At 42.4% G+C, this 42,288-nt stretch carries 35 protein-coding genes and 1 pseudogene (1 of these 36 cut by a window edge); 28 read left to right on the plus strand and 8 right to left on the minus strand.

All coding sequences use genetic code 11. From position 1 onward, the window contains the following. The 9 genes from Q1J64_RS04560 to Q1J64_RS04600 all read left to right on the plus strand — a co-directional run. Positions 1-1,388 carry the 3' portion of a hypothetical protein gene (locus tag Q1J64_RS04560; RefSeq protein WP_301107899.1) on the plus strand. It extends 334 nt beyond the left edge of the window, so 1,388 of the gene's 1,722 nt are visible here — the last part of the coding sequence; its start codon lies beyond the left edge, outside the window; it ends in the stop codon at positions 1,386-1,388. Beyond that, positions 1,385-2,407: a membrane dipeptidase gene (locus tag Q1J64_RS04565; RefSeq protein ID WP_301107900.1), complete on the plus strand. Its 1,023-nt coding sequence runs from the start codon at positions 1,385-1,387 to the stop codon at positions 2,405-2,407. The genes Q1J64_RS04560 and Q1J64_RS04565 overlap by 4 nt, the downstream gene beginning before the upstream one ends. Further along, positions 2,389-3,189 carry a DUF3726 domain-containing protein gene (locus Q1J64_RS04570; protein WP_301107901.1) on the plus strand — a complete coding sequence of 267 codons (801 nt, stop codon included), beginning with the start codon at positions 2,389-2,391 and terminating at the stop codon, positions 3,187-3,189. The genes Q1J64_RS04565 and Q1J64_RS04570 overlap by 19 nt, the downstream gene beginning before the upstream one ends. Before the next feature lie 291 nt (positions 3,190-3,480). After that, positions 3,481-4,953: an aldehyde dehydrogenase family protein gene (locus Q1J64_RS04575; protein WP_301107902.1), complete on the plus strand. Its 1,473-nt coding sequence runs from the start codon at positions 3,481-3,483 to the stop codon at positions 4,951-4,953. A gap of 117 nt (positions 4,954-5,070) precedes the next feature. Further along, entirely contained in the window at positions 5,071-5,805 is a 735-nt protein-coding gene (locus tag Q1J64_RS04580) for an IclR family transcriptional regulator (RefSeq protein ID WP_301107903.1), read from the plus strand. A 19-nt stretch (positions 5,806-5,824) separates the two neighbouring features. Further along, the gene (locus Q1J64_RS04585; RefSeq protein ID WP_301107904.1) at positions 5,825-6,268 is read left to right on the plus strand and encodes a RidA family protein; all 444 of its coding nucleotides are present in this window, start codon (positions 5,825-5,827) and stop codon (positions 6,266-6,268) included. Between the two features lie 58 nt (positions 6,269-6,326). Further along, positions 6,327-7,928, plus strand: coding sequence for a BCCT family transporter (locus Q1J64_RS04590; RefSeq protein ID WP_301107905.1), 1,602 nt, complete (start codon positions 6,327-6,329; stop codon positions 7,926-7,928). 288 nt (positions 7,929-8,216) lie between these two features. Beyond that, positions 8,217-9,524 carry a globin-coupled sensor protein gene (locus Q1J64_RS04595; protein WP_301107906.1) on the plus strand — a complete coding sequence of 436 codons (1,308 nt, stop codon included), beginning with the start codon at positions 8,217-8,219 and terminating at the stop codon, positions 9,522-9,524. A 153-nt stretch (positions 9,525-9,677) separates the two neighbouring features. Next, entirely contained in the window at positions 9,678-11,495 is a 1,818-nt protein-coding gene (locus Q1J64_RS04600) for a cation:proton antiporter (RefSeq protein WP_301107907.1), read from the plus strand. 22 nt (positions 11,496-11,517) lie between these two features. Here the strand turns inward: Q1J64_RS04600 and Q1J64_RS04605 are convergent, their stop codons facing one another. Next, positions 11,518-12,441, minus strand: a complete 924-nt coding sequence (locus Q1J64_RS04605; protein WP_301107931.1) for a LysR family transcriptional regulator — start codon at positions 12,439-12,441, stop codon at positions 11,518-11,520. A gap of 167 nt (positions 12,442-12,608) precedes the next feature. On the opposite strand from Q1J64_RS04605, the gene Q1J64_RS04610 reads away from it, so the two are divergent. The 3 genes from Q1J64_RS04610 to Q1J64_RS04620 all read left to right on the plus strand — a co-directional run bounded on the left by Q1J64_RS04610 (position 12,609) and on the right by Q1J64_RS04620 (position 16,941). Next, positions 12,609-13,589 (plus strand): YeiH family protein, encoded by a 981-nt coding sequence (locus tag Q1J64_RS04610; protein WP_301107932.1) that lies wholly within the window; start codon positions 12,609-12,611, stop codon positions 13,587-13,589. Positions 13,590-13,845: 256 nt separating this feature from the next. Next, on the plus strand, positions 13,846-14,292 hold the full coding sequence (locus Q1J64_RS04615; RefSeq protein ID WP_301107908.1) for a MarR family winged helix-turn-helix transcriptional regulator: 447 nt from the start codon (positions 13,846-13,848) through the stop codon (positions 14,290-14,292). Positions 14,293-14,295: 3 nt separating this feature from the next. Beyond that, on the plus strand, positions 14,296-16,941 hold the full coding sequence (locus tag Q1J64_RS04620) for an MMPL family transporter (protein WP_301107909.1): 2,646 nt from the start codon (positions 14,296-14,298) through the stop codon (positions 16,939-16,941). A 50-nt stretch (positions 16,942-16,991) separates the two neighbouring features. Here the strand turns inward: Q1J64_RS04620 and ku are convergent, their stop codons facing one another. Continuing rightward, complete coding sequence (gene ku, locus Q1J64_RS04625) at positions 16,992-17,813, minus strand: non-homologous end joining protein Ku (RefSeq protein WP_301107910.1); 822 nt, start codon at positions 17,811-17,813, stop codon at positions 16,992-16,994. 97 nt (positions 17,814-17,910) lie between these two features. Here ku and Q1J64_RS16655 point away from each other — a divergent pair, with 97 nt between their 5' ends. From Q1J64_RS16655 to Q1J64_RS04640, 4 genes are all read left to right on the plus strand, one after another. Then, complete coding sequence (locus Q1J64_RS16655; RefSeq protein ID WP_367183430.1) at positions 17,911-18,174, plus strand: ATP-dependent DNA ligase; 264 nt, start codon at positions 17,911-17,913, stop codon at positions 18,172-18,174. 17 nt (positions 18,175-18,191) lie between these two features. Beyond that, complete coding sequence (gene ligD / locus Q1J64_RS04630; RefSeq protein ID WP_367183429.1) at positions 18,192-19,742, plus strand: DNA ligase D; 1,551 nt, start codon at positions 18,192-18,194, stop codon at positions 19,740-19,742. Between the two features lie 237 nt (positions 19,743-19,979). Next, positions 19,980-21,407, plus strand: a complete 1,428-nt coding sequence (locus tag Q1J64_RS04635; protein ID WP_301107911.1) for a carbon starvation CstA family protein — start codon at positions 19,980-19,982, stop codon at positions 21,405-21,407. Between the two features lie 281 nt (positions 21,408-21,688). Further along, positions 21,689-22,894: an NAD(P)/FAD-dependent oxidoreductase gene (locus Q1J64_RS04640; protein ID WP_301107912.1), complete on the plus strand. Its 1,206-nt coding sequence runs from the start codon at positions 21,689-21,691 to the stop codon at positions 22,892-22,894. A gap of 48 nt (positions 22,895-22,942) precedes the next feature. On the opposite strand, the gene Q1J64_RS04645 is transcribed toward Q1J64_RS04640, so the two are convergent. Continuing rightward, positions 22,943-23,839 (minus strand): YegS/Rv2252/BmrU family lipid kinase, encoded by an 897-nt coding sequence (locus Q1J64_RS04645; RefSeq protein ID WP_301107913.1) that lies wholly within the window; start codon positions 23,837-23,839, stop codon positions 22,943-22,945. 155 nt (positions 23,840-23,994) lie between these two features. On the opposite strand from Q1J64_RS04645, the gene Q1J64_RS04650 reads away from it, so the two are divergent. The 7 genes from Q1J64_RS04650 to Q1J64_RS04680 all read left to right on the plus strand — a co-directional run bounded on the left by Q1J64_RS04650 (position 23,995) and on the right by Q1J64_RS04680 (position 31,348). Continuing rightward, complete coding sequence (locus Q1J64_RS04650) at positions 23,995-25,572, plus strand: ATP-binding protein (protein ID WP_301107914.1); 1,578 nt, start codon at positions 23,995-23,997, stop codon at positions 25,570-25,572. After that, complete coding sequence (locus Q1J64_RS04655; RefSeq protein WP_301107915.1) at positions 25,565-26,233, plus strand: response regulator; 669 nt, start codon at positions 25,565-25,567, stop codon at positions 26,231-26,233. The genes Q1J64_RS04650 and Q1J64_RS04655 overlap by 8 nt, the downstream gene beginning before the upstream one ends. A 134-nt stretch (positions 26,234-26,367) precedes the next feature. Next, positions 26,368-27,417, plus strand: a complete 1,050-nt coding sequence (locus Q1J64_RS04660; RefSeq protein ID WP_301107916.1) for a DctP family TRAP transporter solute-binding subunit — start codon at positions 26,368-26,370, stop codon at positions 27,415-27,417. Continuing rightward, entirely contained in the window at positions 27,414-28,457 is a 1,044-nt protein-coding gene (locus Q1J64_RS04665; RefSeq protein ID WP_301107917.1) for a DctP family TRAP transporter solute-binding subunit, read from the plus strand. Before Q1J64_RS04660 ends, Q1J64_RS04665 begins: the two co-directional genes overlap by 4 nt. A gap of 222 nt (positions 28,458-28,679) precedes the next feature. Then, the gene (locus tag Q1J64_RS04670; RefSeq protein ID WP_301107918.1) at positions 28,680-29,177 is read left to right on the plus strand and encodes a TRAP transporter small permease; all 498 of its coding nucleotides are present in this window, start codon (positions 28,680-28,682) and stop codon (positions 29,175-29,177) included. Continuing rightward, entirely contained in the window at positions 29,158-30,429 is a 1,272-nt protein-coding gene (locus tag Q1J64_RS04675) for a TRAP transporter large permease (RefSeq protein WP_301107919.1), read from the plus strand. Before Q1J64_RS04670 ends, Q1J64_RS04675 begins: the two co-directional genes overlap by 20 nt. Before the next feature lie 358 nt (positions 30,430-30,787). Beyond that, a complete protein-coding gene (locus Q1J64_RS04680; protein ID WP_301107920.1) occupies positions 30,788-31,348 on the plus strand; it encodes a DUF488 domain-containing protein in 561 nt (186 codons plus the stop codon). 34 nt (positions 31,349-31,382) lie between these two features. Here Q1J64_RS04680 and Q1J64_RS04685 read toward each other — a convergent pair whose 3' ends face one another. From Q1J64_RS04685 to Q1J64_RS04695, 3 genes are all read right to left on the minus strand, one after another. Then, a complete protein-coding gene (locus Q1J64_RS04685) occupies positions 31,383-31,748 on the minus strand; it encodes a DUF2188 domain-containing protein (RefSeq protein WP_301107921.1) in 366 nt (121 codons plus the stop codon). Positions 31,749-32,123: 375 nt separating this feature from the next. Continuing rightward, positions 32,124-33,482, minus strand: a complete 1,359-nt coding sequence (gene mgtE, locus Q1J64_RS04690) for a magnesium transporter (RefSeq protein WP_301107922.1) — start codon at positions 33,480-33,482, stop codon at positions 32,124-32,126. Between the two features lie 258 nt (positions 33,483-33,740). Further along, a complete protein-coding gene (locus tag Q1J64_RS04695; RefSeq protein WP_301107923.1) occupies positions 33,741-34,193 on the minus strand; it encodes a general stress protein in 453 nt (150 codons plus the stop codon). Between the two features lie 273 nt (positions 34,194-34,466). Here Q1J64_RS04695 and Q1J64_RS04700 point away from each other — a divergent pair, with 273 nt between their 5' ends. Continuing rightward, on the plus strand, positions 34,467-35,048 hold the full coding sequence (locus Q1J64_RS04700) for a 3D domain-containing protein (RefSeq protein ID WP_301107924.1): 582 nt from the start codon (positions 34,467-34,469) through the stop codon (positions 35,046-35,048). Between the two features lie 108 nt (positions 35,049-35,156). Here the strand turns inward: Q1J64_RS04700 and Q1J64_RS04705 are convergent, their stop codons facing one another. Both Q1J64_RS04705 and Q1J64_RS04710 read right to left on the minus strand, forming a co-directional pair. Then, positions 35,157-36,569 carry a GGDEF domain-containing protein gene (locus tag Q1J64_RS04705; RefSeq protein WP_301107925.1) on the minus strand — a complete coding sequence of 471 codons (1,413 nt, stop codon included), beginning with the start codon at positions 36,567-36,569 and terminating at the stop codon, positions 35,157-35,159. Positions 36,570-37,197: 628 nt separating this feature from the next. Continuing rightward, on the minus strand, positions 37,198-37,674 hold the full coding sequence (locus tag Q1J64_RS04710) for a VanZ family protein (protein WP_301107926.1): 477 nt from the start codon (positions 37,672-37,674) through the stop codon (positions 37,198-37,200). Positions 37,675-38,355: 681 nt separating this feature from the next. Here Q1J64_RS04710 and Q1J64_RS04715 point away from each other — a divergent pair. The 4 genes and pseudogenes from Q1J64_RS04715 to Q1J64_RS16780 all read left to right on the plus strand — a co-directional run bounded on the left by Q1J64_RS04715 (position 38,356) and on the right by Q1J64_RS16780 (position 42,207). Then, the gene (locus tag Q1J64_RS04715; RefSeq protein WP_301107927.1) at positions 38,356-40,872 is read left to right on the plus strand and encodes an S-layer homology domain-containing protein; all 2,517 of its coding nucleotides are present in this window, start codon (positions 38,356-38,358) and stop codon (positions 40,870-40,872) included. A 149-nt stretch (positions 40,873-41,021) separates the two neighbouring features. Further along, positions 41,022-41,333, plus strand: coding sequence for a hypothetical protein (locus Q1J64_RS16770; RefSeq protein WP_483315955.1), 312 nt, complete (start codon positions 41,022-41,024; stop codon positions 41,331-41,333). A 240-nt stretch (positions 41,334-41,573) separates the two neighbouring features. Continuing rightward, on the plus strand, positions 41,574-41,735 hold the full coding sequence (locus Q1J64_RS16775; RefSeq protein WP_483315956.1) for a glutamate synthase-related protein: 162 nt from the start codon (positions 41,574-41,576) through the stop codon (positions 41,733-41,735). Further along, positions 41,716-42,207 (plus strand): annotated as a pseudogene (locus Q1J64_RS16780) (glutamate synthase-related protein). Before Q1J64_RS16775 ends, Q1J64_RS16780 begins: the two are co-directional and overlap by 20 nt. The last annotated feature ends 81 nt before the right edge of the window (positions 42,208-42,288 follow it).

Raw genomic sequence — 42,288 nt, forward strand, 5'->3', positions numbered from 1 at the left:
AGAAGAAATTAAAAAGAATGAGACAGGAACTTCCCAAGCAGGAAATGGGCAGAGGAGATGTTACGGATCTCGTCTGGTCCAGAGCGAATAAGAGTCAGCGTGTTTTTACGCATGTTGTGGAAGCGCTGTCAAAAGGCATGCAGCCTGATTTGGAGATTGTCTATGACATCGGTTATTTATTCAGAACAACTGCTGTTTATGGAAACGGCAAGTTCGGGATTGCACCTTATGAAAAAGTGAAAGATAACCATACATTCAGCGGCGCATTCCAAGCGCAGATGTTTGCGGTTTATATGCTGCGGCATTTTAGCTTCGATATGGTTGAACATATCGCGCGAAAACGAAATCCACAGGCAGCTGCACTGAAGCCTGAAGTTAAGAAACTTTTGGGCACGGGTAATGCAACAGGCTTAGGAATGGTGCCGTACTTAATATCGCATCCGAAACTGCTGCATCAGTGGGTATGGATTCGTGAAATTGCACTGGCACGTGCAAAACAGCAGCAGCCGACCAATGAAATATGCAATCTGTTTATAGAAAATCTACAACGTGTGCGTGTGTTCTTTGAAGATGCACCAATACCGAATATGCAACTGTTTGAAAATCCAAGGGACTTAGCGAATGAAATTGAGGAAATTAGTAAGCTGGCAGAAAAGATGAACAACGCTATTCAAAGCACTGACAACATATTTGAAATCAGCTGGACTCTGTTTACCGATACTGTAAAAGAACATTTTACTGTGGAAGAGCAGGAACTTGTAAACTCGCAGTTGATTGAATTGTATCCCGAAGTCATAACCGACCTGGAACATCAGACGAATGCAGATGACCGAATTCATCTGGTTCCAGAAATGCCAATCAGCGACTTGCGTGCAATTATTAAAGAGCAGTATGAGTGGGTATTCCAGTATGACTTTACTACGCCTGAGGCTAGACATTATTTCTGGTACCGGTCAGTTGAGAAAGAAGAGCCGCGCATTGGAGAACGGGGAGTAGATCCCGGAGACGAAATTGCGATGCCAATGAATATAGCGGAACAGGTCCAGCAACTTGCGGCTGAACTGGAAACATGCCCCGGCGAACACACTGTTGCATCGTTCCTGCTGAAAAAGCCGGAGTTGCGCGGTATTGTCAGAAGGATTCAGTCGCTTGACGGGTTGCAGTATGGTGAAGTCCAGGCGAATTTGACTGGTTCAGATTTATTGCCGGTCTACTTGTTGCAATGCAAGCTTGCCATTTTCGGAGCGGAACGTTTTGACCCGAAATCAAATCGCTGGGTTCGTATTACGCTGTTCCAGGGAGCACCGCTGGTTGAAGAAATCGGGACCTCTTCATTTCATGATGATTGGTTCTATCCATTACTACCAAGTTCGGAGGAGATCAAATGACAATCGATACAAAAGATATGATGGTAATTGACGCGCTGGAATTAAGCAACTGGGACCGTGATTTTGTGATAATGCTGCAAAAAGGCGGAGTGACGTGTGTTCATGCCTGTGTAGGATTATGGGAAAACGCACGGGAAACGTTGACCAAAGTGGCGGGGTGGCATCGTTTTTTTAAAGAGCACAGTGATTTAGTGATGCCTGTAAAAACAGGGAATGATATGGAAACGGCTAAACAAACCGGGAAAATCGGTATCATTCTCGGTGCGCAGAACACTTCTGCATTAGAAGATGAGCTTGGCCTGGTCTCTGTATTCAACGAACTTGGCGTGAAAATCATGCAATTAACTTATAACAATCAAAACTTAGTCGGCAGCAGCTGCTATGAAGAGACGGATCCAGGACTTTCCCGTTTCGGCAAAAACGTCATCGTAGAGATGAACCGGGTGGGAATGGTGATTGATTTATCGCACGTAGGCAATAAAACCTCATTAGATACATTAGCAATTTCCGAACGACCTGTCGCGATCACACATGCAAATCCAGACTGGATCTATCCGACAAAACGTAATAAGTCGGAAGAAGTCCTCTCCGCATTACGCGATAATAAAGGAGTTTTGGGTGTCTGTGCGTATCCTCATCTGATCAACGGAGCGGATACTACATTGGAAGAGTTTTGTGATATGATTGCGCGCACGGCTGATTTCATGGGCATTGACCATGTCGGTATCGGAACAGACCTGACACATAATATGTCGGTTGATTTCCTCGCTTGGATGCGGATGGGAAGATGGACACATGAGATTGATTACGGTGCAGGATCGAAAGCAAAGCCCGGATGGCCGGATTGGCCGGAATGGTTCCGGACTCCAGCAGATTTCCCGAATATCGCAAACTGCCTAGCTGCACGCGGTATGACATACGAAGAAGTTTCGAAAATCATGGGAGGGAACTGGTACCGTTTCTTTACGGAAGGATTTAAGGCAAAGAAGGAGTTGGAGAAATGCGTGTCTCTCACTTAGAATTATATACTCATTGCAAAAAAATCTTTCAAGCCTGTGGAGTTCCATACGGCTATGCAGAAGAAGGGGCAGAAACAGTAGCCAATGCAGAGTTTCTTGGACTTTACGGACTGCAGCAACTTTCCGATGAACTGCCCAATTTGCAAAGCCAGGTCGATGAACTTGAAATACTTCATGAAAATGAACGGGTGACAATTATTAACGGCGGCAAGCAAAGCGGGATGCTGCTCGGCAAAGCCTGTGCAGATTATGTGATCGCACGCTTGCAGGACCAGCCTTCGGCAGCGGTTTGTGTGCGTGACACCCAGCCGTCGCGGGTGCTTACGCAGCAGGCGATGTATTTGTCGAGAAAAGGACTGGGCAGTATTATTCTCTATCAAAAGCCCAGCCACTCTTCATTAATTATTTCGTCACCAAATTTCGCATTTCCTATCATGGTGCATAAACGAAACAATGAAGATGTCATGGAAGGAATCAATAAAGAACTCGGCTTAACAGGAGAAGATATGCTGACACTGCCCACAGAAACCAATCGATTCTGCATATTCGGCACAACGAAAATAGACGAAATAGACGCTGTAATGGATGCATTTCACAACATCAGTGACCCATCCTATCTCATGACAACAACTGAAGATTTCGAACAAAGATGGGAAAATTCCTGGGACTACGGAGCAGAAATCAGCCGCGAACTATGGCTGGACCTCAACGAAACAGGAAAACGCATGCTAGTAGAATCAACAGACCAATCACGCGAACGCGGCGCTGGTGAAATGGCGTAAAGACTAAATGAGTAGAATTTGATTATTTTATTACGAAACTTGTTTACTCATATGAATTTTAGCAGAAATAAGTTTATGGCTTTCTTTTGTTAATGAGAGATATCGATAAGGAAGAAGAGTTATAAAACGGACAGCAAGTTCTTTATGCATAGTGAGTAAGATTGAAGCGGAAGACGGTCGACTCCGGAAAGCGTACCGTCTGAAGCGCAGATCCAAGCTGCTTGCTAAGTTTGGTTATATGTCTTGCTAATGAGTTACTTATTATTACTTAAAAGCTGGAGGAGATTATACATGATGACAGTTAAACAGGACGTACACGTATTGAAGAATTACATTAACGGTGAATGGGTCGAAACTTCCGGAACAGATATGCTCGAAATCCGTAACCCCGCCAACACGGATGAAATCGTCGTAAAAGTTCAGCAGTCCAATGAAAGAGACGCACAGGCAGCAATTGAAGCGGCTGCAAACGCATTCCCAGAATGGAGCAAAACATCTTCACCAGTAAGAGGCGAGTATCTGTACAAAATTGCAGCACTAATGGAAGAAGAAGCGGATGAAATTGCCAAAGTCATCGTACAAGAAGAAGGCAAAACGTACGCAGACGCATTTAAAGAAGTGAACTATGCTGCAGGAATTGTGAAATTCTACGCAGGCGAAGGACGCCGCATGACAGGCAGAATAATTGAATCTGATGTGCCGGGTGTTCAAATTGAACTGCATAAAGAAGCACTCGGTGTAGTACTCGTTGTCACACCTTGGAATTTCCCGCTGTCTATTCCAGCATGGAAGATTGCACCGGCAATCCTTAGCGGAAATACAGTTGTATTAAAAGCTTCTTCTGAAACGCCGTTGACTGCTCAGAAATTAGTTGAGATCGTGGAAAGAGCGGGAGTGCCTGCAGGTGTTGTGAATCAACTTGTCGGACCTGGACGTTTAGTAACGGATATGATTAATCACCCGGCTGTAAAAGCCATCACATTCACAGGATCCAACCGTGTAGGGAACTTAATCTATCAAGAAGCAGCAAAAGATATGAAGCGTGTCCTGTTGGAAATGGGCGGGAAAAACCCATTGCTCGTCATGGAGGATGCAGATGTTGATGCAGCAGTCCAATTGGCAGTAGCTGGCGGTTACGGTCAGACAGGCCAGGCATGTACAGCAACGAGCCGTGTGCTTGTTCATAAGGATATCCGTCAAGAATTCACGGATAAGCTTGTCGCAGCATCGAAGAAGATTAAAATCGGCAACGGCATGGATGAAGGCGTTACGATGGGGCCTCATGTGAGTGAAGGTGAGCGCAAGTCTACGCTTGATTTGATTCAGAAAGCGAAAGACGAAGGTGGCGAAATCCTGACGGGCGGAGGAATTCCGGAATTTGAAGGCTCTGATAAAGGGTACTTTGTTGAACCGACAGTAATTGGCGGAGTGAAGTCGGAGATGACGATCGCACAGGAAGAAGTATTCGGTCCGGTCATCAGCATTATCGAAATTGAGTCGATCGATGAAGCAATCGAAGTGGCGAACGATGTGGCATTCGGTTTATCTGCTGCAATCTGTACAAAGAATCTGACGTACATGAACCGTGCGCTAAGTGAAATCCAGGCAGGTATCGTCAAAGTGAATATGACAACGACAGGAACGTTCTTCCAAGCACCGTTCGGAGGCTATAAGGCATCGAGCACAGGCACATATAAAGAGCTGGGCAGCGAAGCAGTCGAGTTTTATTGCCAGAATAAAACTCGCTATATCAACAGCAACTGAGAGGCAATAAGCGAGTAGAGGAAGGGAGACAGCCTTCCTTTCCTCTACTCTTATTATGCTATACTAATCCACGACTAATTGAGTGTAATTACTCATTATAGTAGGGAGCCAATTACATTGAAAAAAACACCAGAAGTATCATCCACTGTCGTACGCGCCATATCCGTTATTAACTACTTAAATGAAGTGTCCGGACCTCAGGGCGTCAGCGATATCAGCAAAGGACTTGGACTTTCAACTACGATTGTCCACAGGCTGCTGACCACACTTAAACTAGAAGGAATGGTATTCCAAGATCCCCGCTCTAAACTTTACACATTAGGCACCGTTTTTTTGGACTATGCCAATAAAATCCTTACAGAAATGCCGATCGCGCCGGTCATTGAACCGTGGTTGATGTCACTGCGGAACGATACAGGGGAAACAGTCGGCTTCTATATGCCGACAGGCCAGATGCGAATCTGTGTACTCGAGTATGAAAGCCAGCAAGAAATCAGACGCTCAGTCGGGATCGGCAAGCGGCTACCTATTCATGCCGGAGCAAGCGGACGGGCGATTCTTGCATTTCAATCGGCTGAATTGCAAGAACGGATTCTTGCAACACTGCCACCTGAAGAAAGAACGGATTTGGAACACAATCTAGAAGAAACTAGAGCGCAAGGCTACGCTACCAATGAAGAAGAAATCACTTCAAATGTTGCAGCGCTGTCTGCACCTGTATTCGATCAAAAAAATCGTGTAATGGGTTCATTATCTATCTCGGGACCGCTTTTTAGATGGAACCGTAAAACAATGGAACCATATATAGAAACATTGCTGGATGCGACAAAAGAAATTACGCAATCATTATAATGAGAGTAAGGTGACATAAATGAAACCAGAAGATAAATTGAAAGAATTAGGTTTGGAACTTCCTGAGAAGCGGACAAAAGGGGGGAATTACATATCTTGCGTGCGAACAGGAAACTTATTGTTTTTATCAGGCTCTCTCTCGTATGATGTGATCGGTAAAGTTGGCGATACATTGACGATTGAAGAAGGGTATGCAGCGTCAAGACAGGCAATTTTATTCGCGCTGTCTACTATTAAAGAGGAAGTAGGCGAACTTTCTAAGGTGAAAAAGTTCGTCAAACTGCTCGGTATGATCAATACGGCATTTGATTTCACAGGCCAAGCCAAAGTCATGAACGGTGCTTCCGATTTATTAGTAGAAGTCTTTGGAGAAGATGTGGGAACTCACGCACGGACTGCTGTCGGTATGATGCTGCCACGCGGCGCGGCGGTAGAGATTGATGTCATTGTGGAAGTGGAGTAAGACTTCCGCTTCGTAGGAAAAGTAAGCGTTTACAAATGGCTTATTAGGAGGTTAGACATTGAATAAATATGAATCGAAAACGGACCGCCCCGTATTGCTAATCAGTGGAGGGATACTCGTAGCATTTGTTATCGCTTCCTTTATCAATTTAGATTTTGTTTCGAATCTGGTTAATCAATCCTTTGCTTTCTCTGTAAAATATTTCGGGGCTTTTTGGCAAATACTATTGCTTGGGACGTTTCTAATTGCTTTATTTCTGGCATTCTCAAAATACGGCAAGATCCGGCTGGGCGCTGTTGAGAAGCCGGAAGTCGGCTACTTTAAATGGCTTGCCATGATCATGACGACATTGCTTGCGGGGGGTGGTGTGTTTTGGGCTGCTGCGGAGCCTATGTATCATTTCTTGGACCGCCCACCTTTATTCACGGGGGTAGAGTCAGCAACAGAGAGCGCAGTTATTCCTGCGTTCGCCCAGTCTTATCTGCATTGGGGCTTTCTCGCATGGTCAATTCTCGGGACATTAGGAACGATCGTTTTGATGTATGCGCATTACCAAAAAGGAATGCCGCTGAAACCTCGTACATTGCTTTATCCGTTGCTTGGAGAAAAAATCATGCGAAAGAGTGCGTTTGGTACTTTTATTGATGCGTTCTCGGTTATAGCAGTAGCCGCGGGAACAATCGGCCCGATTGGTTTCCTTGGTTTGCAGGCAGCTTATGGAATGGAAGCGCTGTACGGTGTGCCAAACAATTTGATGACACAAATCGTTATTATCGTCTGTGTCGTTGTCGTGGCCATGATTTCCGCGGTGACAGGCTTGCGTAAAGGTATCCAATTCCTCAGTAATTTGAATGTCATCATCACGCTAATTTTGATGGTTGCCATTTTGTTGTTGGGTCCTGGCGGTTTTATTATAAATACCTTTATTTCGGCAAGCGGTATTCATATCCAGCAGTTTTTCGCCATGAGCACATTTCGTGGCGATTCAGCTTGGCTTGGTTCATGGACAATCTTTTTCTGGGGCTGGTTCTTAGGGTACGGTCCGATGATGGCAATCTTTATCGCAACGATCACGCGCGGCCGGACAATTCGTGAACTGGTGTTGGCTGTTTCCATTACTGCGCCTGTTGTCACTGCTTTTTGGTTTACCGTAGTAGGCGGTACAGGGGTCTTTTATGAGCTCGGTCAGCCAGGAGTGATTTCAGATGCATTGAATTCCGCTGGCATGCCGGCAGCGATGGTAGCCATTACACAACAGCTGCCGCTTAATTCATTAATTGCTCCATTATTTTTATTAGTGACGATTTTATTTGTCGTGACGACTGCAGATTCAATGGCTTATACGATTTCGGTCGCAATCACAGGTGATGGCCATCCGCCAAAAGTTATGCGTGTCTTTTGGGCGGTTATCATGGGCGCGGTGGCAGTTGTTCTACTGATGATCAGCGAAGGCGGTATCAATGCAATTCAATCCTTCATCGTAGTTACTGCAATTCCTGTTTCTTTACTGTTACTGCCGACATTCTGGGCAGCACCAAAAGCAGCAAAATTAATGTATGCGGAACAATTTGAACATGAAATCTCAGTTAGACAAGACACAATAACTGATAATAAAAAGTGCTTGCATACGACTGCAGCTACTATAGAAAAAAATAACTGAGAGCACTAAGTGTTACCTTGTCTTCACGGCAAGGTTTTTTTGTGAGAAAATAACTACTAATCTCTTTCTTTTAATGAAGTCTAAAGGTACATTGTGTAAATTGCTGAAGAACTCCAAGATGTTGTAGAACGATTCAAACTTTCATGAAGGCAGAGACGGTGAAAAACCGTCTCTTTTTATATGAATAAGATGGCGATAGTAGTGAAATTATTTGGTATATGATAGTATTAAAATTTTACTGGTTAATTGTATATAGTATTGAATTTTGAAATAGGAGAGATAGAAGACATGTTTGTTTTTTTAAAGAAGGATAGAAATGAGACTGAAGTACCAAGTGATTTTATTAATGTTCGGGGGATTAGGGGGGGCATTCAACTGAACGATCATCCTTCTGTGAAAAAACAATTGGCGATGATTCATCTGACGGAAGAAGATCTTGGATATCTTCTGCAAATACAGCATTATGTCAAACCGGCGATACCTATAATGGTGGATGCATTTTATCAAGCAATGGAAGCAGAACCTAACTTAGGCAAAATCATTACTGAATATAGCAGTATGGAACGTTTAAAAGGATCGCTTACGGAACACTTACAATCGATGTTCGATGGAGTGATTGACGATAACTATCTGCAACAGCGGAAAACCATTGCGAAAATACACGTCTATATAGGACTTGAGTCTAAATGGTATTTAGCTGCATTTGAAACGATTCAGGATGAATTCCTAACTTTCATTGAGCAGTCAAATATGGAAAAAGGTCTGCAATTCAAAATACTGCGTGCGTTTTTCCGCGTTCTGAATTTAGAACAGCAATTAGTGTTAGAAGCTTATGAAGATATAAATAAAGAAAAACAGCTGAAAGTGGAGCGAGCGAAAGCAAGTGTGAGAGAAAAGATTGGCGGTACAGCGCAGGAGCTGGCGGCGATTAGTGAGCAGACGAGTGCTTCCACAGAAGAACTTTCGGCAAAGTCTTCTGTGCTTGAACAAATGACGGCTGATAACTTATCCTTCATTACCGATACAGAACGCAGTTCATTTCAAAATAAAGAGCTAGTGGCTCAGCAGTCCAAGCAGTTTTCAGAGATGGTCGATCATATGAAAGAACTGATGAAGCGTATGGAAGATCTGTATTCTTCCACTGATCAAATCGGGGAAGTTGTCACACTGATTACTTCAATTGCAGATCAGACGAATCTACTGTCATTGAATGCAGCGATCGAGGCAGCTAGAGCGGGTCAGCATGGTAAAGGTTTTGCAGTAGTTGCAACAGAAGTACGTAATTTATCTGTCGAAACAAAAAAAGCAATTAGCAACGTAAGCGTTATGACAGAAAAAACGAATACAACTATACGTGATATGGCAAACTCCGTGAAGCAGATGGAACAGTTGATTCAGGAAAGTGCGAGCGGAAATGAGCAAGTCGCGAGTTCATATAATGAAATAGTCCAAGCTGTTTCGGGTATGAAAGAGCAAAGCGAGCACTCAAAGACTTCGATTGAAAATACAGTGAGAATTCTCCAGGAGATCAACGAAGCAGTAGAAACCATCGCTCACACGTCTGATGGTTTAATGCAGCTTTCTGAGAATTTATAGGATTACCGATAGAATAACTTGGGACAAGCTGTACAATACCTCATCTTTGGTGACGTATTGTACAGCTTTTTGTCATATTCTGTTATGCATCCTGCCTGTGATTTGATACACTGAAAAAATAACTAATAATGAGTTTGAAAGGTAGGTGCGTGTATGCAAGAAATTGCACTGATTAGCGTGGTTTCCATCTTGGCGCTCGGTATATTTTCACAATGGCTTGCGTGGAAAATCCAATGGCCTTCTATTTTTATCATGTCCATTGCCGGTCTGCTAATTGGTCCATTGTTAGGTCTCGTAAACCCCGAAGCTGCATTGGACGAGTTGTACAGTCCACTGATTTCACTGGCTGTTGCCATTATTTTATTTGAAGGCAGTTCAAATTTGGATGTCCGCGAAATTAAAGATATATCGAAGTCGGTCTTCCGGGTTGTCACGCTCGGTGCATTTCTGGCGTGGATTTTCGGTTCACTCACTGCACACTTCATCGCGGGACTGACGTGGGAAGTGTCATTCATTATCGGGGGACTGTTTGTTGTCACCGGACCGACCGTCATTATTCCGTTGCTGCGGAATGCTAAATTAAAAGCCCGAACCGCAGCGGTGTTGAAGTGGGAAGGCATCATCGTCGATCCTGCGGGCCCGCTGCTTGCACTCTTTGCCTACGAAGTCATTAAAGTATTGACGAACGAGCATTTATCCATGAATTACTTACTGAACTTCTTTGGTGGCGCGGCACTTGCTGTCGTACTTGGCGTGATAATGGGTTCGCTGATCAGCATTATGGCCAGCAGAGGACAGTTTCCTGAATACCTGAAATCGCCTGTCATACTAGCGTTTGTACTGCTATGCTTTACGATGGCGGAAGTCATTATGCATGAAACAGGGATGCTTGCCGTAACGGTCATGGGACTTGTGCTTGGACGTACGAAGCGCTACGTTTCATCGATCGGTAACGTCGGTCACTTTGTTGAAAACGTTTCGGTCATGTTGACTTCAACTGTCTTTATATTATTAACAGCATCACTGGCCCGCGAAACGATTGCGCAGATTTTCACGCTGCCGATCATCGGTTTCGTTATTGTCATGCTATTTGTTGTCAGACCTTTATCCATCTGGCTGTCCACTATCGGAACGGAACTGGTGTGGCGGGAGAAATTGCTGATTGGATGGATCGCCCCACGTGGAATCGTAGCTTTGACAGTTGCGGGTTACTTTGCCGCAACGCTCGCGGAGGATGGCTATGAAGAAGCTTCCTTACTTACTGCACTGACCTTTGCGCTTGTGTTCATCACTGTATGTGCGCATGGTTTCACCCTCGGCCCGCTTGCTAAAAAACTTAATTTAGCGAGCAATGAACCGCCGGGCGTGCTGATTGTAGGCGCGAGCAGCTTTTCCATCAGTTTAGCTGCACAACTTAAGGAAATGAATATTCCAGTGTTAATTGTCGATCCATCACAAGGCCGTCTGCGTCCCGCGATTGAAAAGGGAATTGACACATTCGAAGGGCAGATACTGTCAGAGCGGTCACGTTTCTCAATTGACTTAGCACCATATGATACCATTCTGTCAATGACAGGAGACGCTTCCTATAATGCGCTCATCACGCAATCGTTTGCGCCGGAATTCGGTTACAATAACACCTTCTCCTTGACTGCCGCGTCGAGTCATCAGATGAGCAAATCGGAGCTGCCCATTTCTCTTAAAGCGCACCTATTGTTTCAGGAAGATGCGACGTTCCCAGAATTAAACCGTAAAATCAATACAGATTATGAAATTGGATTATTCAGCTGGGAAGGCACGGATACCGATTTGGTATTTAAAGATATTCTACCGGAAACAGCTACCCCTTTATTCGTCAAGAAAAAGAATGATACGCTTGTATTTTCGACATTACAAAAGAAAATTTCATTGGATTCCGGTGATCAACTGGTCGTCCTGAAATTGAAGTCGGGTGTGCCTGCAAATGTCTAAATATAGAATACCGCTGACACGATTAGGAGTTGTTAGCGGTATTTTTTTGCGTTAAGTCTGTTAGTTCTTCACTGTTTTTTAGTAAGTCGATAAACACCTGCAGTGCTTTTGTTTGAAAAGGGGAATTGGTGACGATGGAAAAATGGCGTTTGAATGGAGTGCCTTTGACAGACAATGTCTGCAGTTCATGATGCTGCAGTTCTTTTTGAATCGCCCACTGTGAAAGCAGACTGATACCAAGCCCGGCTTCCACGCATTCTTTGATAGGTTGTGTACTGCTGAACTGCATGATACGGGATGGCCAAAACCCTGATTGATTAAAGAATTTCTCGGCAGCTTCACGAGTGCCGGAACCTTCTTCACGAAGGAGCCACAGATCATTTGCCAGTTCGTCAAGGGAAATTCGTCTATCTTGACTGACAAGCGGATGATTGGGAGGCACGACGATATACATCGCATCTTCGGCAAAGATTTCATTTTGCAGCGGCACAGCTTCTTTAAAATGACCTTCAATTAATCCGATATCAAGCTGATGGCTAATGACGAGTTCTGCAATTTCTGCCGTGTTGCCAATTGTAACTTTCGGCTCGACCGAAGGATAGTCTTCTGCGAGTTTGGACAGGATATGCGGTAGAACATATTCACCGAATGTATAGCTCGCACCGATTGCCAGTGGTCCGCTCGCTTTATTCGCCAGATCATCGACCAAGTTCTGCATTTTCGAATAAAGGCCGACAATTTCTTTGGCATGATGGTAGACGATTTCGCCTGCTTGGTTGAGTCGTACATATTTATTCGTGCGTTCGAGCAGCCGGACGCCAATCGTTTCCTCGAATGAACGGATATATTGACTGACTGCAGGCTGTGTCATATGAAGCTCTTCCGCAGCTCTCGAGAAGTTTTTGCGTTCGGCTACTGCGATGAAGACTTGTAGTTGCTGATCGATAGGAACGCACCCCTTTATATGTATGGCTTTTACTTATCATCCCTATTATAAATAGTTATTTTTCTTATAGCCAGTATTTCCTTATACTGAAAACAGGAGGTGTTGTCATCATGACTTCTAAAAATGTGGCTCCAACACAGCAAACACCAAAACAGCCGTCTAAATGGATGTCTTGGATTGGTGGAATCGCTTTTACATTTCTTATTGCATTTTTAGGATTTTTATTAGCAAAAGTACCTGGTTTTGACCATATCGGGCAGTTGGCATGTGCCATCATTATTGCGGTCGCGTACCGGCATTTTTTTGGTTATCCAGAAGCAATCAGAAGCGGAATCGCATTTTCATCCAAGCGCCTGCTTCGAACGGCTATTATTTTATACGGTTTAAAATTGAATATCGATACCGTGTTGAGTGATGGGCTGGGTCTATTGGCTAGAGACGCGGGTGTCGTTATTTTCGCCATCTTCATGACGATCTGGCTCGCAAAAGTATTTAAAGCAGATAAAGACATTTCCTTATTGCTTGGCGTGGGAACGGGAATTTGCGGCGCGGCGGCAATCGCAGCAGTTGCGCCGATTGTTAAAGCAAAAGAGGAAGATACGGCAATCGGTGTCGGCATTATTGCGCTGATGGGTACTATCTTCGCGATTGGCTATACCATTTTACGACCGATATTGCCGCTGGATTCCATTCAATACGGTATGTGGGCGGGTATCAGTCTGCATGAAGTGGCGCATGTTGCGCTGGCAGGAGCACCGGCTGGAGAAGACGGGCTGGCTATCGCGTTGCTAGCGAAACTTGGACGGGTATTCCTATTAGTGCCGGTATGTTTCATCTTTATCTATTTGATGAAACGGAAGAGTAAGGGAACCGAAGAAACGGATGCGAAAATAGAGTTCCCATGGTTCTTAGTAGGCTTTATTATGTTAAGTGTGCTTGGAAGTTACGTTTTCGGCCATTCTATTCCGGTTTCAGACAATGTGATGGAGGGTGTTTTCACATTGACTACATGGTTGTTAACCGCAGCGATGGTCGGATTAGGTCTGAATGTCAGCCTCCGCGATGTGCGTGATCGTGCAATGCGCCCGCTGGCTGCGATGACAGTTACATCTATTTTGCTGTCAGTTATTGTGTATTTTATTGTGTAATGAATAAGAATACCGTTTCCCTGCGTTGCAGGCGGATGCGTTCCGGAGGCCCCTCGGTGAGCCGAGCGAACAGCGAAGGATTCGATGTGCCTTAATTTCTGTGTCTCTCAGAAATTAAGGCACTTTGACGGGGCGTAATTAGGTTGCCTTCCACTCCGGTACACTGGATTGTTTTTCAGTATTTATTAAATTTTATAGTTGACTTTTATTAGTCCACCCCCTAAACTACTATTATTGGTTTAGGGGGTGGACTATTTTGAAAGAGCAGCTTCAAGAAGCAGTGGAATTATTTGAGGAAGTTATTATTTACGGTACAGAGCATGTCGTCAAGAACCTTGACGTACCTATATGGAAAGAGTATTCGCCGGAGCAAATACAAGTCCTGAAGATTCTATCAACCTATGGGGATCTATCCAGCGGCAAGCTTGCGGAAATACAAGGTGTACATAAAAGTGCGATTTCTACAAGGCTGAAAAAATTGGTCGAGAAGGAACTGGTTCAATCGGAGAAAGATCCGAATGACCAGCGCAGCAATCGTATTTCATTGACGGCAAAAGGAAAAGAAGTGCTGTCAATTTCAAATGAAGCGGTCTATGAAAATGTTGAAAAGATTTTCAAAGACCGTATTGATGAGCAGGAACTAGAACAATTTATCGAGACATTCCGTAAGCTCAAAACGATTTTATTAATGAAGGAGATGTAACGTTTGAAAACCGTCTTAAAATTGAAATGGCCGATTGCGATTGGTCTCGTCCTATTAACAGTTGTCCTATTCCTGCTTGCTCCAGATCTGGCGAAGCAGGCAGAGGATGCCGGATCGTTCCAGCTTCTGGATTCGGCAGACTCACAGAAAGCGGCGGAAATGCTGGAGAAAGCAGGAGAAGCGGAAGAGACGATCTCGCTCGTGTATCCACTTGAAAAGGCGGCAGATAAAGCGAAGAAGAAAGAAATCTCCGCCACTGCCAAAGAAATTAAAGAACTCAGCAAGATCGTAACGGATGTACTCGATCCGTTTGAAAGTGAAGAGTTAGAAACTCAGCTTGTGTCTGAAGATAAGAAGACAGTCTTGCTGCCGATTACTGTCGACGGAACACAAGAAGAAATTATACAACTGGCAAAGCAAATCAAAGAAGAAATATTGCCTACAGGTGAAAAAATCTACCTGACTGGCGAAGCAATCATTAATGATGACGTCAATGAAAGTGCGCAAGAGGGATTGAAAAAGACAGAAGTCATCACAGTCGTCTTGATCTTCGCTTTATTGTTGATCGTATTCCGTTCGATTGTTACACCGTTCGTTCCGTTAGTGGCGGTTGGGATTACGTATTTGCTCAGCCAGTCACTCGTAGCATTCTTCATAGACTGGTTCGGGTTCCCGGTATCCAACTATACGCAGATATTCCTTGTGGCCATTTTATTCGGATTAGGTACGGATTACTGTATCTTGCTGTTAAGTCGTTATAAAGAAGAATTGCTTGAAGGACATGAAGTGGAAGAAGCGATTATCAATACGTATAAAACTGCCGGACGCACGCTGTTCATCAGTGCGCTTGCCGTTTTTATCGGATTCGCGGCTATAGGTTTTGCGGACTTCCCGATCTTCAAGTCGGCAGTGGCGGTAGCTGTGGGTATTGCGGTATTAATGGTCATTCTCTACACGATTGTACCGTTATTAATGGCGTTGTTAAAAGACAAATTGTTCTGGCCGTCTAAAGGGGCCGCATCTCATAAAGATAGTAAATTGTGGATTGCATTCAGTAAAGTTTCTGTTATGCGCCCGCTCGTTTCGATGCTGATTGTAGCTGTGATTACGATTCCGTTGTTATTGACGTATGACAATGACCTATCATTCAATACAGTGGATGAAATCGACAGTAGCAAGGATTCCGTAAAAGGATTGAACCTCATTTCCGACGCATTTGGCGAGGGAGATTCATTGCCGGTTCAAGTGTTGCTGAAGAAAGATTTGCCGATTGTTAAAGAAGGCGACGTGACGTATCTTGAAGCGATCGCACGTGATTTGGAAAAAGTGGAAGGTGTGAAGAGCGTCCGTACTGTGACACGTCCGACAGGTGAATTGCTTGAGGATCTTTATGTCGACCATCAAATTGCTTTGATGGCTGAAGGACTGAATGAAGCGACTGACGGACTGGATGAAATCAATAAAGGTCTCGTCGGTGTTCAGGGTGGTCTGAATCAAATCACCGGACAGCTGCCGGCAGGATCTGCAGGCGGCGATGGATTGCGCCAAGCTGCGAACGGTATTAAGCAGATCAACGGCCAACTGACACAAATTGCGGGTGGACTTCAACAGGGAATGCCTGCCGCACAAGCAGCTGGCGGACTGAACGCACTCAGTGCTGAATTAAGTAAAGTAGGTAACGGCATTGCAGGCGCAGCTTCACAAATCGACCAAAGCGGTTCGCAGATTGGCGCACTCAGCGGAGGTCTGAAGGAATTGTCCGGCGGAGTGAAAGCTGCTAATGAAGGTCTGAATGAAGTAGGTAAAGGCTTGAAAGAGTTGTCCGACATGCTGAATGATATGGGTGATACGAAAAGCGTACGCGATACGGGATTATTTATCCCTGCAGGCACGCTGGACAATAAAGAATTTAAACCAGTGATTGATCGTTATACATTTGACGATGAAACAGGGATTCTGATGGAAGTGATTCTAACAGAGAATCCGTATTCGCGTGATGCGATTTCTACGGTACATGATATTAAAGATACGGTAAAACGATCGGTAATCGATACGCCGTTTGAAGATGCGGAACTCGCATTCAACGGTATTTCAAGTATGAACTCAGATTTACATGATATTTCATCGGCTGATTTTACACGAACTGTAACAATCATGCTTGTTGGTTTATTCATCGTATTGTTCATCTTATTCCGTTCGGCTATCATGCCACTTTATATGATTGGTTCGCTGCTGTTGACATATTACACAGCCATTTCAATTACAGAGCTGATTTTCGTCAATGGGCTTGGCTATGACGGTATCAGCTGGGCGGTTCCATTCTTTGGTTTCATCATGCTGATTGCACTCGGGGTAGATTATTCGATCTTCCTGCTGGACCGGTTCCGCGAAGAGAGCATCAGTGGTCTGAAAGTGAAGGAAGCGCTGATGCGTTCAATGGCGAAGATGGGTACGGTCATTATTACAGCGGCAGTCATTTTGGCCGGTACGTTTGGGGCTATGATGCCTTCGGGTGTATTGAGTCTAGTGCAGATTGCGACAATTGTTATTTCGGGATTACTGCTGTACGGTTTGATTATCTTGCCGCTGTTGATTCCGGCGATTACGATTTCATTCGGCAAGGGTGTTTGGTGGCCGTTCAGAGGGTAACATCATTAATAAACAAGGCCGTCCGGAGAGATTCCCGGACGGCCTTATTGTTATGCTCTTTTCTTTGCAGCGGCTCTTTTTCGCGGAGCCGGTTTTTTCTGAGTTCTGTCCAGGGATGCCTGCAAAGCCGTCATCAAATCTGTGACATTTGAAGGGGCTGTCCGTTTTTCGCTTGCGGAAACGGTGTCGTTCCCAGATTTTTTTGCTTCGATGAGTTCCATTAAGGCGTTTCGGTAATCATCTGTGTATTTAGTGGGTTCAAAAGTCGTTGTCAGTTGATCTACCAGTAATAAAGCCGTATCCAGTTCTTTTTTTACGACCAGATCTTCGCCAGGGATATTCGGGACGTCCTGGATACTTCGAACTTCGTCAGGAAAGTGAATCGTTTCCATTAACAGCGAGTCTTGATAGACACGAACGACCGCCAACTGTTCTTTGGAACGGATGATAATTTTAGCGACTCCAATCTTGCCGGATTCTTGCAGCGCTTTTCTAAGGAGAGCGTAGGCTTTTCCTCCATTGGCATCAGGCGCTATAAAATAGCTTTTCTCAAAATAAATAGGATCAATTTCTTCCAACTTCACGAAGTCTACGATTTCCACTGCTTTATCTTCATTTTCTTTCTTTAGTTTTTCAAGATCATCTGCATCTAAAACGACAAATTTGTTTTTTGAGTATTCATAGGCTTTTACCAGTTCTTCACCATCTACTTCTTTATCGCAGATTGGACACACTTTTTTATAGTTAATAGGAGAGTTACATTCTTTGTGTAATTGACGCAGTTTGATGTCGTTATTATCTGTGGCAGCATGGAGTTTGATTGGGATATTTACCAGTCCAAAGCTGATGCTGCCTTTCCAGACGGTATGCATGGCGCGAACCTCCTTCAAAATAATTCTTTGAGGGTAGTATGGAAATTTACGTTCATCCTATACATATATCAAAAAGGAGTGAGCAACTTTGAAACCGATGTTACTGACGGAAATAACCGAATTACCCGAGGGCAGCGATTGGTTGTATGAAGTTAAATACGATGGATTTCGGTGTCTACTTCATTGGACGGAGACAGAAATTCTTATATATAGCCGGAATGAACGAATTCTGAATGATCGTTTTCCTGAAATCATGGAGTTTTGTGAATCCATTCGCGAAAACGTTTCTCCACATTTGCCTTTGCTTTTGGATGGAGAGATTGTTCATTTGCTGAATGATACAGAAGTGAATTTCGCATAGTACAAACGAGAGGACGAATGCGTAATTTAGAAGTCATTCAGCAGCATGTACAATCATTTCCTTGTAATTATATTGTGTTTGATTTACTGAAGCATGCAGGAAAAAAGTTGACGGAGAAAACATATGAACAGCGTAAAAAGGAGCTGAACAAGCTTTTTGCACAGCAGCGATTGCCTGTGGAAGTGAAATACAGGCATCCGGCTAAGATACAGGCGATCCTCGTGTTTGACGAGGCGGATGAATGTTGGGATCAGGTTTTATTGGCAGGCGGAGAAGGGGTGATTGCGAAAAAAAGAACGAGTAAATGGTTGGAAGGCAAGCGGACAGACCAATGGATGAAGTACAAAAATTGGCGAAGAATTCATGTGGTTCTTACTTCGTTTGATAAGCAGAATGGTTTTTTTACCGGTGCTGTATATCGAGAAGAGCAGTTGATGGAAGTGGTCACGTTTCGTCATGGTTTATCGGAGGAAGAAGAGGATACTCTTCAAAGCTTTTTTTATTCCAATGGAAAACGAACAGGCGAAAGTACTCAATGGGGAATGGAGCCTTCTATTTGTGTGGTGATCAAATGCATTGATTTTGATGGAAAGCATCTAAGAGAACCTCGTTTCGAGTCGTTTGCTTTTGATGTGCAACCTGTAGATTGTACTTGGCAGCGAATGTATCGTGAGCTCTATCAGTCTCCGCTGGAAAAAGTTGAAGTGACTCACCCGGAAAAATTGCTATGGAAGCACCCTGAAATCACAAAAAACGATTATGTAGTGTATCTCCAGCGGGCCGCGCCTTATCTACTTCCTTTTTTACGCGACCGGTTGCTGACGGTCATTCGTTTTCCGCATGGAACGGTATCAGATGAGCGTTTCTTTCAAAAGAACGCACCAGATTACACTCCGTCATTTGTACAGATAGTTCAGAACGACGAAATAGATTATATTGTGTGCAATAATATCGAAACGTTGCTGTGGCTGGGTAATCAGCTTGCGTTGGAATTTCATATCCCGTTCCAGACAGTCCAGACTGAGTACCCAACAGAAATTGTTTTTGATTTAGATCCGCCTTCTGTTGAATACTTTTCATTGGCAGTGGAAGCGGCAGTGCGGATGAAAGCAATATTTGATCAATTTCAATTACGTGCATTTGTCAAAACGTCGGGAAATAAGGGGCTCCAGCTATACATTCCATTACCGTACGATCAGTTCAGTTATGACGATACCCGTGTGTTTACAAAGTTTATTTGTGATTTTCTATGTGAACAAGAGCCTCAGTGGTTCACAACGGAGCGGATGAAGAAAAACAGAGGAAAGAAATTGTATTTAGATTATGTACAGCATCACGAAGGTAAAACGATAATCGCCCCTTATTCACCAAGAGGAAATCAAGACGCATTAGTTGCGACCCCGCTTCATTGGGATGAAGTCAATCAGTCATTAAAGCCAAGCCTGTTTTCAATCAACTCTGTTTTAGAACGATTAGAAACAACCGGTGATTTGTTCAGGAATTTTAGAGAGGAAGGAGAGCGGCAGCCATTTCGTGAGGTATTACAAAAATTAAAGGGGTTGATGTGAGCTACTCGCTTGGCTCATCACAGGTCCTTCGGAAAGCGTACTGTCTGAAGCGCAAATCCCAAAATGCTTAGTACACTGTCAAGGAAATATTTTAGTAAAGATCTATAGTAATTTATATATTGTTAAAAATCTGTCTTGATATAATTTTCAAACTATTATATACTGAATTCACGATTTATCTGACTGTTTGTCAGTCACATAAACTTATAGAACAGAAGACGAGAAAGAAGGGGTTCTATGCTTACATTTTTATCATCCATCGTCTTGCTAATCGTAGGGTATTTAGTATATTCAAAAGTGGTTGAACGCGTTTTCGTTATTGACGATTCACGAAAAACACCTGCCTATACGAAAGCAGATGGTATGGATTACGTACCGATGAGCTGGTGGAGAGGCTGGCTTATCCAATTATTGAATATCGCTGGATTAGGGCCGATTTTCGGAGCGATTGCTGGAGCGTTATATGGTCCAGTGGCGTTTATTTGGATCGTGTTCGGCAGTATTTTTGCCGGTGCAGTTCATGACTATTTTTCGGGAATGTTGTCTTTGAAGCACGGAGGTGCACAATTCCCTAAAATAGTGGGGGAATATTTAGGTGATATTGCCCGACGATTTATAAATGTGATTTCAGTAGTGCTGATGGTGCTAGTAGCGGCGGCTTTTACAGCAGGACCGGCACAGCTCATATCTTCCATCACGCCATTGACATTCATGGTCTCACTTATTCTGATTTTTGGATACTTTGTGTTAGCTGCTATTTTACCAATCAATAAAATTATCGGACGACTGTATCCGGTGTTTGGCATTGTGTTGATTATAATGGCTGTGGGGATTGGTGTCGCTTTACTGTTCGGCCCAGAGAAAATACCGAATTTGACAATGCAGAACTTGCATCCTGGTGAATTACCGATTTGGCCACTCTTGATGGTGACCATTTCATGTGGAGCAATCTCCGGTTTCCATTGCACACAAAGCCCAATTGTTTCAAGAACAATGAAGAAGGAATCGGAAGGCCGTAAAGTTTTTTACGGTGCGATGATTGCAGAAGGGGTCATTGCAATGGTTTGGGCTGCGGCAGGAATGACGTTTTTCGGCAGCACGTCGGGCTTACAGGCTGCTTTGGCTGCAGGCGGTCCAGCTGGAGCGGTGAATGAAATTTCCAGTACACTGCTAGGTTCATTCGGCGGATTATTGGCTATATTGGGTGTCATTATTTTACCTATTACAACGGGCGATACGGCACTCCGTTCTGCAAGGATGATCTTCATGGAGGCCACATCGAAGTGGTGGGACCCGAATAAAAGGTGGGTCATTCTAGTTGTCACGCTGTTATTAGGTGTTCCCATGTTTTACTTGTCAACAATTGATTATTCATTCTTATGGCGCTATGTGGGCGGTACTAATCAGTTAGTTGCCGCGGTTATGCTGTGGACAGCTACTTCTTATTTACTGAGAGAAAACAAAGCCCATTGGATTGCAGGAATCCCTGCACTCTTTATGACTGCAGTCGTTGTTACGTATTGGATGTATGCACCAGAAGGCCTTCACTTAGGTTACGGACTATCCGTAGGAACAGGAATTGTCGTCTCAGGAGGGATTGGCGTATTCTATGCATTGAAAGTCTTCCAAGCTAAACAGCAACGTACATTAGTAGATGTTGCATAAAATGAGAAGAGGGCTGACCGGAAATTTCGCGGGCAGCCCTTTTTTTATTGGGCGATGCTCATATGATGGTCGCCAACGCTCATACATTCTGTCAGCCGCTCATAGCCGCAGGAAATTCGCTCATACACACCTTTCAAATAATCATAACTTGTCAGCGCTCATACCCGCTATCAGCGCGCTCATTTTCACACTTATACTCAGGTTTTCTTCGCCAAGCTGTATGTTTTCTATCATTCTATATGGGGTATCTATATGGAAAAAGAACAGGCGGGGGATAGCGGATGAAGAAACTGTATACAGGGTCTTTATATTGGGAAACGACGTTTGAAAGAGAATTACTTGGTTCTGGTTCCAGTGAGAGTGAAGATATATATGATGTGATAATTATAGGCGGCGGAATGTCCGGCGCACTTTGTTCGTATGTGCTGTCACAGGAAAACTATTCAATTTTGTTGCTCGAGCAGAATGAAATCGGCTCGGGAAGCACTGCGGCGAACACTGGTTTACTGCAATTTTCCAATGATATTATGCTGCATGAATTAATAGAGCAGATTGGGGAAAAACAGGCAGTGGAGTTTTATTATTCATGCAAACGGGCACTCCAGCAGCTGAAGAAAGTGGCGGATGATGCACCGTTTGATGTTCAATTTCATACGCGGGACAGTTTGTATTATGCCAGTACGGAAGAAGACGTGCCGAAGTTGCGAAGAGAGTATGAGGCATTAAAGAAGCATGATTTTCCCGTAGAGTTTTGGGAGCGTGAAGATATTGAAACGCACTTTCCTTTTTCAAAGCCTGCCGCGATTGTGACGGCAGGTGATGCGGAAGTCAATCCACTTCGTTTATGTGCGGGGGCTATTCACTATGCCGTTGAAAATGGTATGGATGTTCTTGAACATGTGGAAGTTTTAGAGATTCGAGAAGCGGAGCGCTACACTGTGGTCAGAACAACTGATGGAGATTTTCGGGCGCGGAACGTTGTCGTCACAACGGGTTATTCGCCGGCACCCGAAGCGACTATTGCCCAAAAAGAGTTGAAAGTTACATATGCTGCGGCTACACAGCCTTTTGAAGATCTTTCTTTCTGGCACAACCGTATGTTGATTTGGGAAACCGAGCGGCCGTATTTATATATGCGTTTGACAGATGATCAGCGGATTGTGGCGGGCGGGCTTGATCAGGATACGGATCACCTGTCGAAAACTGAAGAGGAAGTCGTGAATAAATTTGCAGAACTGAAACAGGAATTAGAGAAACTCTTCCCTGATCAAGCTATTCAGTTAGATTATGAGTGGACCGCATTGTTCGGAGAATCGACAGATGAGTTGCCTGTCATCGGACGTCATCCCGAAGAGCCGCATGTGTATTATCTAATTGGATTAGGAGGTAACGGAACCGTATATAGCATGCTCGGTGCCCATTTGATTCGCGATGAAATGAAAGGGAAACTAAACCCCAATGAGACAATAGTAGAATTGGAGCGATAAAAACAGCGGGCCATGATGAGTTTGATCATCATGGCCTGCTGTTTTCACTTAGTTATTCGCATAAATCATCCGTATATGCCCCGGTAGAATCTTGATATGCTGAATGTGGTCGTCATAGATTTCGCCGTCCATGTCGATTTTTTTATTTGTGGGCTGTACAATCTCCAGTTCATCCGTTTGAAAATACTCAAGCTGATCGAGCTGATTACTATCTGTAGCTGGATTTTGAAGTTTAAACAGTTCGCGTAGTGAAGAAAAGTTTGAGTCGCGCACAAGCAAGACATCCAGTTTTCCATCCATTGGAGAAAGTGATGAAATCGGCAGTTCAGTTGTGCCGATGAAGCGACCATTTAATACGAAGAGTAATATGGTTTCACCTTCAATTAACTCGCCGTTAACTGAAATTTTATAGGTGAAAGATTCAGCCTGATTGATGGTGCGCAATGTGCTGAGAAAATAACTAATCGGACCTAATTTAGCTTTTTCGCCGTCATTGATGTTCTCAGACGTCTCGGTAACGAGTCCGATTCCCCAAAAATTCATGAAGTACCGGTCGTCCATCCTGCCGACGTCGGTATCGAAAATAGTACCATTCATCAGAGATTCTGCTGCCCCCCGCAGATCTTGCGGCAGGCCCAGTGTTCTGCTGAAATCATTCGAAGTTCCACCCGGCAATATCGCGACGATTGGTCTGACTGGAAGGGGAGCGATGCTGTTGAGACAAGTATGCACCGTGCCGTCACCACCTAGAATGATCAGCAGATCCACTTGATTACTATAATGAACGCAAGCTTTCTGCAGCTCTTCTTTAGATTTCGTATTCATCAATATCAGCTCATCCACAGCCTGCGTAAGCACCGGGAGCGTGTCAGCCAGTTTTTTCTCGCTATCAGCATCGCCTGCACTGCGGTTATACACAAAAAGCGCACGATTGAAATGAAGCATGCTCTACACTTCCTTTTTAACAAGGTTATTCCCTGTAATGATAGGTAGGAAACTAAGAACATTTACATACCAGAATAAGATTACTGAGCCAGACGCCGCAATCTTCTGTTAAAATATAAGATAACCATAGAACACAAGGAGAGGAAGATCCCCGAATGAACCGAATATCATTGCGAATGAAAATGTTCATTTTTTCATTTATTCTTGTGTTCTTCTCTGTTGTCACGAGTGGCGCCATTATGATTCATAATATATCTGGTGCGTTTGAAAAGGAACTCGGTTCACGCGCCATTGCGATAGCCCGTACGGTCGCTCAGCTGCCAGATATTAAGCAGCAGGTCGGAAAGGCAGACGGCGCTTCCGTTATTCAGCCGATCGCGGAGCGGGTCAGGCTCGCGACAGATGTCGATTACATCGTAGTGTTTGATATGGACAAGATCCGTTTTTCTCATCCATCAGAGAGTAAGCTTGGCACTGTTTTTGAAGGCGGTGATGAGCAGGCTTCGCTGTCGGAGCATGAATATGTATCAAAAGCGCAGGGAGTCATGGGGTTTGCAATCCGTGCGTTTGTTCCCATCATGGATGAGGATGGTGTGAAACAGGTAGGTGTGGTATCTGTAGGGATACTTTCACCGACTTGGCAAAGTTTATTATATGACTATAAAAATGATATTCTATTTTCACTGATGAGCGGTCTGCTTATTGGGCTGATTGGTTCCTTGTTCATTGCCAATCATCTGAAAAAGCAGACATTAGATATGGAGCCTTATGAGATCGCTCGTCTAGTAGAAGAGCGGTCCGGTATGATGCAGTCAATGGATATTGGTATTTTGGCTACCGATGAAAAAGAACGGATTGTTTTCATGAATCGGCTCGCCCAGCAGTATACGGGCCTAGAAAATGAAGTGATACCGGTCGAAGAAGCGTTCCCAGATACGTGGCTGACCAATGAATCCTTGCGAAATGAAGAGGAAATTGCGTATCGCCCGTTACTGCTTCATGACACGATGATGCTCGTAAGAACTTTTCCGATCATTGTCAATGAACAGCGCGTAGGTTCTGTAATCATGATGACAAATCAAAAAGAAGCACACAGCCTGGCGGAAGAACTGACAGGAATCAAGTCACTCGTTGATTCGCTGCGCTCGCAAAATCATGAATATATGAACAAGCTGCACAGTATAGCGGGGATGATTCAGCTGGATCGCTCACAAGAAGCGCTGAATCTGATCATCGATGAAACGTCAGATGAACAGGAAGTCATGCAGTTTTTGAAAGAACGTATTTCGGACTATTCGATTTTGGGTATTCTGATCGGCAAGCGTTCTCGTGCAAAAGAGCTGGGTGTGTTGTTTACGATAGACGATGAATCCTATTTGTTTGAAGTAATGACTGGATTTTCGAGTGGTGATATCGTTACAATAATTGGGAATTTAATTGATAATGCAATGGAAGCGTGTTTATTGGAAGAAGAGAAGGAAGTTACTCTGTTGATAGAAGGGAATCGTGATTTTCTCTTTATTGAAATAGAAGATAGCGGATGCGGTTTACCTCCTGAAGCGGAAAAGATGTTTGATTACGGTTTTAGTATGAAAGAGAAAGAAGGCAGAGGAATCGGTTTGGCATTAGTTAAGCAAATCATGGATTCCAATAAAGGAACGATTTCTGCGCGCTCGCAATCAGCCGCAGGATCAATCATTACTTTGAAAGCAGGTGAACGAAATCATGGCTGAATTAGCTGTATACATCGTAGAAGATGATCCGATGGTGCTGGAAGTGAATAAAGGATTTTTACGGAAGTTAGGCGGTTTTAAATTAATTGGCGAATCAATGGAAGGAAAGCCGGCAATCGAACAAATTCGCGAACTGCAGCCTGATTTAATTTTATTGGACATGTACTTGCCTGATATGACAGGAATGGAATTGCTGAAGTTGATCCGAATGGAAGGTGTTTCTTGCGATGTAATCATGATTACGGCAGCCCGGGATGCCCTTACCATTCAGGAAGCGCTGCGGTTTGGCGCCGTCGATTATTTGGTGAAGCCATTCCGTTTCGAACGATTTCAAGAAGCGCTTCTGAAATTTAGTAAAAATCATTGGAAATTTCATTCGGTTGATAAATTGAAGCAAGAAGATATCGATGTGTGGATGGGCAGTACTAGGAAAGTGTCTGAACTGCCAAAAGGACTAAATGAATTTACGATGGAGCAGGTTCACTCAGGGCTGAAAAATGAGGGAGTACCGCTAACTGCCGAACAGTTGGCACAGAAAGTTGGAATGGCGAGAGTAACTGTGCGAAAGTATCTAGATTTCCTTTCGATTGATGGGAAAGTACATATCGAGCTTCAGTATGGGAATATAGGACGTCCGACACGTTATTATTCCGTTAAATAGGATGTAAGGGTGGGAAAGGTATATACCATAAAGACCATAATGTCCATTAACTTCATAATGTTGTATTTCGGCGAAGATTACTTAAAATATAAATTATCAGTCTACTACTGATTGAGGAAGGAGCATGAGTTTCGATGTATGCTCTTACAAGAACTATTATCGTGATGATGGGCTCGCTCGGATTGCTTATTTTACTGTCAGGCTGTCAGCAAACTGCTTATCCCGACGATCATGAACAGTTAAGCAAGGAAGAGCGTTTAGTTATTCGCTTTTCACATGTAGTAGGCGAAGACACGCCTAAAGGTCTGGCAGCAAGAAAATTTGCCAGACTGATGAAGGAACGAAGTAATGGATATATAGAGGTGCAAGTTTTTCCAAACAGTATCTTGTATAAAGATGGTGAGGAATTGGAAGCGCTTTCGAATGACGATATCCAAATGATCGCCCCTGCCACGTCGAAAGTGACTTCGATTGTACCGGAATGGTCTGTATTTGACTTACCTTTTGCCTTTGACAGCTATGAAGAAGTTCATGCTTATATGAAAGGCAGGACCGGTCAAGAACTGATTGGAAAACTGGACCGACAGGGTTTAGTCATGCTGGGAATGTGGGATAACGGTTTCAAACAGCTGACAAACCGTGACTTTCCTATTAATAAGCCAGTAGATATTAAAGGTCTGAATATGAGGATCATGCCCAGTGATATTATTGAGCAGCAATTTGAGCTGTTCGGTGCATCAGCTATGAAGTTGGACTTTAATAACGTATTTCAGTCATTGGACGAAGGTTTGATTGATGCACAGGAAAATACGATGTCCAATATTACGAGTAAGAGTTTGCATTACAGGCAGGAGTACATGACTGTCAGCAATCATGGGTACTTAGGATATGTGCTGCTGATGAACAAAGAATTTTGGGAAGGTCTTCCCGACGAAGTACGTTCATTAATTGAAGACACATTAACCGAGGTAAGTGATTGGCAGCAGGAAATTGCCCATAAGTTAAATGATCAGGAACTCTCCAAATTGGAAGAATGCAATTGCATCGAGATATATCATCTCTCCGATGAAGAGAAACAGCAGTGGGAAGAAGCTTTCAGTCCAGTTTACGATTTTTATCGGGGACGGTTTGGAGCTAAAAATATAAATTCACTTCCAAAAATAAAAGGGGGAAATAAGGAATGAAGAAATTTCTATTACTAGCGTTAATCAGTATGTTTGCTATCGTGGCAGCAGCTTGTTCATCTGATAAAGACTCTTCATCAGGTTCAAGCGACGGCGAAAAAGATACATCTTCTGATAAGCCAATCATCATCAAGTTTTCACACGTTACAGCAATTGACAGTGTTAAGGGGAAAGCAGCAGATCGCTTTGCTGAGTTAGTTGCAGAAAAGACTGATGGAAAAGCGAAAGTAGAAGTATACCCGTCTTCACAGTTATACGGAGATGCGGATGAGTTAGATGCATTAGTTTCAGGTAACGTTCATATGATCGCACCTTCTGTTACTAAAATGGTGAAACTAGATCCTCGCTGGCAGTATGTTGATATGCCTTTCTTGTTTGAAAATCAAGAGCACGCTCACAAGTTCTTCGAAAGTGACGTAGCACAAACAATTTTAAACAGTGATCAGCTGAAAAATAACGACATTATGGGATTAGCATTCTGGGAGAATGGCTTCAAACACTTCTCAAATAATAAGCACGAAATGAAAGCACCTGAAGATCTTAAAGGATTAAAATTCCGTGCACAGGCAGGAAAAGTTCTTGAGTCTCAGTTCAATGCATTAAAAGCAGGAAGCGCAACGATTTCATTCGGTGAAACGTATGCAGCTCTTCAACAGGGGACTGTTGACGGACAGGAAAATACATTCAATAACTTTGATACACAGAAATACTCTGAAGTACAAAAATACTTGACAGTAAGTGAGCACGGCCGTTTGGATTACGGAATCTTCGTTAACAAAACATTCTGGGAAGGCATGCCAGAAGACATCCGTGCACAAGTGGAAGAAGCTTTGAAAGAAGCAACTGAGCTTGAGTGGCAGCTGGCTAACGACGAGAATGAAGCAAGCTTTGAAAACATCAAGAACTCTGGAAAAGTTGAAGTTACTGAGTTGACTGAAGAAGAGCGTCAGAAGTTTGTTGATGCACTGCAGCCGGTATACGATGAGTTCTCTGATGACATCACACCTGAATTGCTTGATGGAATCCGTGACTTGAAATAAGAAGTATTGACATCTAAGTGGGGAAGCGGAAATCATAGTGCCTGTTTTAAACAGGGATATGTATGCCGATCTGATAACCGGATCGGCATTTCTCTTTTCATTGGCACAGTGCATTACTTGTCGTCTTTTGAATGTGTTTTCCAAACTGGCAGTTAAAGTTGGAAGGACGACCAGTACTGCACTTACAGCGGTTGAATAGGTAAAGAAGGGGTGTGCTAGACATTGAAAACAGTTCACAAGATTTGGAGAGGCATTGAAGAAATTTCAGCAGGAACATTTTTCTTCGGCGGTATTACACTCATTTTTTATGGTGTTATTATGCGATACGGTTTCAACTCACCAAAAGCATGGGTAGAAGAAGTCGTACGTTATGTAATTATTTGGGGAGTTTTCTTAGGCTTTGCAATTGCGTTGCGTCATAACCAGCATATCCAGGTTGATTTGCTGTATGATAAGATGCCTCAGAAAGTACAGAAGGTTATTGATTTATTCGCTACAAGTGTCAGTATTTTTTTCTGTCTGGCGTATACGTATTATGGTTATGTGCTAGTAGAAGCACGATTCCATTCCGGTATGGTATCACTTGATGTAGGGATTCCTATGTGGATCGTCTACTTGATTCTGCCGATTTCCGGCTTACTATTTACATTGCGTTTTATCGAGAGACTCGTTCATCTGATACGCGGAAAGGATGTAAAATATGATAATCCTCTTACTTAGTATTTTCTTTATTTTACTTCTTTTACGTGTACCTATTGCAATCAGTCTGGCGCTGTCTACAATGGTTGTACTTTGGCAAATTGACTTTAATATGACAATGGTTCCTCAGCGTATCTTTACGGCGCTGGATTCATTCCCGATGATGGCCATTCCAGGTTTCGTACTAGCAGGGGTACTGCTTGCACGCGGTGGGATATCGAAGTATCTCATCGAAGCACTGAAATCTTGGGTCGGTCATTTACCGGGCGGACTATCCGTTGTAACCATTTTAGCTTGTATGATTTTCGCTGCTATCTCAGGGTCAAGTCCTGCAACTGCAGCAGCTATTGGTTCCATCATGATTCCTGCGATGGTGAATGCAGGATATGACAAAAAGTATTCTATGGGACTTATTGCAGCAGCAGGTACGTTAGGTATCTTGATTCCACCAAGTATTCCATTGATTATCTACGGCATTACTGCAGAGGTATCGATTGGTAAACTATTTATGGCAGGGATTATCCCGGGAATCCTTTTAGGAGGAGTCTTGATTGCTTCTGCTATTTTCTATGCGAAGAAAAACGGTTATAAGAGTGAGACGAAAGCAACTTGGGAAGAAAGAAGAAAGAGCTCACTTAAAGCAATTTGGGGAGCATTCCTTCCATTCTTGATTTTAGGAAGTATTTACAGTGGAGTCGTAACGCCGACTGAATCCGCTGTTATCGCAGTATTCTATGGTATTGTAGTTTCCGCATTTATTTACCGCGAACTTCATTTCCGGGATATTCGCCCGATTATTATTGAATCTATTAATATTACTGCGATGATTTTCTTGATTATCGGAGCTGCAAGTTTGTTTGGTCTGTACTTGACGAACGCTCAGATTCCACATCACATCGGTGCCTGGATAGCAGAAAGTAATCTGAATAAATGGGTATTCATTTTAATTGTAAACTTGCTGTTATTTGTGCTTGGTATGTTCTTAGAAGCTGTATCCATTATTTTAATTACACTGCCAATCCTATTACCTATGCTAATCCACTTTGATATCAATTTGCTGCACTTCGCGATCATTATGACAATCAACATGGAGCTGGGTATGATTACACCGCCTGTTGGTCTGAATTTATTTGTTGTGAGCGGTATAGCAAAAGAGAAGCTTGGAGATGTCGTAAAAGGGGTCATACCATTTGTCGTTTTAATGATTCTGGTATTGGTTCTTGTGGTACTGTTCCCGCAGCTGTCGCTTTGGTTGACGGAGCAAATGGATTAATAAGTAGGCCCTTCAGTGAAATTTTGCTGGAGGGCTTTTTAGTTTGAATCAGTTATTTTTGCTTAAACTAGGGTAAGGATACCGTTTCCTTGCGTTTCAGGCGGACGATTATCTTGCTGGACCGCGGTGAGTCAAGCGGACAGCGAGGGGTTCGCTTTGCCTTATTTCTGCGTTCTTTACAGACGTTTAGGCAGTGATGCACTTTGTCCAGCTGGCTCATAGCGAAAGGCAATTTTCCAGCGCTGAAGCGGGTTTAAACTGCAATATAAATGTCTAACTGTAGCCAGCCTATAATATATAGAAAAAGTTTACCCATACAGCCAAGAAGGGAACGATAAGTGTAGAGGAGTGATAACAGTTGGAGATATATACAGTCGGACATTCTACACATACAAAGGAAGAATTTCTAAAATTGCTTGATGATGCTGGCATAGAAAAACTGGCGGATGTGAGGGCTTTCCCGGGCAGCCGGAAGTTTCCGCACTTTCATAAGGATCGAATGAAAGAATGGCTTCCTGAGCATCAGATTGCGTACGAGCATTTTGGGAAGCTTGGCGGCCGCAGAAGAAAATCTAAGACAGTTGATTCTGAGATTAATGACGGCTGGAATAATCAATCCTTCCATAACTATGCGGACTACACGCTGACAGATGAATTCCTGGAAGGTATTGAACAGCTTATGAAAGAAGCAAAAGATGAGAAAATCGCAATTTGCTGTTCGGAACGGCATCCGGCCAGATGTCATCGGCTGGTCATAAGCAATTGGCTTGCAGAGCATGGCTGGAATGTGAAACATATTATTGACGGACTAAAAGAGCAGACCCTCATTGAAAATCATGAAATAGGGAAGTGGGGACCGCATGATGTAGAACTGTCTGAAGATGGTTCAGTCACATATCCCCATGAAGAAGGAAAATAACTGAAAGCCTTTTGTAACTGAAAAGGGCGTCCAGTTATTCATAAAGAGTTTTTTCATGTGATCCATCTGCGTGGAATACAGATAAAATACCATCCTGTTCATTGGCATATTTTTTTGCTTTTTCAAGCAGTCCGTACTTCGTATCGTCTTTGTAAATGACGTGATCACTATTTGGCTTTTTGAATACCCATTCGTCATTTCCCGGCTTCACTTCATAATGAGGGCGGCTGTCACTTTTACCTTCTACATATTCATGTGCTTGAGAAGTAGCAATAGAGATCACGCGTCCTTCTTCGTAATTCTCTCGCAAAAGAGCGTTGGCAATTTCAATCGCTTTATCACGTACCTTTGAATCAAGATTCTTCATTGAAGCGGGATAATCATTTTTGCTCCATGGCATGTGCGGCCTCCTCCTATTTCACAAGTTCCCGTTTATACAATAAATAAACCAAAAACACCGCGATCAACCAAAGATCGCAGTGTTTTTGGTATGTATCCGCTCTTCGACTAAGCGGTACGATATTATTAGACGTTTTAGTTTCTTCGCTATCACAAACCCAGCTGCACTAAACTTCAACCCAAATCCGTTTGTGCAATTGGTGTTACTAATAGTATAACCTGTGAGGGAAAAGAATAAACACAAATCATCGAACTGTGATGAATGTCATGTTACTGTAGTGTTTGGCATGAGAATGAGATAAATTACAGGAACCTTTCATTACGTTAGAATATGAAAAACCTCCTAACTTTATGCATAGAAAGTTAGGAGGTTCTCTTACATTAATTTTGAAATAAATATTGTCGCGATACCGAAATAGATCAACAGTGATAGAATGTCGTTAATCGTCGTAATGAGTGGGCCGGAAGCAACGGCCGGGTCTACATTAAATTTATTAAGGATCAGCGGGATGAAAGTACCCGCAATTGTACCAATGATCAGCGTAGCGACTAGTGAGGAACCGACAACTAGTCCGAGCGTGAAACTGCCTTGCCATACATATGCAATAACAGAAATCACCGCACCACAGACCACACCGAGTATAATACCGACAATTAATTCGCGTAATACCAAATGAAGCGACTTTTTCATCGTCATATCTTCAGAAACTAAACCGCGGACGACAACAGCGAGTGATTGTGTACCGGTATTACCCGTCATCCCTGCGATCATCGGCATAAAGAAGGCAAGTGCGACGACTGCCTCCAGTGTTTCTTCAAACCGGGAGATGATACTTCCTGACACGAGTCCAATGAAGAGCAACAGAATAAGCCAGGGAAGCCGGCGATAAGCAGCAGTCAGGGGAGGGGTATGGAAGTCGATCGATTTACCGGAAGCAAATAGCATCTCGATGTCTTTATTTGCTTCCCGTACAACGATATCGAGCACTTCATCGGCTCTGATAATCCCCACAAGGATACCCTCTTCATTTACAACAGGAAGAGAGACGAAGTCGAAACGTCCGATTAATTTGGCGACTTCTCCTTGCTCTGTCGTATCCAGCACCTTGGCGATAGACGTTTGCATAATGTCCTTCACGCATGTATCTTCCTCTGCGAGCAGTAAATCTCTGTAAGATAATACACCGACAAGCTGTTTTTCATCATTAATAATATAAACATAGTTCAGATAGTGGGCAAAGGCTTCATAATGTTTTAACTTTTCAACTGCTTTCCCCACGGAGTAGGATTGGTGAACCCACACATAGCGTGTGGTCATAATACGACCGGCAGAATCTTTTGGAAACTTTCTCCGCTGTCGGATATTTCTTTTTTCTTCCTGACGCATTTCTGCGATCAATTTCTCTACTTGTTTATCAGGAAGGTCTGATAGTAAAAAAGACAAGTCTTCGCTCTTCATTTTGTCGAGTAATTCGGTAGAGCGGGTCGGTCCGACGAGTTCTAATGCGCGTAATTGTTCATTTCTCGATAAAAATCCTAACATTTGAATGAAATTTTCTGTTTCGAGTACTTCAAGAAAGAGTGTATGGCGTTTTCTTGAAAGGCGCCGATATTGAGCAGCCACTTCTGTAGGCTCCAGTTCTTGAATCGCTTTATTCAAGGATTCCAGGTTTCCGTCTTTAATCAGCTGGATTATCGCTCTTGAAATATCATCTCTATTTTTAGTCAATGGCATGTTCAGCACCTCGTTTACGTGTAAATAGTTGTTGTCTATGTACTTATCCCCCGAATACCTAGAAAAGAAACAAGAAATAAATGAGAACCAGGGGAATAGGCAATAAAAAAAGAGCTTCCGTTTAAGGAAGCTCTTTCGTAAGTTTATCAGATAAAAGGTTCTCTGCCACGGTGGTGGGAACGATTAACGGGCTCTGTTCTGTATCGACATAGGTATCTCTAGCTCGCGGATCTGCATACGTGTACCCGCCCGGTTTGTTTATATTAATGGATCATACAGCTCAGAATCGACTAAAACTAAGATTTTTCCATGTTCAAAATGTTCATTATAGCGGTGTGCTTCTTCGTCAGGGATCCCCATTCCAATTAAAGCACCAGCCAAGCCGCCTATACCGGCACCGGCTGCTGCACCGGTAATACCCGCAATAATCGGGCCGGCAGCGATGATCGGTCCGACACCAGGAATCGCCAGTGCGCCTAATCCGGTTAATACACCGCCGAGTCCGCCAAGTAATCCGCCGGTAGCTGCACCGGTTGCGGCACCTTCACCTGCGTGGGTATCTGTTTCTTCTACTACATGATCTACTTCAGCGGCATCTTTACTGATGACCGAAATTTCATCTGCTGTATATCCTTGACGTTTTAAGTTTTCAATCGCTGCAATCGCTTCTCTGTCTGTATCGTAAGTTCCTACTACATGTCGTTTCACCATAAAATAGTTCCTCCTCTAGATTTTGTTGTCTATTTTCTTGCTACTAAAAATCTACCCTGTTTCCAATAACATAAAACGTTGTATAAATAATGGAGGTTCGACATGGATAGGGGGATAGTAGAGAAACTCGACAAAACTTAATGAAATCTTCTGTCAGTACACCATGCTTGTAACATTAGACTTTTCTTTGTAACCGATTCGACTGATTACTGTAATGAAACTGTAACAGTGCGTTGGTAAGCTATACCTATCAAAAAAATTAGGGGTGGCATATTGAAGAAAGTTTTATTTTCGTTAGCAGTAGCCATGATGATTACGATTTTTACGAGCGGGATGAACGAGACGTCCGCGGCAGCTTCTGTACACACAGTTAAAAAAGGTGATACATTATATAAAATTTCACAGATGCATAAAGTGTCTGTAACGAATATAATGAAATGGAATAACTTGAAATCCTCATTGATTAAGCCGAATCAAAAGCTACGTCTAGTAAAGCCAGCTAAAGTTGCATCCAGTACCTCTTCAAAAAAAAGTAAGTTACCTTCACGTAATGATGATGGGGTAGTAAAAGAGTTTACGGTTAGCGCAACGGCGTACACTGCTCACTGTAACGGCTGTACCGGGGTAACAAAAACTGGCCTAAACTTACGTAAGAATCCTGACTTGAAAGTAATTGCTGTGGATCCGAGTATTATCAAATTAGGAACGAAAGTACATGTCGAAGGTTATGGCTATGCGATTGCCGGTGATATTGGCAGCGCAATTAAAGGCAATAAGATTGATGTGTTTATTCCAAATAAAACACGTGCGTACCAATGGGGCCGTAAAAACGTGACAATAAAAATTCTTGATTGATTAAAAACCTGACCCAGCTTTATATAGCTGAGTCAGGTTTTTATGTTAAGCAGGATAGGAATACAGCAAAAAAGCATGAATTCTTTACTAAAAGAATTCATGCTTGGATTATACGAATGACACTAATTGATTTTTTCCGTTTCGTTTTGCTCTATACAAGGCTAAATCGGCTAAGTGGAATAAATCCTTAAAACTTTTTACATCGCGCATATGATTATCAGCAAGTCCGATACTAATTGTAATTTGATCGGAAATATCAGGGTGTCCCAGTGATAGCGCTTTCACCTTCTTGGCAATCTCTAAGGCTTTTTTCTTGGCATTCTCTAAAGTGATACTTTTCATGACTAAGACAAATTCATCTCCGCCGAAGCGTCCCAATAGGTCATCTTTGCGTATTTCAGAAGAGCAGATCTTTGCCACTAATTTAATGGCTTCGTCACCGGCTAAATGGCCGTGTGCATCATTAATGACCTTTAAGTTATCCAGATCAAACGCAATACATACGATCGAATCTTTCGTAATAACAGAATCTGCCAGCCATTTATCAGTGGTTTCTTCTAGATACTTACGATTATATACACCTGTCAAAAAGTCGATATGTTCATTTGTCTTTATAGCAGAATTTTGTAAACGAAGTTTTAATTCCAGCGAAGCTTTTATCCAGTTTTGATTTTCGACCTCGTGCAGTAAATCAATGTATTCTTTTTGTATGAGTGCCAATTCATCAAAGCTACATAACTTTTCTGCCAGAGCAATCCGTTTTTGCTGGATTTCTTTCAAGAATACATAATCGTGAAGCAGTTCTTCTTTCTCCTTCGCGAGCGTGTAAAATCGAAATGCTTCTGTAGGGTGTTCGAGCAATTCATGAAGACGGCCTTTTAAGATTGTTAGAAAAGCTTTCTCACGTGGAAAATCATCTAACTCAGACAGCTGGTTCAAACAGTTTATGCTTGTTAACGCAACATCACAGCGCTCCAGGTTAAGAGAAGACTGTATCAAATGCAAATGTGCCCTAACAGAAAGAATCAATCGATCACCTGAATACAAGTTGGCAAACTTCACAGCTTGTTGTGCTGCTTTCATCGCTTCAGGAAACTTCCCTAGTTTGTTTAATGCATAGCTAAGATTGCTGTAAGCGATACCAACATAGATAAAGTCTTCAATTTCCAAAGCGATGGACAGAACATCCTCAATCAATTTTCTACCATGCTCATAGTCAGAAGCGAATGTACTCACGAAATATTGTAAGTAGAAGGAACGCATCCAATCTGATTTTGTTCCAAATGACAGGCAACTTTCATGGTGTGCTTCAATATGAAAGAGTACTTTTTCGAAGTTGCCTACATAGTAATTTGCAAGAGCACTAATATAATGCGCTGATAAAATTGCTTCTGCATCAGAAAGTAAAATTCCTTTCTCCAATAACTCCGCAGCGGCTTCCGTTACTTTGTCATAGTGACCTTCACTTCTATACTGAATAATTGAACGTTGCAGAGAAGAAATCTCATGTTCAATAAGCATATTAGTCCCTCCCCCCATAATCTCTTTGTTATAAATTAGGACTAAAGTCTCTGTAGATGGAAGTCTTATTTGCTATTATTATAACACATCTTACCATAAATATGACAATGGAATACAGTTATTTGTAAATAATTAGATCTGAATCACATCGCTCTGGTTTTTTATACCCTAACCCAAAAGAAGACAAACGTCCTATTATGAGTTTAAAAGATAAGATCTTTAGGTAGTAAGGCACATATTATTTATGTTGTATATTTTTGAAGTGCTGAATGAATATTTCAGGCTCATCTACAATTTCGAAGGTGAAAACACCCTCGTGTGTATGAAGATAAAAGAGTCCTGTTTGACCGGAGAAAGGGCGGTAAGACACATCAAATACATTCTCAAGAGGAAAAGTACGGTGAGAAGTAGTTATGCGATCATGAAATAAGCTAATGGAATGAAAAGATTTTTGATAGGTTTGTTCCAAACGGTCAACGACTCGCTGGATTGAGATATATGAAAGGGACTGAATAAGCTGTTCTGACGAATGCCTCATATGAAAACCTCCTGTTCGCAGTATCATATCATAAATCAGCTGTTTTTTGATAACAATCAAATGTCGGGAAACGATAGCCCTGCAATAGAACTAAGCGCGCCGAATGGAGAGAATAAGCTGAACTGTGCCTGCGAACAGAAGGAAAACAATAGCTCCTGTCATATCTAAGTAAACATCTTGTATCGTAGCTGTGCGTCCGCCTGTTAATGATTGATGCAATTCATCAGCACAGGCTAAAATCAAGGTGATAAGAACAGCTCCTAATAAGCGGCCTTTACGTTTTGGAAGCAACCAGTAAATCACGAGAGCTAAAAAGCCGAATGTTAAAAAGTGAGCAGACTTGCGGATTAAGAACTCCACAAAATAATAGTAACCGCGTTCTTCAACGGTAATAGAGCGGTCCCAATAAGAAAGCTCTAATTGTGCTAACTGATTTTTCCCGGGCTCACCGGGAAGCAGCTTTTCAAGGGTCGTTACCAGGGATTGCTGCTCATACGTCTGGCTTGATGAAACAGCCAATCCGATTAGCAGTGAAAGCAGTAATAGAAAGGCGAGTAATTTTTTCATACTTGGATTGTATCATAAAAGGTTAAATGCATAAATTTTTGGGCAGATAAGTCTTCAGTTAAAATATGCAACTGAAGACCTTTTTATTATAGTATTTTGAATTAGTTTAGTCTGTTAGAAAGGACTCAAGAACGTATGTCTTTACATAATTGGACTATAGATAAACTTAAGGTTAGCAAACGTTTATTTGAATCTATATATGATAGGAGTTTTTTAATCTTTGTTTAGAAGGTTTAGATTCTACTATAGGAATACATGGAGTCTCTTTCAGCAATCAAGAACATCCGAGAAAACTAGGCATGGAACCTTAACGACAACAATCTATCAAACAACCTTTGTTCTATATAATACTATAATTGTTTGCAACCATAATACCGACAGTATTTATAGAATGATAGATACTATTTCACAACAACTTAAACCTAAAATTCCCATTACCAATTGTGAAAGGATATGCTAGAATTTAACTCGAGTGGTTAAAAACATCTTCTTATTTTCTTTCACCAAGACATAATTATTTTGGGATAAAGTAAATGATTATTAAATTGTGAAGAGGGTATAAAAGTAAAAGAGCGTTTTTATCTGGTTCAATATAAAATCCAGGTACAAACATGCCAACGTATGTTTGATACTGCTCAGCGCTTCAACCAACAGTAAAAGCATTAAAGGAGGAAGTTTTTCATGAAGGTTCAATCGAAGAAATATTCTAAATACTTAACAGGTGTAGCGTCAGCTGCATTAGTCGCATCAGCGGTGGCACCAGTTGTCAGTGCAGCAGACTTTAATGATGTTAATAAAGACAGCTCCCATAAAGAAGCAATTGACGCACTATCAAAAGCTCAGATTATTACTGGCTACCCTGATGGTTCATTTAAACCAAGTAGAACTCTAACCCGTTCTGATGTTGTGAAACTAATGGGGAAGTGGCTAGTTTCTAAGGGATATGAAATTCCTAAAGACTATCAGACTAATCTCCGTTTTAAAGATATGACAGGAAAAAGTGATGTTGAACTATTAAAATATGCTGCTATTGTTAAAGACAATAATGTCTTCAAAGGATATGAAGACGGCACATTGAATGCTGCTGGAAACATCACACGTGAAAATATGGCACTAGTTCTCGTCCGTGCGTATGACGCTGTGAATAATACTGATCTAGTTAGCTACGTGAAGGGTCAAGAATTTAATAAAGATGTTGTAGATATAGCAAAAGCCAAAGAGGAATCACATCCTTATATAGATGTTCTTGATTATTTCGATATTACAAATCCAGAAGCACCAAACTTCAGACCAAAAGAAACAACAACTCGCGCGCAATTTGCTTCATTCTTATATAAAACTAGCAATGTAGTTAAACCAGAAGTTGAAGAACCGGTTATTGCTGAGGTAACATCCGTAGAAGCGATTAGCGACAGCGCAATTGAATTAAAAGGAACAAATTTGCAAGTCTTAAAAGCAGAACAAATTTCTATTGAAGGCAATGAGCCTGTTTCATATAAAGTGAATTCGGACGGAACGAAGGCCACAGTCGAATTAAAAAATGAACTGGTTTCCGGAAAAGAAGTGAATTTGACAATTAATTCAAGCAAGCCTGAACTTGATATGTCATTCAAGTTTACTTATGAAATGAAAGTTGAGACGGTTACTGCTGGCACAGCAATAGTAAATGCAGCAACTGGGGGTCAGATGCTCAGTTTCCTTATTAATAACGACCCTGTCGACTATGACAAACTGAAAGCTGCAGGTTATACCGTGGAATTCCAAACAACTAAAAACGGAATTTTAATAGATAAAGCGACTGGTGAATTAAATCCAACTAGTTTATTAATCAACACTGACTTCTCCTACAAAGTAATTGTTACCAAAGGAGATCAAAAGTTCGAATCAGATTTAAAGAAAGTAGAGGTAGTTGATTATAAAGAGTATATTTCTTCGTTAGATGAAGTGACAGTAAAGCAAGGAGAAGTTGCAGCAGAAAGTGGTAAATTAGCAATTGACCAGGCTGGTGATGTATTTGTAAAAGCTGTTAAAGGTACTGCTGCTGATGGAAAAGTTGTAGATAATCCGACTTCAACATATACATCTTCAAATCCAAGCGTAGCTACAGTGAATGCTGCCACGGGCAAAGTTGAACTAATCAGCACCGGGCAAACAGATATTATCGTAAAATCAGGTAGTGCTTCTAAAACGATACCGCTGACAGTTGTGGCCGGCGAAAGAAAAGCAACGGCAGTGACAACTGAGTCAAATTCGTTAAACGTATTGGCTAATAAGAATACAATTGTTGATGTAGTTGTTAAAGATCAATTCAATGATCTTTATACTGGTAGTTTAACGATTGAAAGTAAAGATGAAAATATAGCTAAAGCCACTATTAGTTCATCAGACGAAGGTAAATCTAAAGTAAACGTAGAAAGTTTGAAAACAGGAACAACTGATCTTTCTATTAAATCAGGCGATAAAGTTCTATTAACGATGACTGTGAATGTTTCTAATGACGAAAAGACAGCAACTAGAAAGCTTGAAACTATATCTAAATCAGATGATTTACAGTTAGATGTTATGAAAGGCTCTACTGACAATTCAGTGAAATTAGCTTGGAAACAGTTTAATGAGCAGGGCTTCTATATCGGAAATGAAAACGTCAGCAATGGATCATATACTGCAACATCTTCAAATGATAATATAGCGACTGTTTCCTTTGAAGGCGAAAATAATGAAATTATTGTTAAAGGAATTAAAGAAGGTACAGCGACTATTATAATTAAAGAAGGCAGCGTAACTAGAGCGACTGCTGAAGTTAAGGTAGTCGATACTACACCTTCTATCTCCGCTGTGAAATTTGAAAAGACTGAGCCGGTTACTAAAGTTGGCGACTTTATCCAATCTGTCATAAAAGAAGAAGGTATTTCGCTTACTTCTAAAGAGCACTCTGCTAAAATCTCGAAAAATGGAACGATTTACATTGACCTAGACGGGAAAAACGGATATACATCAGCTGATGATATCAAGCTTGGTACAATTGCTACAAGCTACTCAGGTTCAGCGAATGCGATAAATCTAAATGTCATCAATGGTAGTATCACAGGTACTGCGACAGCTGGAGATAAAGGAACAATTGTTGTAAAAGTAAATCGTGACAAAGAAACAACACCAGTTGCCACTAGTCAAATCGAAGTAAATGTACCCAATAAATAATTAACACAATTCATGTACATGTAAACTAGCAACACCAAAGCTCGATTCCTTGAAGACGTTCAAGGAATCGGGCTTTTTTACGTTTACCGAGCTACTTACCAAGGGTGCAGGTAAAGTAGAGTATTTAAGAGTTAGAGAGGAGCGGACCTATGAGTTGGTTGGAAGGAATTAATTTTACGACTTCATTGGTTATTTTACTGATAATGGCTGTGTCGATCAGTATCGTAATATTCATGTACTTTTTTGTCCGCAGTCAGAAGCGACATGCTATTTTACGTAACTATCCTATATTAGGCCGTATGCGTTATATGTTTGAGAAGGCAGGTCCTGAGGTCAGGCAGTATTTATTTAATGATGATAATATCGGTAAACCGTTCAGCCGGGAAGAGTATTTACATATGGTCATGCCGGGTAAGTATCTGAGTAGTGTCATAGGTTTTGGATCTAAAAGAGATTTTTAGGAGCCTGGACACTATATCCGAAATTCTATGTTCACTATGCAAAATGAAGAAATGCGTGTGGATAATGAAAACTTGTAAAAGACGATGCGTTACGAGGGAGATTCAGATAATTTATTTTTTCGGAAAGAACATTGCGAAGAAGTAACCACGCTTCCCTGGCTGCTTCCAGAAGATGCAATTGTCTTAGGTCCTGACTGTGAACAGCCATTTGTTGTACGCAGCCTGTTAGGATAATCTGGCATGAGTTACGGTGCATTCGGGGAACGTACGATTGCTACGCTGTCAAAAGGTATCGCTATGGCACAGGGGGCATGGATGAGTGCATATGAAGGCGGTTTGTCTGATCATCATTTAGGAGGCGGTGCGGATATTATTGTGCAGATTGGATCTGGTTTATCCTGACTTCATTTCACTAGATAGGGCGGAAGGCGGCTCTGGCGCTACTTATCAGGATTTAGCTGACAGTGTAGGCTTGCCGTTACGTTCAGCATTAATTTTATTGGATGATGAATTGAGGAAGTATGGAGTGCGGGATTGAGTAAAAATCATTGCTTCAGGTAAAATTATTACGCCTGATAAAGCAACAATTGCATTGGTAGTGGGGGCAGATCTCATACAAGTTGCCAGAGGATTTATGATATCAGAAGACTGTATCATCGCAGAGCGATACATATCCTACAGGTGTGTCACAACGGATAAACATCTTCAGCGGGCACTTGTTGTGGAAGAGAAGAAGTTTCGTGTTACGAACTATATTCTGACGATGCGCGAAGGATTGTTCCGTGTAGCTGCAGCGGCCGGTTTGGATTCGCCGACAAGATTTGAACGGTATCATGCGTTTATAAAGATGAATAGGGAAGAATTCACTCTGTAGAATAAAAAAAGTACTCGATCACATCTGTAGTGACCCCTAAAAGTTAGAGTTTTATATTACGCAGCTAGTTGGCTGGTGTGT

The organism is Sporosarcina sp., assembly GCF_029257255.1.
GTDB lineage: Bacteria > Bacillota > Bacilli > Bacillales_A > Planococcaceae > Sporosarcina.

Bases quoted from the DNA above. Each gene is read 5' to 3' on its own strand.
- Q1J64_RS16770 (WP_483315955.1), top strand. From the start codon at position 41,022: ATGAGTTGGTTGGAAGGAATTAATTTTACGACTTCATTGGTTATTTTA.
- Q1J64_RS04675 (WP_301107919.1), top strand. From the start codon at position 29,158: ATGATAATCCTCTTACTTAGTATTTTCTTTATTTTACTTCTTTTACGT.
- Q1J64_RS04575 (WP_301107902.1), top strand. From the start codon at position 3,481: ATGATGACAGTTAAACAGGACGTACACGTATTGAAGAATTACATTAAC.
- Q1J64_RS04640 (WP_301107912.1), top strand. From the start codon at position 21,689: ATGAAGAAACTGTATACAGGGTCTTTATATTGGGAAACGACGTTTGAA.
- Q1J64_RS04715 (WP_301107927.1), top strand. From the start codon at position 38,356: ATGAAGGTTCAATCGAAGAAATATTCTAAATACTTAACAGGTGTAGCG.
- Q1J64_RS04705 (WP_301107925.1), bottom strand. From the start codon at position 36,569: ATGCTTATTGAACATGAGATTTCTTCTCTGCAACGTTCAATTATTCAG.
- Q1J64_RS04570 (WP_301107901.1), top strand. From the start codon at position 2,389: ATGCGTGTCTCTCACTTAGAATTATATACTCATTGCAAAAAAATCTTT.
- Q1J64_RS04695 (WP_301107923.1), bottom strand. From the start codon at position 34,193: ATGGTGAAACGACATGTAGTAGGAACTTACGATACAGACAGAGAAGCG.
- Q1J64_RS04565 (WP_301107900.1), top strand. From the start codon at position 1,385: ATGACAATCGATACAAAAGATATGATGGTAATTGACGCGCTGGAATTA.
- Q1J64_RS04635 (WP_301107911.1), top strand. From the start codon at position 19,980: ATGCTTACATTTTTATCATCCATCGTCTTGCTAATCGTAGGGTATTTA.
- Q1J64_RS04610 (WP_301107932.1), top strand. From the start codon at position 12,609: ATGTCTTGGATTGGTGGAATCGCTTTTACATTTCTTATTGCATTTTTA.
- Q1J64_RS04655 (WP_301107915.1), top strand. From the start codon at position 25,565: ATGGCTGAATTAGCTGTATACATCGTAGAAGATGATCCGATGGTGCTG.
- Q1J64_RS16775 (WP_483315956.1), top strand. From the start codon at position 41,574: ATGAGTTACGGTGCATTCGGGGAACGTACGATTGCTACGCTGTCAAAA.
- ligD (WP_367183429.1), top strand. From the start codon at position 18,192: ATGCGTAATTTAGAAGTCATTCAGCAGCATGTACAATCATTTCCTTGT.
- Q1J64_RS04595 (WP_301107906.1), top strand. From the start codon at position 8,217: ATGTTTGTTTTTTTAAAGAAGGATAGAAATGAGACTGAAGTACCAAGT.
- Q1J64_RS04645 (WP_301107913.1), bottom strand. From the start codon at position 23,839: ATGCTTCATTTCAATCGTGCGCTTTTTGTGTATAACCGCAGTGCAGGC.
- Q1J64_RS04650 (WP_301107914.1), top strand. From the start codon at position 23,995: ATGAACCGAATATCATTGCGAATGAAAATGTTCATTTTTTCATTTATT.
- ku (WP_301107910.1), bottom strand. From the start codon at position 17,813: ATGCATACCGTCTGGAAAGGCAGCATCAGCTTTGGACTGGTAAATATC.
- Q1J64_RS04685 (WP_301107921.1), bottom strand. From the start codon at position 31,748: ATGCCATGGAGCAAAAATGATTATCCCGCTTCAATGAAGAATCTTGAT.
- Q1J64_RS04585 (WP_301107904.1), top strand. From the start codon at position 5,825: ATGAAACCAGAAGATAAATTGAAAGAATTAGGTTTGGAACTTCCTGAG.
- Q1J64_RS04660 (WP_301107916.1), top strand. From the start codon at position 26,368: ATGTATGCTCTTACAAGAACTATTATCGTGATGATGGGCTCGCTCGGA.
- mgtE (WP_301107922.1), bottom strand. From the start codon at position 33,482: ATGCCATTGACTAAAAATAGAGATGATATTTCAAGAGCGATAATCCAG.
- Q1J64_RS04710 (WP_301107926.1), bottom strand. From the start codon at position 37,674: ATGAAAAAATTACTCGCCTTTCTATTACTGCTTTCACTGCTAATCGGA.
- Q1J64_RS04600 (WP_301107907.1), top strand. From the start codon at position 9,678: ATGCAAGAAATTGCACTGATTAGCGTGGTTTCCATCTTGGCGCTCGGT.
- Q1J64_RS16655 (WP_367183430.1), top strand. From the start codon at position 17,911: ATGTTACTGACGGAAATAACCGAATTACCCGAGGGCAGCGATTGGTTG.
- Q1J64_RS04665 (WP_301107917.1), top strand. From the start codon at position 27,414: ATGAAGAAATTTCTATTACTAGCGTTAATCAGTATGTTTGCTATCGTG.